The following is a 57671-nucleotide window of genomic DNA, read 5'->3' as shown; positions in this document are numbered from 1 at the left end:
GTTGTAAAACGGACGCTTCTTCGAGCCACCACGGGCTAGACGAATCACAACCATTGGTAATCCTTAAAAAATACTGTGAAAAACAAAAGATTCTAGCACTTTTCAGCATGCCTTCGCAAACCGAACTTGTAGTAAGCACTAACGAACAATCAAAAAGCAACACTACTGCGGCGCTAATTATCGCCTGCGCAAGTAATGCGTGGCCCCGCTATCGGTTTCGACCTGCGCCTCGAGCAAATTGCCGGTTTGCTTGGCGAAGGCCTGGAAATCCTTGATGGCATGGGTGTCGGTGGTAATGACTTTAAGCACCTGCCCGCTTTCCAGCTGCGCCAGCGCTTTCTTCGCGCGCAGTATAGGCAAGGGGCACTTCAGGCCCGACGCATCCACTTCCAGGTCTGCATCGGGCGCACTAACGGTAGTTGTCATGATCAGAATACCCCGCTGCCAGTTACTGCACGCGCTCGCGCACCCAGGCGTCGGCGCTGGCAATCGCGCCGGCAAGCGCGGCCACATCAGTGCCGCCGCCCATCGCCATATCGGGACGGCCACCGCCTTTGCCACCTACCTGGCCAGCTACAAGGCCGACGAGATCGCCAGCCTTGACCTTGGCAGTCAGGTCGGAGGTTACGCCTGCCACCAGGCTGATCTTACCCTCGGCTTCAGTGGCAAGCAGCACCACCGCCGACTTGAGGCGATCCTTAAGCTGATCAACCATGCCACGCAACGCTTTGGGATCTACCCCGGACATGCTGGCGAGCAACAGCTTGGCGTCGCCGCTGAGGACCACTGCACTGCTGGCCAGATCATTGCCGGCAGCGGCAGCAGCCTTGCTTTGCAACTGCTCAAGGTCGCGCTCCAGCCCTTTGACCTGACCCTGTATCAGGGCAATACGATCGACAAGCTCGGCCGGCTGCGTCTTGAGCAAGCTGGCAGCCTGTAATAGCGTCGCGTTGGTTTGCTGCACCCACTTCACGGCGTTATCGCCGGTAATGGCCTCGACGCGCCGTACGCCAGCGGCCACGCCGCCTTCAGACAGTATTTTGAACAAGCCGATATCGCCGGTACGCGCCACGTGGGTTCCGCCGCATAATTCACGCGAAAAACCGATATCGAGCACGCGAACCGTGTCGCCGTATTTTTCACCGAACAAAGCCATGGCCCCGCCCTGCACTGCTTCGTCGTACGGCATGACCTGTGCATTGGCCGGATGATTTTCCAGTACCTGCGCATTCACGATTTGCTCGACTTCAGCGATTTGGCTAGCCGTCATGGGGGCATCGTGAGCAAAGTCAAAACGGGTTTTCTCGGCATCCACCAAAGATCCCCGTTGCTGCACGTGCGACCCAAGCACTTGGCGCAAAGCCTTATGCATAAGATGAGTAGCCGAGTGATTGCGGACGGTGCGAGCACGCTGCACGACATCGACCTGGGCATCGACGGTATCGCCAACGGCAAGCGTGCCTTCCAGCAATTCGCCATGGTGTCCGAAGACGTTGTTCTGAATTTTCTGGGTATCGGCCACCTGAAAGCGTACGCCGCCGCCCTGCAACACGCCCATATCCCCGACCTGGCCGCCCGATTCTGCATAGAACGGCGTGGTGTCGAGCACGACAATAGCGTGCTGGCCAGCGGTAATCGAATCGACAGTAGCACCGTCTACATAGAGGGCGGTAACCTTGCCCTGGGCCTGCAACTGCTCGTAGCCCTGAAAACGTGTATCTACCCCGCTATAGGACAAGCCCTCGACCGCCTTGAACTTACCTGCCGCACGCGCCTGTTCACGCTGGCGATTCATGGCAAGTTCGAACCCTTCGTGATCGACCTGCACGTCGCGTTCACGGCAGATGTCGGCGGTTAGGTCTACCGGGAACCCGTAGGTATCGTAAAGCGTGAACAAGGTCTGACCATCGAGTGTGCCTTTTTCAGCAACCCCTGCCAAAGCGGCGTCCAGGATTTTCATGCCGTGTTCCAGCGTTTCGCTGAAGCGCTCTTCTTCTTGTTTGATGACCTGCTCGACGCGAGATTGCTGGGCAGCAAGTTCAGGATAAGCATCGCCCATTTGCGCGACCAGGTCGCCCACCAGACGATAGAAGAAGGTATTCGATTGGCCCAGCTTGTGGCCATGGCGCAATGCGCGTCGCACAATGCGACGCAAGACGTAACCACGACCTTCGTTGCTGGGAATAACCCCGTCAACGATCAGGAAGCTGCACGCGCGGATGTGATCGGCAATAACCTTGAGCGAATTATTGCCCAGGTCGGTTGTACCGGTTTCACGCGCCGCCGCGTTGATAAGCGCCTGAAATAGATCGATTTCGTAATTGGAGTGCACATGCTGCAAAACAGCGGCAATGCGCTCCAGCCCCATACCGGTGTCAACACAAGGCTTGGGCAGCTGCGGCATATTGCCGGCGGCATCGCGCTCGAACTGCATGAAAACCAGATTCCAGATCTCGATATAACGGTCGCCGTCTTCGTCGGGAGACCCGGGAGGGCCGCCCCAGATTTCGGGACCATGATCGTAGAAAATTTCGGAACAAGGGCCACAGGGGCCGGTATCGGCCATTTGCCAAAAATTGTCAGACGCGTACCGGCCGCCTTTATTGTCGCCGATACGAATAATGCGCTCGGTGGGCACGCCAATTTCCTTGGCCCAAATATCGTAGGCTTCGTCGTCTTCTTGATAAACCGTTATCCAGAGCTTTTCAGCCGGCAGCTTGTAAACCACAGTAAGCAGTTCCCAGGCATATTGAATTGCCTCGCGCTTGAAATAGTCGCCAAAACTGAAGTTGCCCAGCATTTCGAAGAAAGTGTGGTGCCTTGCGGTATACCCCACATTTTCAAGGTCGTTGTGCTTGCCGCCTGCGCGCACACAGCGCTGCGAAGTCGTGGCGCGACCATAAGGACGCGAGTCTTTTCCCGTAAATACGTCTTTGAACTGCACCATGCCCGCATTGGTAAACAGCAAAGTCGGGTCATTGCCCGGCACCAATGGGGACGATGACACAATCTGATGCCCTTTCGACTCAAAGAAGGACAAAAATTTCTGACGTATTTCGGAGGTTTTCATTGCAGAAAAACGCTAATTGATAAGTAACCCTTGATTATAGGGGTGTTTTGCAAAAAGGATAATAAAGTGCAACTACGGCGCTTCCTTTAATCAACGCATAAATAGCCCATCGTACGGCCTTCAGGGAATTCCAGAGGGCCGCTGTCCGCGATCAGGACAGGAGTAGACAAGCCAGGACACGAACAATCACCCGTCACAGGGTTCTCGGTGGACGCATCAGAACGCGTTTTGCAGCCGTATCGCAAATTGATGGAATAGCCGCCGCTACCGGTTCGGCTGGAAGGCCGCCAAATTTTGCCGCTGCAAACCAACAGGCCGCCGTCAGCTCCGCGGGCCACCGCAGTGCTATCTGTACAAGGGCCATGCAAGCGCTCTTGTGCGCCCAAATGCAAATACTGTTGCGCATGCAGGCCGCCCTGGGTGCTGATGTCGCCTTTGACCGAAGCCGTGCCTTGAAAATCCGGATCTCGTAAATCGCCCACCCGCAGAAAATCCAGATGGGAAAGCTGTTCAGATGTAATCGCCAGCGCCACAGTGCCCGGTGGCAAGGCAGCGCCAGGAACGGGAGGATTAGGCATTTCAAATGCAGCCCCCCTGACAAGCTTGGGTTGCGCAAGGGTGACCGACCCGCCCCACCCTTGCGCCGCCAATATCCATTGCGCCACCATTTGCTCATCGACCTGCCCCCCTGAAAGGAGCAAAGGCTGCTTGCTGTACATGAGCGCTTCAAGGCGACACGTCGGGCCGGGACAGACACCATCACGGATCAAACGAATAGATACGCCGCCACCGGGCGAGACGGACTCGGGAAAACCGCGCGACAGTAAGCCATCCGCTTTCAACTCAAACAATTCCGGCGCCGACCAGTCGGCATAACCCTCCGGACGCAAAGCCTCGCTATGCTGCGCCTGGGCCAATGCACCCGCATGACGCCGTATATAGCCGTGCACCGATTTATTCACGGCAAGCATCCAGGCAGCGCTTGCTTGCGCGCTCGCATCATTTATTCGATTGACTAATGTGTTGCTGGCCCAAACTGCCAGCAACGTCAATATGATCGCTGCAACCATCAGTTCGAGAATTGCGAAGCCCTTTTGCCCGCGCATGACAGCCCCTTGCTTAACTAGCGGTAAAGACAAAGGTATTGACATCGCCCTTGGCGCATTTGGACTCCGTCGCCAGAGCGCTGTAATGAATGTTCTGCGCGCTATCCTTGACAGTCGACGTCGCGCCATTCAGGGGAGTCACCGTAATAGAGTCCGAGACCCGCTGCATGACGGAAGCGATGGATGGGCATGCCGCATTGTTGACCTTGTACAGCGTAATGGAAAACGCGTTGCGGGACGCATTGGGCGTTATATTCACTTCGCCATCAGTGCCCAGGCCATGCAATACCTTGACTGCGGATCCTGTTCCCGACACCGCAAAAATGCTTGATTCGCGCACCAGATTGGCAAAATTGGAAGTATCAATGCCATCGTATGGCTCGGTGGACCCATTAGGCGCATTGACCTTCGTCTGCAAAATAAAACGGGCCAGCTCCTCGCCCACCTTCGGCACCTTATTTTCAATCACATAACCGCCTATGGCGGGCACGCCAATAATGGCCAGCAACAACACAATGGCAGTCACAATCGAGACCTCGATAAGCGAAAACCCTTGCTGGGTAGATGTAATGGCAACAGACATGAAAGCTCCTTGAAAAAAACGCATGCCCCTATTGGCTTGCGTAGAAAAGCATCAGCGACCGGCGCAGTTCGTCGATAACGGCGTAGTGCCACAAGCCAAGCCCCAACAAGCACATCAGGCAAGTCAGCAGCAGCCCCCATCGCAGCGCCATCGCTTGTTTGGCGACAGTACCCAGCACGTGGGCGCGCAGCCGCTCACTACCGAGCATTAGGCCTGTCCTGAGACCTCTGGCGAGAACCATGTCGCTGAAAAACCAGAATTGCTCGCGATCAAGCAGTCCTGTGTCGAAAGTGGCCGCGCCCGCCAAACCACTATCGATGCGCAACGTCATGGCGTCGATATGACTGGCCTGCCATTTGGAGGCCCCGGTTTTCTGCATGAGCAGCGCAGTACGCAACTGGGTAGATTCGCTTCCGTCCCGGCCAAGCACAATGGACAGCATCGCCAGAAAACGCAGGGCGGCAACGTACCGGTATAGGCGCCAAAGCGCATAGCGTTCCAGCCGACGGCGCACAGGCCCGCTAGTATTAGGCAGAGACCACAATAAAAGCATGCAGCCTCCCGCCATCAGCACTGCCATGAAAGGCCAGTTATGCTGGATAAAATCCGCAAGCCGGATCAGCGCCTGCGTCAGGCTTCCATGATGATCGGCCGGAACCATGGCGAAGGTATGCAATAGCCGAGGCACCGTAAACCACGGAATCGCCAGCATCATGGCAAACACCACCACCAACGCCACTGCGGCAGACCACAATGTCGTGACCAGAATTTCCGTGGCCTGACGGGTCAATTGCATGACACGCGCGAGTTCGCCCAAGGTCTTGATCAAGACCGCATTACCAAACGACTGAGCCGCCCGTATCAGCCCCAGCTCGCTTTGCGGAAAGCATCCAAGCCATGTCGAATACAGATCGCCCCCGGCGGCTTGGTAACTTAGCATCCAGCGTTGCGATAGTCTGCCCCGCACTGAGTTCACGCCATAACGCCGCGCATCTTGTTCAAACACTTCTTTCAGGGTACGGCGGCCTTGCATGCCCTGCAGCAGGGCAGATAAATAATCGTAGTAATCGGCCCGAGCACCGGAAAACCGCCAGCAATCGACTGCATAGAGGAATGGTCGCACCCATTGTTCAAGGAAATAAGCCCGAATAAATGCACTCATGGCACCGCCCTCAGGCGCGGCGGCGCCTTGGCCCCTGAGCGCAAACCGCGCAAACGCTGCTGGGTTTCAAACGAATGGAAACGCAATTCAATATCCCGTGGATCGATCAAGCCTTGGGAAGCCTTGAACAAGGCGCAATCCATGGCGGAGCGCGCCTCGACCGCAGCGCCGGCATGCTCCGTGCAATAGGTGGGCGCAAGGTCAGGGAAATGCGGTCTGCCTACGCTACATATGCTTTGCAAAAATGCCGGCTGCAACGCTGGCTCGATGATTTCAGCCGCGACCGTGCGCCCGGCATAGCCATTAAGCTCGGGCAGATGTGGTCGGCTGCAGGTCGTGCAGCCTTCAGGATTGCGAATACGAAACGCATCCGCCGAACCACCGTATAAGTCTTGCAGGAGATCGAGCCAGGCCCGCCACTCCTGAACCGTGCGATATCGCCCATCGGGCTGCAGTTTGTTGTCTTGCGCCAGACTATCGACCTGCAGGGAGCAATGAATACAGAGCGTCGGCAGCAGCACTTGAAAGACAAGCAGTTTGAGCATACCGGGCGTCGCCAGAAAATGGCGGGAAACCCCGATAAAGTCGGACGCCAGGCGCTCGGGAATAAGCTGCGCGGACGGCGCATGCACCGTCGTATAAACATTGACCCCGGAACCTGCCAGATCCATGAATGCTCTGCCTGTTTCCAGATCGCGGATTTCGCCCAGCAACACATCGCTCATGGCAGAGCGTTTAAGTGCCCTTAGCTTGGCCGAATAGTCCTGATGGGCCGCGACGTCCAGGTTTCTTGCCACGGTATTCTGAATTGCCTTTGGAATAAGATATTCCACAGGGTCTTCTATGGTGATCACCTTGCGATCAGAGGGAATGCCGCCAATCAACGAGGCAAGCGTCGTGGACTTGCCAGAACCTACCGTACCCGCAAAGATCACAGCCCCGCCTTCCGACAACATGATCCGCTCGATAAGCTGAACCTGATCAGGCAAGTAACCCAGGCCGCTCAGGGTCGGCAGGCAGGCGCAGACATCACGTTCAAGCAGGCGCAAACACACACTGGGCCCCCGGTCGGCCGCGAGCGACGCCCAGCGCAGCATGATTTCCCGGCCATCCACTACTCTCATCATGCTTCCCTGCTGCTCGACAGTAGGATCGAACACGGCGCCATTGCCGCCCGCGATATCCATCCATGCCACAGCAAGCATATCAACCAACATGCTGGTGGGCATGCGGCGAAAACGCTCCGGCGACACGTAACGCCCTGACAGCGAGTACCTCACTTCTGATTCAGGTTCGCGCAAACAGATGTTGACATGCAGGTCGCTAGCGCCGTTGCGTACGCCCCACTCGACCAGATCATGAAACGCATCGGCCAATGCTGTCTTCGACTGGGCGACCCTGACACCTGGCTGACTTACCAGGGACTGCGCCGTAATCTGATCGCGGGCGATAGCCAGCAACAATGGCGCAGCCAAAACATAACGGGGAGGATCGGCCGGCGCATAACCCAGCCTGGTAATTTGCCGGGCGAGTTCGTCGGCCTGATCGCTGCCGACATGCTCGGCAAGGGCGAAGATGGCCACCGACTGGTCTGTCAGCAATACCGGGCACAGGCGGGCAGCAAGGGCATTGACATGGAATTGCGAACTTAATGAACGCACAAACCCCGGCGACATACGGGCCAGCTCGTCGGAACTGGCCACGAGAACCGCCTGGGCGGTAGCAAAACGCGACGAGGTGTCGGCGCTGTCGGCTGGCAGGGCCGACGAAGGACGGCGCCAGGAAACGAACGCGCCCATTACCGCGCCGTCCATGAGGAAGGATAAAGGCATAAGGTATGCGCCTCATCATTACGTTCAAGCTGAACGCAAGAGCCTGAAATACCTCGCAGCATATATGCGGAAGAGTCGGCCTTCACCCCTACAGGCAAGGCCTGCCCATGCATGTAAACGTACGGTTGCGTTCCAACCGTGACTTCGGCCAATAGTTTTTTTCCAACACCATATATAGCAATCAGCTTGAGTACACCGCTGCGCGCATACTGGCCGCTGCCATCGGAATCCACCCCTTCCCCTTTGCGCAACGAACGTTTGGCATGATTAAGCGCAAGCTCGGTATCCAGCCTCATCAGCTCGCGTACGGACATTTGCTCGGCAGCCAGGTCGTCAGCCGGGGGGACGGCCGCCTGCGCCATGCCAGGCGCAAACATGGCGGAAGCTACCAGTACGGCGAGTTCAAGGCCGCAATAGCCCCGTCGGCGGCGTAACGGGCGAAACCCCAGCGGGGTCATCAACGGTTCGGCCAACGGCAGGCTCAGACTCGATTTCATAAAGCACTCCTTGTAGCGACAGGTTCAAACTGCTACTTTTCAAGCCAGGGTTATCGATATTGCGCAAACTAAGTACCGCTTTGTTCCACTGCATGGAAGCGGTATAGGGCAGCAGCAGACTGGCAGAGCGCAAAGGCCCACCAAGTTGTATGGGCCGGCTCAAATGATGGGCCAGCCCTGGCGGCCGCGGCAACGGCTGACCAGAATCGTCTTGCGGAGCAGCTACATGCAAGGGTGCTGGCTTGCCGACCTGCATTTGACTGAATGCCGGCTTTATCGCTTGCAGTGCGCTGAATAGATCACGCTCGTTTTGCAAAGAGGTTTTCAATTGCTGAGCAAGCAGCCCAGCCCCATGCCCGGGGATATCCCATACAGGCTGCGCCTGTTCCATGGAAATGAACTCAACTGTCCAGTGCTTGGGCGAACCGGCCAGAAACTGACTGTTGCTGGCTTGCATATCACGCCTTTCATAGCGCGCCTGACACCGCCACTGACTTAATTGCGCCGCACATTCAGTTTGCAGCAAGACCCAGCCATTGATATGTATCGGCAACTCATATAACTCGTCCAGCAAGGCTCGCGTACCGCGAGCGCCATGCACCACACGGCCATGGGCAGCCTGTTCAACAGCCCTTTTCCATGCCTGAACGGGATTGACATTCGCCACGGGCACCCGCGCTTGACGCTTGGAAGCCAGCACTGTCCCAAGCTTGGGAATAAGCAGCACCAGGACCAGAACCAGCACAAACCCCTGCACCGGCCACGGCAGCACCGGCGCCCAGCGGCTCAAGACACGCAACCGGCTCTGCGTCGAACAGGCGGCTTCGATAGCTGCCAGGGCAGGCTGATCGGGCGCGCCATGACTACCCAGCAACAAGAACTGGGGATATGCCTGACGCAATTCATCGAGCACAGGCTCGGTATCTTCGACGCAACGATATAAGCGATCAGTTCTGGCAACTACTGCACCCTCATGAACTGCCACTAGCCAATACCCTACTTGTTCAAGCTCCAGCACTAGGGCAACGGTACCCGTGGGAAACAGGTGAGCAAGGTTTTGCGCCGCCGAATACAGACTAGCTTTTCTTTGCGAACGACTTGTTTTTACTGCGGTAATGCCGACCGACCCGGCAGTTTCCCCCGCCAGAACCATTTGCGTCGCCTTATGCTGGCGGGCAAGACGCAAGCCCGTACGCTCTGCCTTCCCCCCAAGCAGGGGCAGCCATTCCAGCCCAAACACCAGCGTCGCGGATGACAAAGGAAGGAGTAACGGCAGTTCCATAGCCATATTGTCAAAACCCTTCCTCGACCTGTGCAGTGACCACCATGACCGTAGCCAAGTGCTGGGTTTCAACACGGTCGCTGCCACCCAAGGCGATTGGAACACCCGGATTCAGGCGGCGGCCTGCGGTTTCTTTCTGACTGCGGTCGAACCCGGAAATAACCAATGGTTGGCCAGGCTGCAATACGACTTGCTGCACCGTTCCATTGCCATCTATAGTCACCTGCTGCAACTGCAAGGGATAATCTTTATCACCGAAAGTGATGGTTTTAAGCGGTTGCGCCACGGTATTGTCATAGGCGATAGACAATAGTATTTGCCCATCGTCCTGCGCGTCGGGAACCAGCGTGATCAGCGAACCCACGGTTTCTTCGCGCTGGCTAACCGATACCGACGGCAAGGCCATAGATGAGTTCGTAGCAACCGCCATAGACTCCACCTTATCGATATACGAAAAGGTAGTGCGCACGGCATGCGTTACCGGGCGTCGGTTCAAAGTCAGGACGGGCATGCTGCTGCGCCGCACGACCTGCCCCGCCTGGCTCAGGGCCCGGATGATCGCTTCCGAACCCTGGAATGGACCATGATTGACCCCAACGCCCAGGCCAGCGGCTTCGACCAGGCTGGAGCCCGGGATCGCCATGGCCGCTGCCGCTTTGGCACTTGAAAACAACAGATTCCAGTCCAGGCCGGCCTCGGCACTATCGTTAACAGCTACCGTGAGTTCTTCAAATACCAGCCTGATACGACGTGTCAGGGTTCGGTTCTCGTGATCCAGATAACGCCCAACCTGTTCGAGCACGGCCGGCGTGTCGGTAATGACAATCGACGAACTTGCACCCGACTCGGCAACCATTACTCCAGCGCGAGACAGGAAGGGTTCGATACGCGCGCGCACCACAGCCAGCAAGTCATGCGTACCACTGCTAAGACTGGTTCTGGAAGTGCTGGAAAACCCTTCAGTTGTGCTGCTCCCGCCCAGCCCCAAAGAAGCCTCGGCATTCGCGTTGAGCGTCAAGGCGCGTATATTGAAGACCCGGGTTTCCGTGCGATAAAACTCGATTCGGCCGTTCTGGTAGCGCCACATGACACCTAAACGAGCGCTGACCCGATCGAGTATTCTAGCCAGAGGCTCGGCCTCGCCAGCCAGCGCTACGGTCGTAGGCGCCACGATAGCCGACGCGCTTTGTCCCGGGCCACCCAACCGCGGCAGAAACTGTTCCAGCGGCAGCAGTGCATCGGGCCCCACATGCACTGGAATATGCGTAACAGAGGTAATGCGTTGAGCCAGGCGTGGCAGGTCAACGGGTCCATCAGCGAACATCAGGGTGGTATTCACATTTGCACGCAAGGCCGCCGGCAACGTCAATTCACGGGCTAAAGGCTGTGCCCGGCCCGCCAGCCAGGGGCGCGCCACGTCCTGGGCGGCACGCCTTTCATCGTGGCTGGCAACGGCCCGCCCAAAACGTTCGTGATGCGACTGGATGCCTGAGTCGACGTCGCCGATGGATGCGGCAATTTGTTGCATCCGTGTTGCCAGCGCACACCCTGACAACAGAATGCACAACCCAATGGCGGTAAGGCGCTGTGTGAATACATTCATGACGACCCCGCCCCCGCAACTGTGCGGTCGCACTGCTGCGCATACGGCACAATGCGCAAAACAAGATTCGAATAGAAACAAGGCCGCAAAGGACGATCTGCCAATTCTGTGGACGCCACCAGTTCTTGCACGGCCAGCTTGAAGCCTGGCTCGAAGGCCGCTGATCCAACAATGGGAATATCGGCGTCCACAGCCCAATGCTCGGGCTCGAATGTCCACCCTGCCGATCGCGCCCAGCGAGCCAGCGCCGAGCGCAAATTCTGGTCTTGAGGGCTGATTGTGTATGGCTGCTGCGGTTCTGGTTGCGCCGATACTTCAGTACCCACCTTGAAGCTTTCAGCCGTTAGCTTGGTAACAGCAGCCTGAGCAGCTTCTATCTGCTTTGCAGGTTCATCAGTAATCGTATTGATTTCAGCCACAGGTACGACAGATTCGGTCACCCGTTCGTTTACACGCTCCACCAGACTTTTCAATTGCCCGCCGCGCAATACCAGCATGGGCCACACCCCGTCCAGAAGCATGTAAGGCCCTTCGCGGGTATAACTCAAAGGCCGATCGCCGGCTGCGGTATGTTCGAATACTGCAGGCAATGCCTGCCCGGACACGAACTGAAGCCAGGTCTGGCGCCCATTATCGAATACCTGCAATGGCGCCACCGCCCTGTCACCGGATAATCGCCAGGAGAAGCTGTAAAGCCCTGTCTGTGTCCCCTTGTCGGTAAAGTCAGGAACGATCAACGACCATTCTGGCATGCCCGTGCAGGCTGACAACAACCCCGACACTATGAAAATGAAAAATAATCTGGCCATGTAGGTACCCAAAACAAGAAAGACCGCGCCATAGCGTGGCGTTGTCGTTATCTTGCCGATACCTCAAGGGTGCTGCCAGATCGACTTCTACGAATAGAAGTTTTTATCGCCTCAAGAAAACCTTAAAATCAACTTATTAATCAATTGCTTAGTAAATAAACCCCTAACAAAATCAACAAAAAAAAACCGTGGGCAAATTAAGCCCACGGATTTTGTTGTGCCTACTGGAACAGCTAGAAGGATTAACGCTCCCGCATTATCTGGCCGGCCTCGGCAGAAGCCGATTTAAGCGCAGTGACTGCTGGCTGCTTGCCATTAAAGGCCCCGTCCAGCTTCTGCTGGAACATTGCCTTGATTTTGGGATAGTTGCTGATACGGAAACCGCGCGACGTTACCACCGGGCTGGTGGCATAAACCGCTACCAATGACTGCCAGTCGCCCAGGTTCTTGTAATATGACTTGTCGGTCTGGTCAAAGGCCTGTTTAGTCAAAGGCAAGAAGCCAGTTTTCTGGAACCAGTCGGCAGCGTGCTTGGGCTGGGCCAGCCAAGCCAGGAACTCGACACTCGCCGCGTCGCCTTCCTTGGACTGGCCAGAAATCGACCACAATGCCGAGCCGCCCACAAACGGATTGCCAGGTTTCTGGGTTACTTCAGGGTAATACGGCAAGCCGCTAACCGCGAAGTCCAATTTCTTGGCATCCTTGAACCAGCCAATATTGCTGGAAGTCGACAACAGTACGGCACACTCGCCATTGGCAAACCGTTTCGCGGCCACAGCATCAAACTCGGGCTTGACGAGCAGTTCGGTACGCACCCAACTGATCATCATCGAAAGATGGCGTATGTACATGGCATCGAACGAAAACGTAGGGCTGCCCTTGGCTGTCAAGCCATTTTCCGCGCTGGCATACGGCTGCTTGTTCACCGCCGCCAAATTTTCCAGGTTGATGGACACCGTCTGGTCGCTGGTCATGGGGCAATTGCGCGAACCATTATTTGCCAGAGTCACCAATTGGTCTTGCAAGCCCTTCCAGGAACGCTCTGGCACTGTCGGCTTGAGGCCCGCCTTTTTGAATGCGTCGATGTTGTAAAACATGACCGGAACATCGACCATGTAAGGAAACGCCATCAGGCGCCCTTTCGTATCGCGACTAAAAGTATTGTTATCTGAAATAAACCACTTGGCATCCTTGACGGGATACTTGGCAATCAAGGCATGCAAAGGCTGAATGTATGAGCGTTTCGCGATATCGTCACGCGAACGGGCATCGTCCAGCTGAACCAGATTGGGTTTATCTTCGCGCTTTTTAGCCTTGGCCAGAGCAGCTTCAATGGCCTCTGGCGTGTCAAATGCCTTTAGCTCGACCTTGACATCTTTTTGATCTTTGTTGAAGTCTTTGACCAAGCCTTCGAATACTTTCTTGTTATAAGGGTTGAGCGAGTGCCAGACTTGGATTTCGCTAGCGGCTGTCGCCGCCATAGAGGACACCAATAAAGAACCGGCGCTGATCCATGCCAAGCGACGCCCCGAAGCTAGGGCGCCAAAAAACCAATGCTGTTTCATAAAACAATTAACCTAGAAAAGGAAAGTCGGGTTCAGGCTGGCGGCCGGATATCAGATCGGCCAGAGCGCGGCCGGAGCCAACGCCCATGGTCCATCCCAATGTGCCATGCCCAGTATTAAGGTACAGGTTCTGAATTCTTGTTCTGCCAATAAGGGGAACGTTTGAAGGTGTCGTAGGACGCAGGCCTGACCAGTAGCGTACATTACCAAAATCGAGTGCGCTTGGGAACAATTCCCGAGCCAGCCGAGTCATATTTTCGCAACGGATTGTATTCAGCGCGCGCGAGTAGCCTGAAATTTCAGCCGTACCGGCCATGCGCAATTGGTTACCCAAACGAGTGTAGACCACCTTGTGGGCGCTATCTGTCAGGCTGACCATGGGCGCCGCGGCTTCATCCACAATATCGAATGTCGCCGAATAGCCTTTTGCAGGGTAAACGTTGCATGGCACACCAAGAGGGGCAAGCAAATGCGGGGTATAGGCCCCCATGGCGACCACGTAGGCATCAGCCTTTACGAGGCCGTACAGGCCATCAGGGTTGATCACTTCGACCCCCTGCACCCGCCCGCCTTCAGAAATCAGTTGCGTAACCTGTGTAGAAAAAAGGAACTCTACCCCGGCCTGGCGTGCGCGCTCGGTCAATGCCGCACTAAACAAGTAGACATCACCTGTTTCATCTTCGGGTGTGTAATCGCCGCCCACAATACTACCGCGCGCTGGCTGCAGCGCAGGTTCCAGCTGGACGATTTCATCGGTGCCGATAATTCGACGGTCGACGCCAAAATCCCGCATCACATCGGCCATTTCCTGAGATTGCTCGAACTCCGCCTCGTCCCGGTAAAAATTCAATATACCGCGCTCGAGGTGGTCGTACTGTATGCCCAGTTCAGCACGCATCTGCTGCAAGGTGTTCCGGCTGTATTCAGAAAGTCGCACCATGGCGCGGATATTAGGCGCCAGGCGGCCGGGCATGCATTCACGCAGAAACATCAAGGCCCACCACCATTGCCGCGGGTCGAACTGCGGCCGGAACAATATGGGCGAGTCGTCCTTGAACAACCAGCGCGCGAGCTTCATCGGCGCCTGAGGATTGGCCCACGGTTCGGAATACGATACTGAAATCTGGCCGCCATTGGCGCGGCTGGTTTCCTGAGCGGGCCCGCTCTCACGATCGATCACCACGACCTCGTGCCCCGCCTGGCTCAGCCACCATGCTGTCGATATTCCGATAATGCCACTACCCAATACCGCTACTCTCATGATCTTTGCCTTTAACTCTGATCAAATTCGCCCGCAGCAGCGAGCCAACGTGGCCCGCACGCTTGCCGGCTAGGCTGCGTCGGCCTCAGTGGTAAACGCGTCGGCGAAAAACTCTTCTTCCGGCAAACCGCCAAGCGCGAAGTCTTTGCGCGCGCTTTCCACCATAATCGGCGCCCCGCAAGCATATACCTGATATCCGGACAGATCCGGAATATCTTCCAGTACGGCGCGATGCACAAAACCGGTACGGCCTGTCCAGGCATCCTGCGCTTGCGCATCAGATATCACGGGAACGTAATTGAAGTTGGGTAACGTGCGGGCCCACTCCAACGCCTTCTCGTGCATGTACAAATCGGCTGGCCGGCGTCCGCCCCAATACAGCACGGCTTTACGCCGATCGTCATTGGCGATCATACGCTCGACGATGGCCTTGATGGGAGCAAAGCCCGTACCACTGGCCAGAAAAACAATGGGCTTGTCGCTGTCGTCGCGCAGGAAGAACGACCCAAAAGGCCCTTCGACACGTAAAATTTCGCGCACCTTCATTTGCGTTGCACCAGCACCAAACACATGATCCGTAAAAACCCCGCCTGGCGTATGGCGTATGTGCAGCTCCACCAGATTGTTATCGACAGGCGGATTGGCCATGGAATAACTGCGTCGGCGACCGTCCTTCAGTATGAACTCAAGGTATTGGCCTGGGTAGAAGCGATAGGGATCGGCGGCAGGCAGTTGCAGCTTGACGATTTTGACATCGTCGGCAGCGTCCTCGATTTCCATGACGCGCGATGGCATTTTCCGGATCTGGATATCGCTCGCCATGCGGATTTCATGGGCTTCGATAAGCAGATCGGATGTAGGCTTCGCCTGGCAAAACAGCGTATAGCCCTGCGCAAGATCTTCCGGGGACAGAATATGCTCCGGGCTGGATCCTGCGTCGAACGAACCCGAAACCACCTTGCCTTTACAAGTGGAACATGCGCCATTGCGACAACTGTATGGCAGGACGATACCCGCAGCCAAGGCCGCATCAAGGACGGACTGCCCGTCTTGTGCCGTGAACTCGTGATTGCTGGGATGAACTGTTACCTTGAAACTCATAGCGCCTGATAATAAAAAATAAAGAGAACACGGCCATTTTAATGAGGATGGCCGCCGTGCCGATTAGCTATACGGGCGAAAGTGTAGGTTGCTTCACCTTGACCGACAAGGCCTTTCCTTTCCTGGCCCGTTTTCCTATGTATTCGTCCAAGGCATCAAGACCCAACTCCTCGGTCACTTCTTTGTTGCGATACACGCCACTGGCCGCTATACCTGCCGGTCCCACCGGCACCCATTGCGCAATCGCATCCCCCGCGTCCAACCCCATCAGAATAGTGCCGCGTCCGCCACCGGACAGCCGCTTGATTTCAGACAGTTCAACCACCAGGAAGCGGCCTTTTTTAGCCAGCAAAGCAAGATATTGATCCGTGTCCCGCAATACCACCGGCTTCAACTGCACGTCGCCCTTATCCAGCGTAAGAAATTGCTTGCCGGCCCGCTGACGCGTTGCCAGGTCTTTAAGGCTGGAAATGAATCCATATCCGGCTTGCGTACCCACGACAAAGCGCTGGCTGGCTGGCCCGGCGACCATATGAACAATATGTGTGCCAGGCTCGATATCCACCATCGTCGTAATAGGCTGTCCATCACCGCGCGCCGAAGGCAGATTGGCCACGGCTACCGTATAGACACGGCCACTGCTGGAAAATGCCACCAAGTCATCGGTGCTAAGACACTCCACCGCATCATACAAGCCGTCGCCGGACTTGAAATTGAACTGACTGGCATCATGCCCATGGCCCTGGCGTGAGCGCAACCATCCCTTTTGAGAGATGATCACGGTAACAGGCTCTTCCACGACCCGGCTCTCGAGCACAGCCCGTTCAGCCGTCTCGATCAGAGTGCGGCGATCATCCCCATATTGTTTCGCATCGGTCTCGATTTCCTTGATCATCAAGCGCTTGAATGCATTGGGATTGTTCAGCAGCTCTTGCAAAGCCGCCTGTTCATCCTTCTGAGCGGCAAGCTCTTTTTCAATTTTGAACCCTTCCAGGCGGGCCAATTGGCGCAAACGCATTTCCAGAATGTCTTCGGCCTGCCTTTCGGACAGATCGAACCGCTGCATCAACGCAGCCCGCGGCTCGTCGGACTCGCGTATGGTCTGGATGACTTCATCGACATTCAGATATACGACCATCCGGCCTTCGAGCACATGAATGCGGTCGGTCACCTTGTCCAATCGGAACTGCGTGCGGCGCGTAATGGTATGTGCACGAAAGCCCAGCCAGTCGATCAAGACTTGACGCAGGGAACGCTGGCCGGGCCTGCCGTCAGTGCCTATGCAAACCAGGTTGCAGGAAACACTGCCTTCCATGCTGGTTTGGGCCAGCAAAGTATTCACGAATTCATTACGGTCTATGCGGCTGCTTTTCGGTTCGAAGACCAGCCGTATCGAAGCTTCTTTGCCCGACTCATCCCGCACTGTGTCAAGCAAGCCCAACACCAGGGCTTTGGTTTGCTGCTGTTCAGTCGTCAGGCTTTTCTTGCCTGCCTTCACTTTCGGATTCGTACGGTCTTCGATTTCTTCGAGGATTTTCTGCGAAGAGGCGCCAGGAGGCAGCTCAGTAATCACCAACTGCCACTGGCCGCGGGCCATTTCCTCGAACTGCCAGCGTGCCCTTGCTTTGATCGAACCCCTGCCGGTGCTATAGATATGCGCAAGATCAGCCGGCGACGAGATGATTTGCCCGCCTCCCGCGAAATCGGGGCCCGGCACCAGATGATAAAGCTCTTCATCGGCCAGCTTGGGGTTCTTGATAAGTGCCACGCAGGCCTGCGCGACTTCACGCAAGTTATGGGACGGGATTTCCGTCGCCATGCCAACGGCAATCCCCGACGCCCCATTTAGCAGCATGACCGGCAAGCGCGCGGGCAACAGCATGGGTTCTTTCTGGCTGCCATCGTAGTTAGGGATGAAGTCGACCGTGCCTTCGTCGAGCTCGTCGAGCAACACGCGGGCGAACGGCGTCAGTCGTGCTTCGGTATAGCGCATCGCCGCCGCATTATCGCCATCTCGCGATCCGAAGTTCCCCTGCCCGTCGACCAGCGGATAGCGCAGCATGAAACTTTGGGCCATGCGTACCATGGCGTCGTAAGCCGCCTGATCGCCATGCGGATGGTACTTACCCAGCACATCGCCCACTACCCGCGCCGACTTGACGGGCTTGGCACTGGAGTTCAGCCCCATCGCCTGCATGGCGTAAAGAATACGGCGCTGCACCGGCTTCTGGCCGTCAGTGACGTCGGGCAGCGCCCGTCCGCGCACCACCGACACTGCGTAGTCGAGATAAGCCTGCTCGGCATAATGCCCAAGCGTAATACCTTCGCTGTTCGGAACCTCGTCGAACAAGCCTGTTTGTGTACTGTCCATTGTTATCTCTGTGTGATGTTAAACGTCGACCTCGGCCAGGTTGCCTTTTTCTTCCAGCCAGATACGCCGTTGCGCCGACTCGCCCTTGCCCATCAGCATGTCGAACATCTGCGTGGTTGCGGCAACGCCTAATTCGCCGCAGGAAATAGGCATCAGGCGGCGCGTGTCGGGATTCATGGTGGTGTCCCACAACTGTTCTGCGCTCATTTCGCCCAGGCCTTTAAAGCGGCTGATGCTCCAGGACGCTTCACGCACACCTTCTTTGCGCAATTTGTCCTGGATTGCCTCGAGCTCGCCCTGGTCCAGACAATACACCTTGCGGGCGGGCCGCTTGCCGGCGGCCGGCACGTCCACGCGGAACAAAGGGGGACGAGCCACGTAGACGTGCCCGGCCTCCACCAGTTTGGGGAAGTGCCGGAAAAACAGCGTCAGCAACAAAACCTGAATGTGCGATCCGTCGACGTCGGCGTCCGACAGGATGCAAACACGTCCATAACGCAAACCTGACAGGTCTGCCGTATCGTTCGGACCATGCGGGTCCACGCCGATGGCCACTGCGATATCGTGGATTTCATTATTGGCAAACAAGCGGTCGCGATCGACTTCCCAGGAATTCAAGACCTTGCCGCGCAACGGCAACACGGCCTGGAATTCCTTGTCGCGCCCCATCTTCGCCGATCCACCGGCTGAGTCTCCTTCGACCAGAAACACCTCGGTGCGCGAGACGTCACTGGACTCGCAATCCGTCAGTTTGCCAGGCAATACCGCTACGCCCGAGCTTTTACGCTTTTCGACTTTCTGCGATGAACGAGCACGGGCCTGTGCCTGCCGTATCGCACTTTCCGCGAGCTTCTTGCCGTACTCGACATTGGCATGCAGCCATAAATCCAGTGCATTCTTGGCAAAGCCGCTGACCAGCCGTACGGCATCGCGGCTATTCAGGCGCTCTTTGATCTGGCCCTGGAACTGCGGATCCAGCACTTTGGCTGACAAAACAAAGCTGGCGCGGGCAAAGACGTCTTCGGGCAAAAGCTTGACACCCTTGGGAACAAGGCTGTGAAGCTCGGCAAATGACTTGACGGCAGTGAACAAGCCATCGCGAAGGCCAGCTTCGTGTGTGCCGCCTGCCGTGGTGGAAATAAGATTCACGTATGACTCGCGCACTACCGGGCCATCGACCGTCCAGATCACGACCCATTGCGCGCCCTCGCCCAAGGCAAAAGACTCGTCGTCATCGGCTGCATACTGCTTGCCTTCGAAGAGGGGAATGATTTTCTCGGCGTCGCCCAGGGCTTCTTCCAGATAGCCGCGCAAGCCGTCCTTGTACTGCCATTCGCGCACTTCCCCGGTTTTTTCGATGGTCAGCGTGACTTTGATGCCATTAAGCAACACTGCTTTACTGCGTAGCGCATGTATCAGCTCGGCCATGGGCACGGTAGCCGAGTCAAAGTATTTGGCATCGGGCCAGACCCGAACCCGTGTACCCGTTTTTTTTCGTCCTACGGGGTCGAGCTCAGTCAGCGGTTCGAGCACGTCGCCATTTGCGAATATCAACTCGTGCGTCTTGCCGTCACGCCATACCCTGACCTCCAGCCTGGTCGACAGCGCATTGGTGACTGAAACCCCCACGCCGTGCAAACCGCCTGAAAAAGCGTAAGCGCCGCCATCTTTCTTGTCGAACTTGCCGCCGGCATGCAAACGCGTAAATACAAGTTCAACCACCGGTGCGTGCTCTTCCGCATGCATGCCCACCGGGATTCCGCGGCCATCGTCTTCAATCGAGACGCTGCCATCGGTATGCATGGTGACTTTAATCTGTTGAACGAAACCTGCCAAAGCCTCGTCGGCCGCATTATCGATAACTTCCTGGAGAATGTGCAGAGGGTTGTCAGTACGGGTGTACATGCCCGGCCGTTGCCGCACGGGCTCCAGGCCCTTTAGTACTCGGATAGATGCTTCGTCGTAGCGTGGTGTAGCCAATTTAATCTCAAATTTTCGGTGAGCAAAATCGTATTTTACGTATTCTGCGTTTTATCGGAGCCGAGGCGGCCTGTTGCTCCGGGGAAACGTTGTCTGTGCGCGCCGGGGCCGTCAGTGGTATGCTTGTAAAAAACGGGCCACAAGCCCTGCCGGCGCTTACTAGAATACCCTGTCTTGTCGCCCTGCCTTTCCGTTACTTATTCAAGTTCACTATCATCCTCTTTTTCTATCTATCATGAGCGAATCTATCAAACACGTGAGCGATGCCTCCTTCGAGGCCGACGTCCTTAACTCGGACGTACCCGTTCTGGTCGACTACTGGGCAGCTTGGTGCGGTCCCTGCAAAATGATCGCGCCATTCCTGGACGAAGCCGCCAGCCAATACCAAGGGCGTGTTATCATAGCCAAGGTCAATGTTGATGAAAATCCCGAAACTGCCGCTAAGTTTGGCATTCGCGGCATCCCAACACTTATGCTGTTCAAAGACGGCAAGGCTGCGGCCACGAAGGTTGGCGCATTGTCCAAATCACAACTTAATGCTTTTCTAGACGAATCCCTGTAAATCGGTAGCTTTCGCGCGAGCCTATTCTAGGCTCGCCACCTCTTTGCAAATACCCCCCTCCTCACATGCATCTCACAGAATTAAAAACGCAGCACGTTTCGAAGCTGCTCGAAATGGCCGCCACACTCGATATCGACAACGCAAGCCGCCTGCGCAAGCAGGAGCTTATGTTTGCCATCATGAAACGGCATGCCAAACAAGGCGAGCAGATATTCGGCGATGGTGTCCTTGAAGTGCTGCCCGACGGTTTCGGGTTCTTGCGCTCGCCCGAGACATCCTACTTGGCCAGCACCGACGATATCTATATTTCACCGTCGCAAATCAGGCGCTTCAACTTGCATACCGGCGACTCCATTGAGGGCGAGGTACGCACCCCAAAAGATGGCGAGCGCTACTTTGCACTGGTGAAGGTCGACAAAGTCAACGGCATGCAACCCGAAGCCATCAAGCATCGGATCATGTTCGAAAACCTGACGCCGCTGCACCCTGATGAGGTCATGACGCTGGAACGCGACATAAAAAGCGAAGAAAATGTTACCGGCCGCATCATGGACATCTTTGCCCCTATCGGCAAAGGCCAGCGCGCCCTTATCGTTGCCAGCCCCAAGTCAGGCAAAACGGTCATCATGCAACACATGGCCCACGCCATCAGCACAAATTACCCCGATGCGGTAATGATCGTACTGCTGGTCGACGAGCGCCCTGAAGAAGTCACTGAAATGCAGCGCACCGTACGAGGCGAAGTCGTCGCGTCCACCTTCGATGAGCCCGCCACGCGCCACGTGCAAGTTGCCGAAATGGTCATCGAAAAGGCAAAGCGCCTGGTCGAACTTAAAAAAGACGTCGTCATTCTGCTTGACTCCATCACCCGGTTGGCACGTGCCTACAACACCGTGGTGCCAGCGTCAGGCAAGGTTCTTACAGGCGGTGTCGACGCCAACGCCCTGCAACGCCCGAAACGCTTTTTCGGCGCGGCCCGCAACGTTGAAGAAGGCGGATCCCTCACCATCATCGGCACAGCGCTGGTAGAAACCGGCAGCCGGATGGATGAAGTGATTTACGAAGAATTCAAGGGCACCGGCAACTCCGAAGTTCACCTGGAACGCCGCCTGGCCGAAAAACGCGTTTATCCCGCCATCAACCTGAACAAATCAGGCACACGCCGGGAAGAGCTGCTTATTAAGCCCGAGCTTTTGCAAAAGATATGGGTATTGCGAAAATTCATTCATGACATGGACGAACTCCAAGCTATGGAGTTTATTTTGGATAAGATTCGCGCAACCAAAACAAATTCCGAATTTTTCGACATGATGAAAAAATAACAAATGACGCTACCTACCCTTGACCAGTTTATCTCCCGAGTAAGCACCCGCGACCCGCACCAGCCGGAATTCATGCAGGCAGTCAAAGAGGTCATGAACAGCCTCTGGCCTTTCATCGAAAAAAATCCGCACTATGCCCAGCACGGCATCCTGGAACGCCTGGTCGAACCGGAGCGCATTATCCAGTTCCGTATTTCATGGGTCGACGACCGCGGACAAGTCCAGGTCAATCGCGGCTATCGCATACAGCACAGTTCAAGCATAGGTCCCTTCAAGGGCGGAATGCGCTTTCACCCATCGGTGAATCTTTCCATCCTGAAGTTCCTGGCTTTCGAGCAGACCTTCAAAAATGCCTTGACCACACTGCCCATGGGCGGCGGCAAAGGCGGCTCCGACTTCGACCCCAAAGGCAAGTCCGACGGCGAGGTCATGCGGTTTTGCCAAGCACTGATAATCGAACTGTATCGCCACCTGGGTCCGGATACCGACGTACCTGCCGGAGACATCGGCGTTGGCGCGCGGGAAGTCGGCTTTATGGCCGGCATGATGAAAAAGCTGTCCAACTCCTCTGCCAGCGTATTCACCGGCAAAGGCCTGAGCTTTGGCGGCAGCCTGATCCGCCCGGAAGCCACAGGCTATGGCACAGTCTATTTTGCCGAAGAAATGCTCAAGCACGCCCGCCAGTCTATTGAAGGCCTGACGGTATCGGTTTCGGGTTCGGGTAATGTTGCGCAGTATGCCATTGAAAAATGCATGCAATTGGGTGCCAAGGTCATTACTGTCAGCGACTCGCATGGCGCTGTCATCGACAAAGCCGGCTTCACGCCTGAAAAACTCGCTGCGCTTATCGACCTGAAAACCAATCAGCGCGGTCGCGTGGAAGACTATGCCAAGCAATTCAACCTGGTCTACGAAGCAGGGAAACGTCCGTGGCACGTTCCCGTCGATGTGGCGCTGCCCTGCGCTACCCAGAACGAGCTTGAGCTGGAAGACGCGCAAACACTGATCAAGAACGGCGTACGCTGCGTGGCCGAAGGTGCAAACATGCCCACCAGTCTGGAAGCGGTCGACGCCTTCATTCACGCCAATATCTTGTACGCACCAGGCAAGGCCAGCAATGCAGGCGGCGTAGCCGTGTCCGGCCTTGAAATGAGCCAGAACGCACAACGTCTTCACTGGACCCGCGATCAGGTCGACACCAAACTGCATGCCATTATGCGTGACATCCACGAAAACTGCGTACGGCACGGCTCGCAAGACAACGTCGTCAACTACGTAAATGGCGCCAACATTGCCGGGTTCGTCAAAGTTGCCGATGCCATGCTGCATCAAGGTATTTACTAGGCATTACTGCCTGGCCCAGCATTGAAAAAAACCTGTCGGATTACGCCCGTTTGGCGTCAATCCGACACGGTTCGGGCTTCTCTCCCCCTACGGTTCCACGTGTTCAGCGGGCTTGTTCGGCGCAACGGGCGCTGCGACTTCTTTGATCTTGGGATCATCCCAGCCACCCTTGATTTCGTACTCTACCGTCATGGCTTTGGCGAGCGGGCCTTGCAATAACCACTGCGTCAGGAACGCGCCCACACCGACGATGGGGTTAATCGCTATGCCTGCAGCAATAGCGGCGCCGCTTACATCCAGATTGGGGACGACGACGGCCTGCAAGTCCAACCGCTCACCGATCAGGTCGACGTTACCGCCAATAACAATCGTTCCAACGGGACCAATGACACGGTAGTCGGTCGTGCTCATGATGCCGCTATTCAGCGTGAACATGCCACGCAATTTATCGTAAGGAAATCCTTCTTTGGTCAGGCTAGCCGGATTGAGTTCAAGGCGCGCCAACCTTCGCACTGACTGCAACGAAAGCAGTTCCAGCAATCGCGAAGCACGTGAATTCAGGTTATTGAAGCGTCCACTGTCCAGATCGAACGTTATTTTGCCATTCAAATCTGACTTGCTGAATTTCCATGGCATGTTGCGCCACTCAAACTGGCCAGTTACCGTACCCTTGCCAGCTTTCATCATGTCCTTCATGCCGATCTGATCCAAATACGCCCCGAAATCCTTAATCTGCGCCTCGGCATCCAGCGTCAGCCCGCGATTCTGGCCATTCAAGCGCCACACCCCCGAGCCCGCCAGCGTCGCTGATGGACTGACCAACTTAAGCTCGTCCAGCCGCCATAACTGGCCCCGAGCCTGATTGACGCCAACCAACGATAGCTCGCCCACATCGCGCCCATACAGGCGGAAATTCTTGACGCGTAAATTCACGGCAGGAATATCCAGATCATCGGCGGCGCTAAAGCTATCCTCATCCGCACTCTGTTTACTTTCGACGCCATCCTCCTTGGCCCGCCCCAGAGAAAGGCGGTCGAAATTGGCATCCACCCGTCCGGCGACTCGCCCTTTGGCCTCGCGCCAGAACAGCGTCCCGGCAGTTTGCGACGAACTGATGTCTACCCGCCACTGCTCAGTCTTAGGCTGGCGCGCGGTAAAAGTCAGTTCATCCAGATTGACGCCAAGCACATGGGCTTGCGTCGCTTGCAAACGCAATTGTTTTACTGGGGGTAATGGAGGATATTCCGGCTGCTTTACCTGGGTCGATAACGCAGTGGAGAACTCCGTGATGATTCGGTCCCATTCATCGGCATCGACCAAAGGATAGCGAATATCCAGGTTCATGCCAGCTGCCAAGGTGTCCGGGCTCTGATTCACCCCGACTGATCCTGTATAGAAGAATGGGCCGCTCTTCTGACCTGAATTGTGCAACAGTTTTACGTTCACCTCTTTGCCCAGCGTGATCCCCAACGCCATGCGTTTACCACCCGACTGCGGCCGCCAATTCACCTGCAAAGGCATGGTTTGCCCGGCCTGCTTGCCCAACGGCGCCGGCAAATCCAGCGCCAGCCCAGACAACGTCGAGTCAAGCGAGAGAGAGAGCGCGTTAGCATCGTCCCTCTGCAAAGTCGCTTTGTAAGGAACAGTACCTTGCAGCCGCTTCATACCCGCAAGGCCCACATAATCGGTCAAGGCGCCAGCCGTCGCCCGCCCCTGTAGCTGCAACCCTTTGAAAGTCCCACCTACTCCACCACTTAACGCCACTGGACCTCCTAAAAAGTCGGCCTTGAGTCCGGAGGAACTCAGTGCGGTATCGGTAAAGTGCAATATGCCTGTGACTTGGGTAAACGCAGGCATTTGCGGGGACAACCGTACGGTGCTCCCCGCAAAATGAATAGCGCCATCCACCGTCGTGTCGTGGCTATGAAGCAGAGGAATCTTCAACGACAATGGAACCTCCCAGGCACCATCCACCTTGGCCTCGTTAAACATCCCATCCAGCATCCCACCCAAAGGGGAATGCGTCATCAACGCCATATAGGCCTCGCCTTTGGCTGTCGTTGCGCCATTTATGGTCAGGACGGAGTCATCTTCAATGTCGGGGATATGGGCAGTGACATTGTTCAATTGAATGGGCAGGCCGGCTGCTGGCACCATCACAGCCTGATCCGCTACCAAGCTCAAACTGGCCCGGTGCATTTCAACCTTACCCTGCATATTAGTCAGGCGCGGCCAGCCCAGGCGCTTGCCTTCCGCCGGCAAATAATCGATCACCCCGTCCGAATATGTCCCTGTTACCTTGAAGTCGCCTTCAGATGGCTGGTTGGCGAAAGGAAAGTGCACAAGATCACCCTTCAATACCAGGTCCGCGTCATTAATCTGGCCCTCGACCAAACCTTTGGCCATCCATTCTCGCGCATCAAGATTGACTACATTAGGCAAATATTCATCAATCGCCGTGATCAGCGCCCGCTTGAATCGCCCTCGAATATCGATCAGTCCGGCGGCCCCCGCCCCCCCTTGTTGCCAGCTTCCTTCAAGACTGGCCTGCATATCCTTATTAAGCAAATTCAAGCGGTCAGCTTGCACACGCAACATCGAGCCCGGCAAATCCTGAACCGAACCCTGGGCGCCAATACGAGTGAAATTCAAGGGATACGCAAACATGTCAGTAGCCCTCACATCCAAATTCTCAGCAAGCAGGCGAAACTCGACAGGCGGGGCTGGCGCCACAGCGGCAAGGGGCTGCGTTACCGGCTCGGCCTGTGACTCTGAATCAGGCCTCGCCGGGAAAAAGTGCTGGAAGCCATCCCAAGGCCCTGCCATATACCAACGCAACGAATCAGCTTGAACATGCGTATTGCCGCCAAACCCCAAGCGGCCATTCTCAACGATGATGTCGGAAGTAAAATGGGTAAGCTGGCCTGCGGAAAATGCCAGCCAGCCCTTGGCCGACACCTCACCCGACTCTAAAGGTTGCGGCAAATCGACCCAAGGACTCCAGCCCAGAGGCCGCATTTTATCCACATGCATATAAAGTTGGCCGTTACTGTTTTGCAAAGAAAACGCCTGCGATGCATCGCTAGCGTCATACAAAAACTGCCCACGCACATCCAATGAGTCGCCCAGCTCGGTTGGCGGTATGGCCGTCAAAGAAAAATGGTGGTCATCATCGCGATTGCTCATGGCCACGTTCACAGCCTTAAGCACCAACGGCGGTGCCAAGCGCGACTCGTCTATCCAACGTATCGTGGCATTGCGCAACGATATTTGGCGTTGCGTTGCCAGCCACGCAAGCACTTCGTTCTGCTGGCCCACATCAGGTTGTTCGATGGCGTCGGCGTGAAATGATTGCCCAAGCACCCAGAGCCGCTGACTGCGGCTACGCCGCACGCTGATATCGATGTCGGCGGCCTGCAAGCTTAAAAACTGGGGGGTTCCGGTGATAAGAGTGCGCCAGCTCAGTACCGCCTGGACGTTCGGCAGGCTCAGAACCTTGCGCTGGCGACGATCCGTGAAGCTAACGTCGGTCAGTTCAAACCGGGGATTGAGCCCGCCCCAATCGGCAGCGACGCCGCCCAGGGTAACCCGCGCTTTTAGTGCTGTGGACAATTGCTGTTCAATATAGGGACGCCACTGATCTATATTGGGCAGAGCCCAGTATCGGACGCCCAGAAAGAGTCCTGCCGCCAGAAAATAGAGGATCAGTGCTACGGTGCAAAGCAGCTTAAGGAATGCGCAAGAAAGTCGGAACACAGATTGAATTAGCCAGAACAGTAATATTTGCAGTATCTTCTTGGGTCTTGTACCCGTTTTTATGGGTTTCGTCTCTTTGTTTTTAAGCCTTGCCCCTTTGTTGTAAACCCTATGTCCGAAACCATTATATTAGAGCCCGCCCTGCGATGGTCCGGCGCATTGCGCCGCAAGATCGGAGCCAACGCTTCGTTCGAAAGCTGGTTGACGCAAGCCGCCATGCATCCCGTTGCACGAAGTACGATCCAAACGTGGTTCAACGAGCTAAAGCAAGAGACCGTCGACGCCACACTTTCCGTGCCGGAAGTACGACGCATATTACGTCAGCTTCGAGAGCGCGTGTTCTTCACGATGATGGTGCGCGACATCAATGGCGTCGCCCCGTTGCAGGAAGTGATAACTGCCATGTCTACGTTGGCCGATCTGGCAGTTGCCGAAGCTTATAAAAGCGTTGCGGCCAGCCTGGCTGAAGTTCACGGTACGCCGCTGGATCCGAATACAGGCAAGCCGCAAGAGATGATTATTCTCGGCATGGGCAAGCTGGGCGGTAAGGAACTGAATGTTTCCTCCGACATTGACCTGATCATGCTGTATGGCGAAGAAGGTGAAACGACTGGCCGCCGGAAAATCAGTCACCACGAATTCTACGGGCGAGTTACACAGCGCATGATGCCTGTGCTTTCCGAAGCCGACGCCGACGGGCAAGTCTTCCGTACCGATTTGCGTCTGCGCCCCGATGGCGACTCCGGTCCGCTGGCCTGGAGCCTGGATGCTCTGGAAAGCTATCTGGTCACCCAGGGGCGGGAATGGGAACGCTATGCCTGGCTGAAAAGCCGGGTTATTCCCTGCCAGGCGTTTGAGGGCAGCGACTCGGCAAGCCAACTGGAACAGGTCGAATCCTTGCGTACGCCTTTCGTTTATCGCAAATACTTCGATTTCGACGCCTTGGCGGCGCTACGGGGGTTGCGGGAACGAATCAGACAAGACTGGCAACGCCGCGCACTAGCGCGCACAGGCGTGGACACAGTGCACAACATCAAGCTGGGTGATGGCGGCATACGTGAAGTCGAATTCATCGTACAGCTAAGCCAGCTCATACGTGGCGGACGCATGCCGTCGCTGCAGCAACGGACTCTGCTTTCAGCACTATATAAACAGAAAAAAGCGGGGGTAATTCCCGAGGACGTAGCCGACAGCCTGGAAGCGGCTTACTGTTTTCTAAGGCGTGTCGAACACCTGCTGCAGTACCGCGAAGATGAACAAACTCACCTGCTGCCTCGTGATGAGGCGCAGCGCCTCGGCCTGGCACAGGCCATGGGCATGACCATGCCGGACTTCGAAACCCAATTGGCAGCCCATCGCAGCTTCGTCGAGAATAACTTTCGAAATGCCTTCCGAATCGCGGGCATGGGCGGCGAGGACGACGACGACAACGGCAGCGACTCGGCAACGGCCATTTCTGCCACCTGCAATAATCTGACAGAACATATCCAGCAATATCTTGGCGACAATGCGCCCGGCATTTGCCAGCGCATAGACGCCCTGCTGGACAGCCATCGCATCCGCAGCCTTCCTGCGACTAGCCGCAAGCGCCTCGAAGCATTGCTGCCAGCGATTATCAGCGCCGCAGCCAAAACCGTTCAACCAGAACTGACCTCCATACGACTATTGACACTGGTCGAACACATTGCCCAGCGCAGCGCTTACCTGGCGCTGCTCGCCGAGTACCCTGCCACCCTGGCCAGAGTGGCCCGCATCGTCAGCGCAAGCCCGTGGGCCTCCCAATATCTAAGCCGTTTCCCATTGTTGCTCGATAGCCTGATCGAATGGCACTCCCTGCTCGAGCCGCCTGATTTCAAACAAATTGCCCAACAACTGCACAACGAGCTTGATGCCTGCACGCTGCCGGACGGCCAGCCTGATGTCGAGCAACAAATGAATTTGATGCGCGACCTGCAACATCAGATCACATTCCAGTTGTTGGCCCAAGACCTGGAAGGCGTGTTGACGGTCGAACACCTGGCCGACCACCTGTCATCGCTCGCCGATATGCTGCTGGCTGAAACCATTACGCGTGTATGGCCTCTGGTGCAAGCCAGAAACAGGCAGACCGATCCGGGACAGCCCCGGTTTGCCATCATTGCCTATGGCAAGTTGGGCGGCAAAGAAATCGGCTATGCGTCGGATCTGGACCTGGTGTTTCTTTACGATGACCCCAGCGACGATGACGCCAGCGAAGTCTATGCCAAGCTTGGGCGACGCATGTCTTCCTGGCTGTCGACAATGACATCATCGGGCCGTCTGTACGAAATCGATCTGCGCTTGCGCCCCGACGGCGATGCGGGCTTGCTTGCGGTATCCATCGACGCCTTCGCACAGTACCAAACAAAGCATGCATGGGCGTGGGAACATCAAGCGATCACCAGGGCCAGGTTCGTAGCGGGCGACGCGGAAATCGGCGAACGCTTCGAGCAAATTCGCCAACAAGTGTTGCTGTTGCCGCGCGACCCGGAGGCCTTCAAGGCCGAGGTCCGTTCCATGCGGGAAAAGATTGCTACCGGCCACCTGAACCGCACGTCAGACTTTGATCTAAAACATGACCGCGGCGGGATGGTCGATATAGAATTCATTACCCAGTACTTGGTGCTATGCCATTCCCACCAGCATCCGGTACTGTTGGGCAACTTGGGTAATATTGCGCTGCTTCGCCTGGCGGCTGAAGCAGGATTGATTCCCGCCGACCTTGCTGCCCGGGTAGCCGACGCCTATCGCGAGCTACGCAAACGACAACATGCGTTACGGCTTCAGGGTGCGGAAAAGGCACGCGTGCCTAGCGAACAGTTGCTTGACGAGCGTGCCGCCGTGCGGGAACTTTGGAATATGGTGATAGGCGACTAAAATAGGCCAAACCACTTTTATCGATACGCCTTAACAGGCGTATCCCTATGCTATGACTGATCCCAAACGCCCCACACTTGTTCTACCCGATAACCGCAAGAAAGTGCTGCTGCACTCCTGCTGTGCGCCATGCTCCGGCGAGGTCATGGAAGCCATGACAGCGTCGGGTATCGACTATGCCATTTATTTTTACAACCCCAATATCCATCCCGATCGCGAATACGAAATCCGCAAGAACGAAAACATACGCTTCGCTGAAGAACACAATATTGAGTTCATCGATGCCGATTACGACCGGGACAATTGGTTCGAACGTGTAAAAGGCCTGGAAGACGCGCCCGAACGCGGCGAACGCTGCACAGTGTGTTTTGACATGCGCTTCGAGCGTACCGCCCTGTATGCCCATGAGCATGGTTTCGACACCATCAGCAGTTCGCTCGGGATTTCGCGCTGGAAAGACATGAACCAGATCAACGGTTGTGGCGAGCGCGCTGCTGCGCGCTATCCTGAACTGATCTACTGGACTTACAACTGGCGCAAGGGCGGCGGTTCCGCACGCATGATAGAAATCAGCAAGCGTGAGGAGTTCTATCAACAGGAATACTGCGGCTGCGTGTATTCCTTACGCGACACCAACCGCCACCGCAGGGCTCAGGGCCGCGAACGGGTCAAGATAGGCATCAAGTTCTACGGTAAAGACGAACTCGAACTCAACCCGCCGCCTGCCATACCTGCGAAGCCCTGAGCAGTTACTGCATTACAAAGCCGGACAGGTCCCTGTCCGGCTTACCGCAACTTACTGCAAGGTTCGTGAAAAAACGAATTTATCGTTTTGCCAGTCTACCGGCACCACGTCCTTGGGCCCAAACTTGCCTTCCAGAATCAACCGCGCAACCGGATTTTCAATATGCTGCTGAATTGCGCGCTTGAGCGGACGTGCTCCAAACACCGGATCGAACCCTGCACGGGCTAACTGCGCGAGCGCAGCATCCGAAACCTCCAGCCGCATTTCCTGCTGCGCCATACGCTGCGCCAAGCGTTGAACCTGTATACGGGCAATCGACTCGATGTGCTTGGCTTCCAGACCATGGAACACCACCACTTCATCGATCCGGTTCAGAAACTCAGGCCGGAACGATGTCTTGAGCTCATCCCAGATCACCTCTTTAATCACGTCGTAAGGCTGGCCAGTCATACTTTGGATATGCTGCGAACCCAGGTTCGACGTCATGATGATCACCGTATTGCGAAAATCCACCGTACGGCCTTGCCCGTCCGTCAAACGCCCGTCGTCCAATACCTGCAGCAACACGTTGAACACATCAGGGTGAGCCTTCTCGACTTCATCGAGCAGGATCACGCTATAAGGCTTGCGACGCACTGCCTCGGTCAGGTAGCCACCTTCTTCGTAGCCTACATACCCCGGAGGCGCCCCTATGAGGCGCGACACCGAATGCTTCTCCATGAACTCGCTCATGTCGATACGCACCATGTGGTCGTCGGAATCGAACAAGAAATTAGCCAAAGCCTTGCTCAATTCGGTTTTCCCTACGCCTGTAGGCCCCAGGAACAAGAAAGACCCGTACGGCCGGGAAGGATCCGACAAACCCGCGCGCGAACGGCGAATAGCATCTGAAACCAGAGTGACCGCCTCGTTCTGACCTACCACTCGCTGATGCAGGAAATCTTCCATGCCCAACAGTTTGGCCCGTTCGCCTTGCAACATCTTGGCCACAGGAATACCCGTGGCGCGAGACACCACCTCAGCTATTTCCTCGGTACCGACCTGCGTGCGCAGCAAGCGCGGACGATCGCTATCGCTTGATGCCTGCTGCCCTGCCTCGGCGGCCTGCAGACGGCCTTCGAGCTCGGGAAGCTTGCTGTACTGCAGCTCGGCCAACTTGTCGAACTGGCCTTTGCGTTGCAGTTCGGCCATTTCAGAACGTGTACGTTCGATTTCCTCTTTAATGGATTGCGAACCCTGCACCGCCGCTTTTTCAGCCTTCCAAACTTCTTCGTAGTCGTTGTATTCGCGCTGCAACTTGACCAGTTCGTCTTCAATCACCTTCAAACGGCGCTGCGAGCTTTCGTCGGTATCTTTGTTCACCGCCTCACGTTCGATTTTCAACTGGATAATGCGCCGATCCAGTTTGTCCATGACTTCAGGCTTGGAATCAATTTCCATGCGGATACGGGCGGCGGCCTCGTCAATAAGGTCGATCGCCTTGTCCGGCAGGAAGCGGTCGGTAATATAACGATGCGACAACTCGGCCGCCGCCACAATGGCAGGGTCGGTAATCGCCACGCCGTGATGCAGTTCGTAGCGCTCCTGCAAGCCGCGCAATATCGCAATGGTCGATTCGACGTCAGGCTCGTTGATGAACACTTTCTGAAAACGGCGCTCCAGCGCGGCATCTTTTTCGATGTACTTACGGTACTCGTCCAAGGTCGTGGCGCCTATGCAATGGAGCTCGCCGCGCGATAGCGCCGGCTTGAGCATGTTGCCGGCATCCATGGCGCCTTCAGCCTTGCCCGCACCCACCATGGTATGCAGCTCATCGATAAATACGATGGTCTTGCCGTCGTCCTGGGAAAGTTCCTTCAAAACCGCTTTAAGCCGTTCTTCGAACTCGCCCCGATACTTGGCGCCGGCAAGCAATGCCGCCAGGTCCAGGGAAAGCACCCGTTTCCCCTTCAGGGTTTCCGGTACTTCGTTGTTGATGATACGCTGCGCCAGGCCTTCTACGATGGCGGTTTTACCCACACCCGGCTCACCGATCAGCACCGGATTATTTTTGGTGCGACGCTGCAGAATCTGGATCGTGCGGCGAATTTCGTCGTCGCGCCCTATTACGGGGTCCAGCTTGCCCTGACGGGCGCGGTCAGTAAGGTCGGTCGTATACTTGGACAAGGCTTCGCGGTTGGATTCCCCTTCGGAATCCGACACCGCGGCGCCACCGCGCACGGCATCGATTGCCGCTTCCAGCGCCTTGCGCTGCAAGCCGGCTTCGCGAAGGATGCGGCCTGTTTCGCCCTTATCGTCGGCCAACGCCAATAGGAACAATTCGCTGGCGATATAGCTATCGCCGCGATTGGAGGCTTCTTTGTCCGTACGTGCAAACACGGCTTGCAAGTCGCGGCTGACCTGGACATTGCCTTCGGCACCCTGAACTTGCGAAAACCCTTCGATTTGCGCATTCAAGGCCGGGCCCAGGCGGTTGACCGCTACGCCGGCACGGGCCAACAGGCTGCCCGCACCGCTATCGGCGTCGGCAAGCAGCGCGGCCAACACATGAGCGGGTTCAATATAAGGATTATCGTGCTTGACAGCCAGGCTTTGCGCATCAGCGATGGCCTGCTGGAATTTTGTAGTTAGTTTGTCGAATCGCATAGTCATTTCACATGAAAAGAGAGCTGTTCGCTCGAATGCTTAATAAGTGTGGCCATAAGCAGAAATTTCAAGGGATTACAAGCAAATTACACACTTATTGTTGACACACCGGCTAAACTGTTAAGCTAATAAAATCGTCGTCTAGCACCAAGGAGTCGACCATGCGTGGTGTCATCAAAAAATGGGGAAACAGCGCGGCTGTCCGCCTGCCTTCGTCCATGATCAAAACCCTTAAAATCGAAATAGAAGATGTGATCGATATTCGGGTGGAACGCGGCTCTATCGTCATCGAACCGATACGCGCCGAGGAATATCTGCTTTCCCAACTACTAAGCGGCATCAAGGCCAAAAACATCCATGGCGAAATCGATTTCGGTGCAGCCGACGTCTGATCCAGGAGTCCTCCATGAGCAAACGCTATATTCCGCACACAGGCGACATCATCTGGCTGCACTTCGACCTGCCCAAAGCCAGTTCCGCGCCGGATTACAAACCTGCAGTTATTCTAAGCCCCTCCGCTTACAACAAGAAAACAGGCTTGATCGTGTGCTGCGCCATCACATCCAACATTAAAGGCTACCCCTTCGAAGTCTTGATCGGGCCTGATCATTCCCAGGCCGTGCTCGCCGACCAAGTCAAAAGCCTGGACTGGATAAATACCAAAATCAGCCATCAGGGCCGAGTCGAATCTCACGAATTGGGCGAAGTACGAGCCAAGCTGCACGCCTTGCTTTTCAAAGCCTGATCCTCGGGCTTTGCCCTCTAATCTGCTACTATCCTCTTCTTTTCCCGAGCCACCAAAACCGCAGATCGCCACACCCTTTTTAATCCGCATGGATAAATTCAAACAGCTCCAAAGCTTTGTGGCAATCGCCACCCTGGGCAGCCTGTCGGCTGCCGCGCGCGCCGAAGGCGTGGCTCCCGCCATGATGGGACGGCGTATCAATGCGCTTGAAGCACGTCTGGGTATCAAGCTTTTACTGCGTTCCACGCGCCGCCTGTCGCTAACCTCGGAAGGCAGCGATTTTTTTGAAGAGGCACAGCGCATATTGCGTGACCTGAACGATGCCGAAACACGTATTGCTCAAGGCAGTGTCAAGCCCAGCGGTCACTTGCGTATCAGCGCGCCTGCGGGTTTCGGCCGTCGCCACGTAGCACCGCTACTGCCCGATTTCGCTACCAGCTACCCTGACCTGACCCTTGCGCTTGATCTCAGCGATCGTCTGGTGGATCTGATAGAAGAAGGTTATGACTGCGCAATTCGTATCGGTGAGCTGGACGATTCGCAAATAGTTGGTTTACGGCTAGCTGATAACAAACGTGTTATTGTCGCTGCGCCCTCCTACCTTGGCCGACACGGCCGCCCCAACACACCCGATGACTTGGCTCAACATAATTGCCTATCATTTGGCAGCCAAGGCAATCAATCCAAAGGGTGGCTTTTAAAGCAAGACGGCCTAGTACGTGCGATTCGCGTCAAAGGCAACATGGCTTGCAGTGACGGGTCAGTGCTGCATCAATGGGTTCTAGCCGGTTTTGGGCTGGCCTGGAGATCGTTGTGGGAAGTGCATGAAGACCTGGCTTGCGGCCGCCTGGTAAGCGTGCTGGACGAATATGCCGCACCTGCCAACGGTATTTTTGCTATGCTTCCTGAACGCAAGCACTTACCTTTGCGGGTTCGGTTATTCGTGGAAATGCTGCGTACGTGCTATGCGACGCCATCTTACTGGGAAACTCATTAGCGAAAATACCACAACATCGCTTGAAGTCTATTCGGTCATCATCAAGCCATCATTTATACTTGATACGAATCAACAGCTGCTTTTGCTATTATTCCAGCCAAGCAAATCGCTATTGCGGTAAATCGCCCTACAGCGCTGTGCCAACAGCTTATTCGCGTGCCCTCGCTATTGTATGCAAAAAAAAATCCTCGTTTCTCCTGATTCCACCCGATGTTCAACCTGCATGCTCAGCGAGATATGCTTGCCATTGGGCATGGCTCGGCACGATGTAACAAAATTAGACGAACTTATCAAAGAGCGTATTCGTGTTCCCAAGGGCTCGGCGCTCTTTCATCTCGGCGACAAATCCGAAGCCATCTACGGCATTCGATCTGGGTCGCTGAAAACGCAACTGGAAGACGCCAGCGGCCAAGTGCAAATTACCGGCTTCTTGTTGCCGGGTGAAATTATCGGCATGGACGGCTTGCTGGAAAACGTCCAGGTTTCGCATGCCGTCGCGCTGGAAGACAGCGAGGTCTGCGTAATTCGCATTGACGACCTGGATATGCTGTCCCAGCATATTCCTGTGTTGCATCAGCAATTGCGTCGCCTGATGAGCAAAGAAATAAACCGATCACACCAATTAGTCATGTCGCTGGGGTCGCTGCGCTCGGAACAACGCCTGGCGGCGTTCCTGATCAATCTTTCGCAGCGCCTGACTATGCTGGGCTATTCATCCAGCGAGTTCGTCCTGCGCATGAGCCGCGAAGAAATCGGCAACTATCTGGGCCTGACGCTTGAAACGGTAAGTAGACTCTTTTCCCGCTTCGCGCGCGAAGGCGTGCTGCATATTCAGCAGCGTCAGGTACAAATCGTTGATATGCAAACCTTGCGCACGCTAGCCGGCACTGACTGCGGCTAGATAGGGTCGTCGAATTCGTCGACCACTCGGCCTCGAGGGGCCATATGTATGGTCAAGGCGCTGGACAGCGCCGCCATTAGCCAGAACAGAAAGAAGCCGCCGGCATACACAACCTGGCGGCCTGCCTGAATGTAACCCAAAAACTCGATATCCAACGGATCCACCAACGCAAAAACCGTTGCACTGGTCGCCCCTGCAATCAAGAACGAGGGCCATAAGATCCACATCAACGCGTGCCGCTTCATACTTCTGTCTCCTGTATTTTATTGGAATTATGTTAGCGTTCTGCAGGTGGCGCGACGACAGCCGGCTTGGTTACCACCAGGCCGCGCTTGACGCCACCGTCGGTAATTGCCTGGTCGCCGAAGTTCTGCAACGCAAGAACGATTGTAATAGCGCAGCCGATAATAGCAGCTGCCGGACCTGCCATTAAAATCCACGGCCAAGGCTCGCGCCACCAAGGCTTGCTCTCGTGCGAATCCTGTTTTCGATTATCACTGGCTTGAGGTTGAGTCATGGATATACCTTTGAACGTTATTTTGGTACAAAGAAACTAGACTGTTCGACGACAGTGGATTCCTGGCCCTCTTCCGATTGCGCAACAGCCGTCAGCGTGATGTCGTACAAGCCCGGTTTAACCTGCTCTACAGGCACCCGAACCAGGATTGGAACCAACCGGTTCGATGCCGCATCGACAGTGATTGTCGTTGCAGCATGATCGGCGGTCATGACAGCCAGTTCAGGTAAGCCGCTAGCGCCAAGTGTAAGCGTCATCGGCGACTCGGTGGTATTGATGAACTGCAGCCGGTATACGTTTTCGATCATACCGCCTGGCACTTCGCGCCCCAACACCCCACGGTCGCGTATGACGTCCATCCGCAGCGTCGTGCGCATGACCAGCGATGCCACGAAGGCTATGCCGATCAGAGACAGGATTGCCATATAGGCCAGCACCCGAGGCCTGAACATGCGCTTGCGCACCTGGGCCTGGGTGAGCCGGTCGGTAATCGCATTACCAGAGGTATAACGGATTAGGCCCTTATCGTAATCCATCTTTTCCATGACCTGGTCACAGGCATCGACACAGGCGCCACAACCGATACACATATATTGCAAGCCATCGCGGATATCGATACCGGTAGGACAGACCTGAACGCACAAGCTGCAGTCAACGCAATCGCCCATCCCCGCTTCTTTATGATCGATACGACGCGACCGCCCGCCACGAGGCTCGCCCCTTACATGGTCGTATGTCACGACGAAGGTATCGTTATCGACCATTACGCTTTGAAAACGCGCATATGGGCACATATATTTACAGACGGCCTCACGCATGAAGCCGGCATTTCCCCAGGTGGCAAAGGCATAGAACACCATCCAGAACCACTGCCATGGACCCAGCGAAAGCGTCAGCAAACCCATGCCCAATTCGCGTATGGGGGCAAAGTAGCCAATGAACGTGGAACCGGTCCACCAAGCAATCAAAATCCAGACAATGTGCTTGGAAGCTTTCAGGCGAAGTTTGTGCCAGGACCAGGGCTGTTCGTCCAGCCGGATGCGGGCCTGGCGATCGCCTTCAATGCGACGTTCGACCCACATGAAAATTTCGGTATAAACCGTTTGCGGACAGGCATAACCACAAAACAGGCGCCCGGCCATTGCCGTGAATAAAAACAGAGAGAAAGCGGAAAGCACCAACAGCACGGTTAGATAAATGACGTCTTGCGGCCACAAGACCATGCCGAATATATAGAATTTACGCGCACCCAGGTCGAATAGAACGGCCTGCCGGCCATTCCATTGCAACCAGGGCAAGCCGTAAAAAATCAACTGCGTAATAAACACCATGGCAATGCGCCAGCGCGCAAAAATACCCGACACCGAGCGCGGGTAAATTTTGCGGCGCACATCGGACAACGCCTTCTCGACCAGTGGAGACGGACCACCACTCACCCTGGAGACCTTCGGCGGCTGCCAGGCGGGTGCCTGGGCAGATGACGATTGCGAGCCATGGTTTTGAGATGGTTCGTTGCGCATGAATGTTCCTTTATGTTGCTTTGCGACTACTTCTTTTTCGCCCTAATTCGACAAACCCCATACCCAGGCTGTCAACATGCGGATTTGGTCCTCGGTGAGGATGCCTTCCTGTGCCGGCATAATGTTTTGACGACCGTTCAGTATCGTCTGGACAATAGACGCTTCGGAACTACCATGCAGCCAGATATTGTCGGTCAGGTTGGGCGCGCCCAGCGCTGTGTTGCCTTTGCCTTCTGCCCCGTGACAAGCGACACAGAACGTATCAAAACCGCGCTTGCCGGGTACGACGCGCAAAGGATCGCTGGCCAAGCCAGACAAAGACCTAACGTACTGGGCGATATCGGCGGCTTCAGCGGGCTTGATCTGCGAACCCCAAGGCGGCATCATGCCATGGCGCCCCTTTGTGATGGTTTGCAAGATTTGTTCAGGGTCGCCACCATACAGCCAATCGCCATCTGCCAGGTTGGGGAAAGCCCCGCTACCTCTGGCATCAGAGCCATGGCACTGTGCACAGTTGTTCAAGAACAACCGCTGCCCAATTTCACGGGCGTCGGCATCGTGCGCCACTTCCTGGATGGGCATTTGGCTGTAGCGCTCGAAAATCGGTTTGACCCGCTCATTGAGCGCCATTTGCTCGGCCTTGACCTCGTTGGCTGACGTGTACCCCAGCGAACCTTTGTAGCTACCCACGCCCGGGTACAGAAACAGCACCGCCAACGCGATACCGCACAGCCCCAGGTACATCACAGTCCACCAGCGAGGAAGCGGATTGTTGTATTCGGTAAGGTCGCCATCCCATACGTGACCGGTATCGCTTACCACCTTGACGTCATGCTTGAGCCATGCGCGCTGCGTAAACAATAGCCATACGCAAAAACCAATACCACCTAGCGCAATCACACCAATAAAGTAGCCCCAGAAGCTACTGACAAAATCACTCATGAGAGCCCCCTTCATTCTTGCTCGTCAAACGCTCATCGGGCACGGCAAATGGCAACATCGATGCTTCTTGGTTGGCATCGGCGCGACCACGCGAGAATGCCCACCAAACTATGCCCAGGAAAGTCAGCAACGCAGCGACCGTTGCAATGCCGTTGATTATGGCAACCATTACAGCGCTCCTTCCGCAACAGCCTTGGCAGCGGCAGCACGCCCGGCTACACCCAGCCCCTGCAAATACGCCACCAGCGCATCTTCTTCAGTCTTACCTTGCAGTTGCTCTGGTGCCTTGGCGATTTGCTCGTCGGTATAAGGCACACCCAATTTACGCAATACGCGCATACGGTCCTGAACATTATCGTTGGCGACCGAATTATGCTGCAGCCATGGATAGCCCGGCATATTCGACTCTTTCACGACACTGCGCGGATCACGCAGGTGGACACGGTGCCAGTCGTCTGAATACCGTTGCCCCACGCGAGCCAGATCAGGCCCGGTTCGCTTCGACCCCCACAGGAAAGGATAGTCATACCGCGACTCGCCGGCCAGCGAGTATGGGCCATAGCGCTGCACTTCGGAACTAAGCATGCGGATCTGCTGCGAGTGACAGCTGACGCAACCCTCGCGGATGTAGATATCGCGGCCAACCAGGTTGAGCGGCTCGTAAGGGAGCACGCCCGGCGTGGCGTTAGTTGTCGAGTGCTGGAAAAACAGCGGAACGATTTGTGCCAGGCCGGCGAAAGATATCACCAGAACGCTGAAAACAATCAGCCATCCGACGTTTTTCTCCATCGTTTTATGCGAAAAGAAACCAGTTTTTTGATCGGACATTTTGGTTCTCCTTAAGCAGTAGCCGATGCGGGGCCGAGCAGGGCCGGATCGCGGGCATCCGGGCTAAACAGCGGCACGACAGGATTGACCTTGGTCTGACCCTTGATGGTGATCCAGGTATTCCATGCCATGACAAATACACCACTCAGGAAGCATAGGCCCCCGAGCATGCGAATCACGTAGAACGGATACGTTGCCTTGACGGATTCGACGAAGCTATAGGTCAGCATGCCGTCTTCGCCTGTGGCACGCCACATCAGGCCTTGCATGACGCCGGCGACCCACATCGCGCTGATATACAACACCACACCCAGGGTGGCGAGCCAGAAATGCAGGTCGACCAGCTTGGTATTGGCCATGCCTGTACGTCCGTACAGGCGGGGAATCATGTAGTACAGGGAGCCGAAAGTAATCATGGCAACCCAGCCCAGTGCGCCGGAGTGCACATGGCCGATGGTCCAGTCGGTGTAATGCGATAAGGCATTGACCGTACGAATAGACATCATCGAACCCTCAAACGTAGACATGCCATAGAACGACAGCGCGACGACCATGAACTTCAGGATGGGATCGGTGCGCAGCTTGTGCCATGCGCCCGACATAGTCATGATGCCGTTGATCATGCCGCCCCATGACGGCGCCAGCAGAATCAAAGACAAGGCCATGCCCAGGGACTGAGTCCAGTCTGGCAGCGATGTGTAAAGGAGGTGGTGCGGACCAGCCCACATGTAAGTGAAAGCCAGTGCCCAGAAGTGGACGATCGACAGGCGATACGAAAAGATCGGACGCTCAGCCTGTTTGGGGATGAAGTAATACATCATGCCCAGGAAACTGGTGGTCAGGAAAAAACCGACGGCATTATGGCCGTACCACCACTGGACCATGGCGTCTTGCACGCCACTATAGGCAGAGTAGGATTTCCACAAGGAAACCGGCAGTTCCAAGTTGTTGAATATGTGCAGTACGGCAATCGTAAGAATGTACGAACCGTAAAACCAGTTCGCCACATAAATATGCTTTACCCGCCGTTTTACGATAGTGCCAAAGAAGACGACGGCATAGGTAACCCACACCAGGGCCAGCAGAATATCGATGGGCCATTCGAGCTCAGCGTACTCTTTCGTGGTGGTGTAGCCCAGGGGCAAGGTAATGACCGCAGCCACGATAACAGCCTGCCAGCCCCAAAAGGTAAAGGCGGCAAGTTTGTCGCTGAACAGGCGCACCTGACAGGTGCGTTGCACGACGTAGTACGACGTGGCGAACAATGCACTACCACCGAAGGCAAAAATGACTGCGTTGGTATGCAAAGGCCGCAGGCGGCCATAGCTTAGCCACGCAATATCGAAATTGAGCTGTGGCCAAATAAGTTGCGCGGCGATCCATACACCGACCCCCATGCCTACGATGCCCCAGACTATGGTCATGATCGTGAACTGACGAACCACACCATAGTTGAAGACTTCGGCGTTATTCCCGAGACTATCGGAAGTGCCCATGAGCTACCCCTAAAACAAAAAAATAATGTGTAACTTCAGCATGATCCTGCATAGGCTACCAATAGCCTTTGACTTGCATCAAGACGATAAATAGCCCAAATATGCTGATGCTTTCACGCCACACTTCAAACATAAAAACAGTTGAATCCACCTGCGACCTACCCAGGCTTCCTGGGTTCAATGAGTGGTGTTTTTTGCTCGACGCCATCTACCGCAGGCGTGTCTTGGTCGTTCAAGATTGAATCACCGCCCGCCTGAGTATCGTCGAACTGGCCGGAAAAAATCGCCCACCAAAAAAACACCCCAATAGCAATAACGAAAGCCAGCGATATTGGCAGCAGCAGCAAAAGGGAAGAAGCCATATCCTAGCCTTGAACAGCCGCGCCCTGCCAAGCAGACGTGGGCATGCGTACTTGGCGTCTGAATAAACGCCATGAGTTCGCGGCCACCGCCAGCGATGACAAAAGCATGGATATTGCGGCAACCCAAGGTGCGACCAGGCCTATGGCCGCGAGCGGCACCATCAGGAAATGCCATGCCACGGAACCGTATAGGTTTTGCCGTGCGACGACACCGGTTGCCTGGGAAAGCCGCACAACCATGAAATCGGATGCGCCGGTGCGCGCTGACAAACTGGCGTGGGCCGCCGCGACCGCGGTGGGTACGGACATGGCCATGGCGCATGGACAGCTCATGACAAGGAGGGCCACCATAACTGCAATGGCCCGTTCCGGTGCGTATATGTACCAGATGGCGCCGACCAGAAAGGCCAGGCCAAGCTGTACTACGACAAACCAGAATGCCAATTGATTGGCGCGTTGCGAAACCGCAACGCGAAATTCCTCGATGATGGCGTGGGCGCCGCCTGCGCCGATAGCCTGGCGGGCGCATAGTTCAAGATAGCGGGCTGTCAGCAAGAACGCGACGAACATCGTGACTGAGTCGAAATAAACTTCCCCGTGGCCGACCCAGGTTGCATACGCGCTGGGGATAAAGGCCGCAATAATGCCCAATGCCACCGGAACATCCATACTGACCCGGCCTTGCAGCATGCGGCTAAATGCCCCGCCCCATACCGGCGACGCGCAATAGAGCATGACAGGCACGGTTAGCACCATGCTGATCCAGTTCATGATGAAAATGGCCTGATCGAGCAGTTCAAGGTTATCGGGCGCCATGTCATTGCTGCGCAGATACCCCGGGAAAGCGAACATCATGACTTGCATCATGGCCAGCCACGCCAACCCCATACGTGCAAGCATATGACGGCGCTTTTGGCGAGCTGCGTCGGACAGACCCTGAGGGGTAGAAAAAATCGAAAAGGCGCGCATGGTATATCACTATAACCAGTAAGGAATTGTCCGTATTGATATAGATCAAGTTTTTTTGTTTCATGAAAACGGAGCCAGTCCGGCGAAATCTCCGCCGGACTGGCTCCGCAGCTACTACGTTAGTTGGGGGGTCAGGCTACTTTAAGCCCCTCCTTCTCCGCACTGTCGAACTGAGCTTCTTCCGTCGACCCTGTCAAGGCTGTCGTAGAAGATTGGCCTCCTTCGATGGCTTGCGTAACGGCATCAAAATAGCCAGTACCCACTTCACGCTGATGTTTAACCGCTGTAAACCCTAAATCGGCGGCAGCAAACTCTTTCTGTTGCAGCTCGACAAAAGCGCTCATTTGCCGGCGGGCGTACCCGTGCGCCAATTCGAACATACCGTAATTCAGGGCATGGAAGCCCGCCAAGGTAATGAACTGGAATTTATAACCCATGGCGCCGAGTTCACGCTGGAACTTGGCTACCGTAGCATCATCCAGGTTCTTTTTCCAGTTGAACGATGGCGAACAATTATAGGCCAACATTTTTCCGGGGAATTGGCGATGGATGGCTTCAGCGAATTGACGTGCATATTCCAGATTGGGCGTCGAGGTTTCGCACCATAACAAGTCGGCATAAGGCGCATACGCCAACCCACGGGAAATCCCCTGCTCAATACCTGGACGCGTGCGGAAGAAACCTTCCACAGTGCGCTCGCCGGTAATGAACGCCCTGTCGTTTTCGTCGACGTCGCTGGTGACCAGATCGGCAGCGTCAGCATCAGTACGCGCCAACAATAACGTGGGGACATTCAATACGTCGGCTGCCAACCGGGCTGAAACAAGCTTGGCCACTGCTTCCCGTGTGGGCACCAGCACCTTGCCGCCCATATGACCGCATTTCTTGACCGATGCCAGTTGATCTTCGAAGTGCACGCCTGCGGCGCCCGCTTCGATCATGGCCTTCATCAGCTCGAACGCATTCAACACACCACCAAAACCCGCCTCGGCATCAGCAACGATAGGGGCAAAATAATCCAGGTAGCCTTCGTCGCCCGGATTTTTTCCTTCCATCCACTGGATCTGGTCGCAACGCGTCAACGCATTATTGATGCGGCGTACTACCTGCGGTACCGAATTGGCGGGATACAAGGACTGATCCGGATACATTTCACCAGCGCCGTTGGCATCACCTGCCACTTGCCAACCCGACAGATAAATAGCTTTCAACCCCGCCTTGACTTGCTGCATGGCCTGGTTGCCGGTTAATGCACCCAACGAGTTAACAAACGGCTCGGAGTGCAACAAATCCCACAGCTTTTCAGCGCCGCGCCGTGCCAGCGTATGCTCGACCACCACGGAACCGCGCAAGCGGACGACCTCTTCGGCGCCATAACCGCGCTTGATGCCTTGCCAGCGAGTATCTTCAGCCCAGTTTTTTTGCAAATTGCGAATTTCGTTTTCTCGTGTGCTCATGATGCTATTCCTTGTAAAGTAAAACCAAAAAGAAATGGGAAACCATGGAGAAAAGTCTACGCTCTTGCTGCAGGGCAAAGAACCCTTATGTCTTATATAAGACAAAAAATATATCACATACAAATCAATGAATTACAATTTTCATTTTATGATGTGAAATTATATTTTTCGCTGTGAAATCGTTTATCTTGCAACGCAACAACGAGATTTCATATGGCAAAACAGTATTTTCATAATATGAAATCTTGACCGACTCAAGGTACAATAAACTCTTTTATGTCTGCTTAATCGGCTTTTGCCATGTCTGATCCTATTCTTGCCAACGCCCCTTTGGGCCAGGATGTGTCTTATCCCGACGCATACAATCCCGCCCTGCTCTTTCCTATTGACCGCAGCACCAACAGGGAAAAGCTGGTTATTCCTCATCAATGGTTCGGCGGCGATATCTGGAACGCCTATGAAATGTCATGGCTCAATCCCAAGGGAAAACCGGTGGTCGGCATGGCGCGCTTTACCTTTTCATCCAGCAACCCCAGGCTTATTGAATCCAAATCGTTCAAGCTCTATTTGAATTCGCTCAATGAGGAACGCTTTGAAAACACCGAACAGGTTCGCACGCGTATTGCCCAAGACCTGACTGCCGCCTCTGGTGGACCGGTCATGGTTGAAATGGACACAAGCATCAGCGAAGGCTCGTTCCTATGCCAGCCACTGGAAGGGATTTGCATTGACGATACCGACGTTGAAATTACCGCACATACACCGTCTGCGGGTCTGTTGCGTTGCGTGCCCGACGGCAGCGTCGTTACCGAAACCCTGATGTCCGACCTACTGAAATCCAATTGCCCGGTAACGAGCCAGCCCGACTGGGGTAGCGTACAAATACGCTATACAGGGCCGCAAATCGACCGTGCTGCGTTGCTTGAATATATTGTCTCGATGCGCCGTCATAATGAATTTCACGAGCACTGTGTAGAACAAATATATTGCCATATCTGGGAGGCCTGTCAGCCGCAATCCCTATTGGTATATGCGCGCTATACACGCCGTGGCGGCCTGGACATCAACCCTTGGCGCAGCAGCGGTCCAGCCGAAGTCAGCCAGGTCCGCACCCCAAGGCAATAAGCGATTCAGGCGTTAGCCGGCCGCATCGTGGCACTGTGGCTGGCAGATCGGGCGACCCACAAAGCCAGCATGGCTGCCACACCAAAACCAGTGGCGGCGCCGAACCACGGCCCCTGGACAAAACCTGCGTCCAGCATCAGGCCAAAGCCGACCGGCGCCAGCGACGAACCGACATCCATACCGGAATAAACCAGCCCATAGACGGTGCCGGTCGCCCCTTTGGGGGTAACACGCCGAATAAGCATATCGCGCGATGGTGCCGAGACGCCGGAGCAAAACCCCGCCAGGCCAACCAGGCCCATGGCAAAAGATGGCGGCACGGCGCCATACGCCAACACAACCAGCAGAAGTCCGGCAAGAACCAGGGAGATCGCCACGGTGCGTTCTGTGTTCGGTGTAGCGCTTACCAGGAAGCCGCCAACCAGCATACCCAAAGCCGCCGCCACCATATAGGCCGACAACGTCGTGCCCGCCATGATCTTGTCGATACCGTACACCCCGCCCAGCATAGGAATAGTGTAATTCTGGACAGCCGACAAGGCCATCGAGGTGAATCCGAAAAAGAGAAAAGCACCCCATAACGCCGGCTGCGCGAGCAAAGTCCTGAGTGTTTGCATCACGGTCTGGTTAGCCAAATCAGGCTGACCGACTGTGTCTGGATCGGCTTTGGCAGGATAGTCGGCAGGCTGTTCCTTAGGCGTATTGGCGCCAGCCAGCAGATTGCGCCCAAACCAAGTCAGCAACAAGACAAAAGCCACCAGGCCCGCCGCAGAAAAAGCGGCGACGCGCCAGTTGGCCCAATAAATGATGGTTGCCATGAAAACCGGCGTCAATGCCCACCCCAGATTGCCTGTCAAGCCATGAGTGCTGAACGCATGACCAAGCCGATGGGCGCTGATCCTATGGTTCAGTATGGAAAAATCCACGGGATGGAAAACGGAATTACCGATGCCGCCAATAACAGCGGCCAACAGCAGCACTGGATACCCATTGGACACAGCGATCAAGATACCCGAAGCGATAAAACAGCTGAGCCCAAACCGTAGTACCGGCGCAGCCCCGATACGATCGACCACGAATCCCGACGATGCCTGGCCTAAACAAGACACAAGGAAGAACGCCGACGCCAGCAAACCCAGCTTAACGAAGTCATAACCGTATTCGTGAGCCAATGAAAGGTATAGGAGCGGCAACACTAACTGAAAAAAATGCGAGCTGGCGTGCACCACGCCAACCAGACTGATGGTCAGCCACTCCCTGCGTTTCTGGCCGGGGAGCTCGGGCGTGTAATCGAGCGTTGCGGAAGCCATGCCAAACCCTTCTTGTCTAAACTGATACGCTTATTTTGATATTGAATCTGCGCGCCAGCGTGCAGATCCCGTCTATGTCGAGCGGCTGCCCTTATCGCGGATCTCGGGCCAGGCCCGACGCAGGTAATAGCACATTGACCAAACCGTCAAAATAGCGGCTATTACGATAAGAATCTGCCCCAACAACTGGGTGGAGACCCCGTACAGTGGTTGCCAGTAAAGCAGGCAAGGAATGGCGACCATCTGGGCGGCAGTCTTGAATTTGCCGAGCCTGTGTACGGCAACACTGCCGCTGGCGCCGATTTTCGCCATCCATTCGCGCAAGGCGGATATCGTAATTTCGCGGCCGATAATCACCAAGGCAATAAATGAGTCTACGCGATTCAGGTCCAAAAGGATCAGCAGCGCCGCGCACACCATCAGCTTATCGGCAACCGGGTCCAGGAACGCGCCAAAAGACGATGTCTGGTTCCAGCGCCGGGCCAGCCAGCCATCGAACCAGTCCGTCAGGGCGGCAATAATAAAGGCAAGCGCGCCCACCATATCGCGCACCGGAACTGAAATCCAGTCCGACGGGATATAGAAAAGCCCCACAAGCAGCGGGATCATGGCAATGCGCAGCCAAGTCAGGGCGATAGGTAAATTGAATGGCATAGGTTGAATACTACCTTATCGGAGCGCTTGATAGATACGTTCGGCCAGATCTGCCGAAATACCATCCACCGAACGCAGATCGTCAATGCTGGCGTCCACGACCCCAGAAAACCCGCCAAAACGCGCGAGCAATTTTTGCCGGCGCTTGGCGCCCACCCCTTCGATTTCTTCCAGGCGCGACACATTACGCGACTTGGCGCGCTGCGCACGCATACCCGTAATCGCGAACCGATGAGCCTCGTCGCGGATTTGAGCCACCAGCATGAGCGCTGCGGATTCTATACCCAATGCGACCGATGCGCGCCCATCCACAAACACCAACGTTTCCAGGCCCACCTTGCGCCCTTCGCCTTTCGACACACCCACAATGGTATGGGTATCAAGGCCCAGCTCTACAAAAACCTGGCGGGCGATCTCGACCTGGCCTTTGCCCCCATCGATTAGAACGATATCAGGCATTTCCGCCTGGCTATCCGCCACCCTGCTAAAACGGCGGGTCAGCACCTGGCGCATGGCAGCATAATCGTCGCCTGGCGTAATGCCGGCAATGTTGTAGCGCCGATACAGGGATGGCTGCATATCATGATGTCGGTAGATGACACAGGAAGCCTGGGTCGCTTCCCCCGCCGTATGACTAATGTCGAAACATTCGATATGCAACGCGTCTAGCGCCGCTTCGTCTGTATCAAGCTCCAGTACCGACGCCAGGGCCAGTGTACGGGCAGCACGCGCGCTGGATTCGGTCAGCAAGCGCGCCAGCGCCAGCTCGGCATTTTTTGCGGCCTGTTCCAGCCACGTCTTTCGGATGCCTTGAGGCCTGGTAAGCACCCTGGCCTTGACGCCAGTCTGCTCGGCCAGCAGTCCGATAAGGTCCGGATCGGACAATACATGCGAACAGACCAATACCGCGGGCATACTGCTTTCCATGTAATGCTGGCCTACAAAAGCAGCCAGGACATCGCCGGGACTATCGTCATTCGTATGCGAAGGAAAGAAAGGCTTGTCGCCCAAATGCCGCCCCCCACGTATCATCGCCAGGTTCACGCACACACGCCCTCCCGCAGATGCCAGCGCGATCACATCGACATCGTCGTTGCCGACTTTTTCCATGGACTGCTGCTGCAAGACCCTGGACAATGCCCCCATCTGATCGCGCAATACCGCCGCCTGCTCGAATTCCAGCGCCTCGGAAGCTGTGCGCATACGCGCTTCGATGTCGTGCATAACATCCTTCGCGTGACCGTCAAGGAATTGCACGGCACGTTCGACATCGGCCTGGTAATCGTCGGCGGAAATCAGATTGACGCAAGGCGCCGAACATCGGCCAATTTGATGCAGCAGGCAAGGTCGAGAACGATTCGCGTAAACGCTGTCTTCGCAAGTCCGTAATCGGAACACCCGTTGCAGAATCTGAATGGTTTCGCGCACAGCCCACGCGTTGGGATAAGGGCCGAAATAGCGCCCTTTGCCGCTGGTGCTGCCACGATAGTAGGCAATGCGTGGAACCTGATGGCCACTTAGCATCAGGTATGGGTATGACTTATCGTCCCGGAAAAGAATGTTGTAACGAGGCTTAAGCCGCTTGATCAGATTGTTTTCCAGCAGCAACGCCTCGGCTTCCGAGCGCGTAACCGTGACCTCAAGGCGTACCACCCGCGCCACCATATGGGCGATGCGGGGGCTGTCTGGCGTTTTCTGAAAATACGAATTCACCCGCTTTTTCAGATCGCGCGCCTTGCCTACATACAGCACCTCCCCTTGTGCATCGATATGCCGATACACACCGGGCAGATGCGGCAGGTCAGCCAGAAACGATTTGAGATTGAAGTCGTCGGGCATATTGATAGCGTTCATCGGCTTGCAGGGCATCCCAAGACTGGGCCGGCTTTTGCGGCATCAGGCGTCGTATGCGCTGTATGGATTCCGGGCTGTGCTCGACCTGCAGGCGGGCAAGCAGGTCATCGGCCATGTCAGGCCGGTTGCATACCAGCACCATATCACAACCCGCACCCAGAGCGGCCTGTGCCCGCGCCAGAATATCGCCGGCCACGGTAGCGCCTTCCATAGTCAAGTCATCGGAAAATACAACGCCGTCATAACCCAGGTCCTGGCGCAGCACTTTTTGTATCCAGTGCGCAGAAAAGCCCGCAGGATGCGGATCGACTTTGGGGTAAATCACATGGGCAGGCATCACCGATGGCAAGACCATATCACCCAGCCATGCATAGGGCGCAGCATCGTCCTGCATAATCTCTTCGAAACTACGCTGATCAACGGGAATTTCGTGATGCGAGTCCGCTTCGACAGCCCCATGGCCGGGGAAATGTTTTCCGCAAGCCGCCATATCGGTATGCATCAACCCTTGTATCAAGGCGCGTGCCAACATGGTGACTACACGCGGGTCCCGGTGGAACGCACGGTTTCCTATGACCTTGCTGACACCGTAATCCAGGTCGAGTACTGGCGTAAAGCTTAAATCCACGCCACAAGCACGCAGCTCTGCCCCAAGGACATAACCGGTTTCCGAAGCCAGGCGCATGGCCGCCAATGAATCTTCCAGCCATAGCTCGCCAAATACGCTCATGGCGGGAATCTCGGTAAAACCGTCGGTGCGAAAGCGTTGCACCCTCCCCCCTTCGTGATCCACAGCGACCAGCAACGGCTCGTCGCGCTCGGCATGAATTGCACGGCACAGATCGGCCAACTGTTCGCGATGATCGAAATTGCGGGCGAAGAGAATGACCCCGCCTACCAAAGGGTTGCGCAAGCGGGCGCGTTCGTGGCTGGTCAACACCGTGCCTTCTACATCGACCATCACCGGTCCAGGCGGCAGGCTTACTCGCGTGTTCTGGGCTGTCATACAGTTTTTCCGTTAATCCTTGGGTATTGGGGGTAGCGTTTCGACCATGACAAATGCCACGACGGTATCGCTTTCATCCGTAATTGAAACATGAGCAGCGCCAAAGCGCTTGTGATACCAACTTGCCAGCGGTTCAGCGAGCTGAACCATAGGCTTTCCGCTGGCTTGGTTCAGTGTTTGCATGCGTGACCATGCCATCGGACTATGCATGCCCAGGCCTATGGCTTTGGAAAAGGCTTCTTTGGCGGCAAAGCGCGAGGCGAGGAAGCGGATGCCGCGTTGCGGATCTCGCAGGTAGCGTCGATGGAATTTTTCAATTTCCTGGGGGCCTAGAATGCGTTGTATGAATTTCTGGCCGTGACGGGCGTACACCTGCTCTATGCGCTCGACCCGCAGGATGTCTACGCCGATGCCGGCGACTTTATCTTGTCCTGCGTGCGGGATCATGTATTCATCCGGTGATTCATTGTTCCATTTCGCCATGAGACGGCTTATGGAATGATACCTTGCCCGGGTAATCGCTGGGGCGCAGAGGCGATTCTTGTTGAGTCAGCTTTGCATTTCTTTTTTGCGTGCCATCGGTACGGACTTGGTTGATTTTTCTTTAACACGCCGTTGGTGCGGTGATGGAGATATACGCTCCTCGTGGCCCGATTCGGCGCCCTGAGCGCCGAACCAGCGCGGCCTGGCTCGTCTGCCCCGTTCGGGGCGCCCTTCACCTACGGCCCGCTGGCTGGCCCCGAACGTCGCGCATATCTCCATCACCGCACCAACGGCTGCGTGAGCTTAATCGGCAAGGTCGCTGGGACGATTGCAATGGCGACAGTGGTAGAAATAACGGTCGTCAATCGCCAGCCTCACGCAAAGATGCCAAGCACGCGGCCCGTCCCAGCGATGTTTCAATCCTTCATGATGCAGCGTGCCAGGTTCTGGGAGGAGGTGTTGCAGCGACTTTCGATGGCGAGCGAGCCGGAAGTGAAGGGCGCCCCGAACGGGGCAGACGAACGAGGCTAAGCGATGTTCGGCGCCGCAGGGCGACGAACCGGCAACGAGGAGCAAAACACCTCCTCCCAGAACCTGGCACGCGGCTTAAGAACAGAAGATATACAAATGCGATGGGATCAGGAACGGTCCTTAGGCCGCTTATCAACAACCCGACGCGCCTTGCCCGTCAACGTGCGCTCCACCATCCCCGACGTCTGCACCATAACGCTGGCCGAAACCCCGATATAAGTCTTCACAGCATGCCTAAGCTTCGCCGCCAACAGCTCACGCTCAGCAGTGCCTAAATGATCGTACTCCTCGCGAACCTCAGTCAAAATCTCCAGCTCATCCAAATTGCCGCTGCGCGTCAATACCAATTGATATTGAGCCGCCAATTCCGGAATCCGTAAAACTACCTCTTCGACCTGTGTCGGAAATAAATTGACCCCACGCACAATCAGCATGTCGTCGCTACGACCGGTAATCTTGCCCATGCGTCGCATGCTGCGCGATGTTGGCGGCAGCAAACGAGTCAGGTCTCGCGTGCGGTAGCGAATCACAGGCATCGCTTCCCTGGTCAGCGATGTAAACACTAACTCGCCCGGCTCGCCATCGGCAACGGGTTCGCCAGTGTCCGGATTAATGATTTCCGGATAAAAATGGTCTTCCCATACGACTGGACCGTCTTTGGACTCGACGCACTCCATAGCCACACCCGGGCCCATGACCTCGGACAAACCATAAATATCCAATGCATCGATACCAGCACGCTGTTCAATATCGTCGCGCATCTGGCCAGTCCATGGCTCCGCGCCAAAAATGCCAATACGCAGCGAGCTGTCTCTGGGATCCATTCCCTGATGCTGCATTTCCTCCAGGATATTGCAGAAATAGGAAGGTGTAACCATGATGATATCGGGCTGGAAATCTTGAATCAATTGCACTTGCTTTTCTGTTTGGCCGCCCGACATCGGCACCACCGAGCAACCCAGCTTTTCAGCGCCGTAGTGCGCACCAAGGCCGCCCGTAAAGAGACCGTAGCCATAGGCAATATGAGCGATGTCGCCGGGGCGCCCGCCCGCTGCCCACATGGATCTGGCCACCAGATCGGCCCAGGTGTCGATATCCTTTGCGGTAGACCCCACTACCGTCGGTTTGCCCGTCGTGCCGCTGGATGCGTGAATACGCAACACCTTCTCGCGCGGAACCGCAAACATCTTGAACGGATAGTTATTGCGCAAGTCTTGCTTGGTGGTGAACGGATAGCGGGAAATATCCGACAACTGCTTCAAGTCGTCAGGATGCACACCCGCAGCATCAAACGCTTTCTTGTAATGTGGCACATTTTCGTAGGCGTGCTTTAGAGACCACTTCATGCGCTCCAGCTGCAATGCTTGCAGCTCGTCCTGACTGGCGTGTTCTATAGGCTCGCGCCCGGCATTCGATGATTTCAACTCAGACATGTTTCGCTCCCGCCTTGTACCTATGTATAGTTAATCAACGGTATCAATCGCCGACAACCTGGCCTTTTATCCGATACGAACGACCGCGAAAGATCGCGATGCGCTTCCCATCCTGGTTAGTGACTTGGACGTCGTAAACTCCTGTGCGCCCTGCCAGCGAATATTCAGCGGCATGCGCCGTCAGTACATCGCCCTCGAACCCCGGCGCCAGGTAATCGATCGAACACCCGGAAGCCACCGTAACCATATTGCGCGAATTGCATGCGAACGCGAAAGTGCTGTCTGCCAGCGCAAAAATAAAACCGCCGTGACATGTTTTATGCCCATTGAGCATATCGGCCCTTACCGTCATGGCCATGCTGGCCTGACCCGGCGCTACAGACACCAAGCGCGCACCAATAGCCTGCGAAGCGGCGTCGCCCTCATACATGACCCGGGCGCTCAGTTCCGCCAGTTCTTGCGGATCGTCGGGCAACTGAAACGACGCGGCAGCGGAACCTGATGGCAAAGAGTTCATTACTGCCCCTTGAAAACGGGTTGGCGCTTGCCCAGAAAGGCTGCAACCCCTTCCGCATAATCTGCTGTAGCGCCCAGTTCGCGCATCAGGTCGCGCTCCAGATCAAGTTGCTCGTCCAGCGAGTTACCCAGGCTCTGATTCAAAGCCCGTTTGGTATAGGCCAACCCTTTAGTCGGCGCAGCCGCAAAATGTGTGGCCAACTCATCAAGCCGGCTCTCGAACAGTTCATCGGCGACGCACTCCCAGATCAACCCCCATTGCGCTGCCTGCTCCGCGCTTAGCTTGTTGCCTAGCAAAGACAGCCCCATGGCGCGCGCGTGCCCGACCAAACGCGGCAATGCATAGGTGCCGCCCGTATCAGGCAGCAATCCGAGGCGACAAAATGGCTGTATGAAGCTGGCCGACTGTTTGGCAATGACGATATCTCCGGCCAAGGCCAAATTAGCGCCCGCACCGGCAGCAACCCCATTGACGCCCACCACAATCGGCATAGGCAAGGCGCGCAAGCTGCGCACCAGCGGTCCATAATATTTGTCTATGGTCTGGCCCAGATCGACGGCATCGGCCCCGCCGCTCATTTCCTGTTCCGATAAGTCCTGCCCCGCGCAAAAGCCGCGCCCCTTTCCGGACAGCACCAACACACGCGCCCCCTGGGCTTGGACGTTGCCCAATGCATCAGCCAACTCGCCATGCATGGAAGCGGTGAAGCTATTGAGCTTATCCGGACGATTCAGCATGATGCGGGCTACAGCGCCATCTAGCGTGTATTCAATACTTTCGTAACTCATCTTGTCCCCTTCTTCATTCGTTGTTATTTATGATCTAGTCGTGCCAGCGGGTTTGCACCACGCGATAACGGTTTGCCACATAGGCGGAGTCGGACAACGCTGCGTTCGCGGCCGGATTGGCGCCAGTTCCGTGGAAATCGCTGAATGCGGCGGTCTGATTGACGAATACGGCGCCGGTCAGGTTCAACGACAATGACACGCCCGCGTGCTCGGCAGCCTTTTGAATTTCCCTGGCGACGGCTTGGTCAGTGGTATAAGCCGACAAGGTCAAAGCGCCATGTTCGACAACCGTCTGGCTAGCCTGCGCGATGCTTGCCTCGGTGGAATCCGTAGCCACCACGAACACAATGGGGCCGAACCATTCGCGCAATATCGCCGGATTCGCGGCGTCTGCCTGCAACAGCAAAGGCGTTTGCACCTGCGCCCCTTCGAACTGCGGATGCGCAAGGCGGCGGCTGTCGGCGAGCACTGGCAAGCCCAGGGCTCTGGCCTCATCGATGCGCTGCAGGGTTCCCGCATTCTGGATCGCCCCCGTCACTTCTACCGCCTTGGCGGGGTCGCCGGTCAGTTTCTCCACTGCCTGAGCCAGGCCGGCTGCCACCTCGTCAAAGCTCATATGCCCTTCAGCAGTCTTGATGCCACCGCGCGGTACATATACGTTTTGCGGCGCCGTGCACATTTGCCCGGAATACAAAGCGAACGAAAAAGCCAGGTTGCGCGCCACGCTTTTAAAATCATCGACCGAGTCGATAATCACCTGATTCACACCCGACTTCTCGGTATAGACCTGGGCCTGCCGGGCGTGGCTTTCAAGCCAGTCACCGTTGATACTGCTTCCAGTGAAGTCAATAAGCTTTACCGCCGGATTCAAAGCCAAAGCCTGCGCCGTATCGTCGCTGGCGTCATGCGCGGCCAACATGACAACATTGGGGTCATACCCTGCATCGACCAGCACTTCACGCGCGATTTTTACCGTAATGGCCAGCGGCAGGATAGCGGAGGGATGCGGCTTGACGATCACCGTATTGCCCGTTGCCAGGCTGGCAAACAGGCCTGGATAGCCATTCCAGGTAGGAAAGGTAGAGCACCCTATAACAAGGCTGATACCGCGCGGCACGATCGTGAACTGCTTTTGCATTTTGATCGGATCGTTCTTGCCCTGCGGCTTCTCCCAGGAAACCAGCCCCGGAATCCGAGCCATTTCCTGCCAGGCGTACGCCACCGCCTCCAGGCCGCGATCCTGCGCATGCGGCCCACCGGCCTGGAAAGCCATCATGAAACCCTGACCCGTGGTGTGCTGCACCGCATAGGCGATTTCAAAACTGTGCTGATTCAAGCGCTTGAGGATTTCAAGAGCAACGCCCACCCAGGCGCGCGGGCCAGCTTCACGCCAGGACTCAAGCGCCTTCTCCGACTGTTCAATAAGCACTGGCGCCGCAACTTGCGGATACCGGACATTAAGTGGGATGCCAAATGGCGACACCTCGCTGCCGACTCGCCCAACGGCGCCTTCCTGCTGCAAGGGGAAGTCGTTACCCTGATAAGCCTCGAACGCCAAACGTCCATCGTCATTGGCAGTTTCGCCATAGACCCGCGGGCTGGGCGATTCTGAAAACGGGCTCCAATAGCCGCGCGTTGCTGCCGCCGAGACAGCCTTTTGAAGAACCTCTTGATGATCGTTGAAATAATCAGTAGACACTGTGCTCACTCCGTTTAAACGCTGTTCCTGATCATCGGGACAGCCATGTATTTTTATATATCAAGCACTTCTCGACAGCGCAGCCGCTATCGAAAAAAGGCTCAGGTTTCCTGGTCAAAATCGATCACCAGCCTATCGGTTACCGGAAAACTTTGACAACATAAAACAAAGCCGCGTGCCACCTCGTAATCTTCAAGAGCAAAGTTGGCGTCCATATCCACCTCGCCTTCGATGACCTTGCAACGACAGCTTGAACACACTCCGCCTTTGCACGAATAAGGCAACTCTATGCCTTGCGCCAGTGCGGAGTCCAGCACGCTGTCCTTGTTTTTCTCTATGTTCAGCGTACGTGTGACTCCGTCCTGTATGACGGTGACTTCGCACATATCGTTGCCCGGAGCCTTGCGGACTTCGTGTCCGGTGCGCAAGGCACGCGGGCCCTTTGGAGAACCGAATAACTCGAATTTGATCCTGGATTTTTCCAAACCCTTATCCATAAGCGCCTGCGTGACCGACTCCGTCATGTCTTGCGGCCCACACACAAAAGCGTAATCAATCAGCGACGGATCCATCCATAAATTAAGCAGTTGCTCAACCTTTTCACCATCCAGCCGGCCGTTGAACAACTCAATATCCTGATGCTCGCGGCTCATGACATACACCAGGGAAAACCGTGTCATATAGCGATTTTTCAGATCCTCGATTTCCTCGCGAAACAACACGGCGGATGAAGCGCGATTGCCAAAGAACAAGGTAAAGCTGCTGTTGGGCTCGGTATCGAGCGCGGTTTTTATCAACGACAAGATGGGGGTAATGCCACTGCCTACCGCAAAAGCCACATAACGGTTCGCATTTTCAGGGGAAAAATCGATCGTGAAGTTGCCGTCCGGCGGCATCACTTCGATAAGCTGACCTGCCTGCAAGTGCTGGTTGGCCCAGCCTGAAAATATGCCGTCGTTCATACGCTTGATAGCGACACGTAATTGCCTGTCACTGGGCGCCGCGCAAATCGAATACGAACGACGCAAATCCTCTCCATCAACATCGGCACGCAAAGTCAGATACTGACCTGGGCGAAATACAAACTTGTCATGTAAATCTCCCGGCACATCGAACGTAACGATCACTGCATCGCGCGTATTCTTGGCAACCGAAGCCACTTTCAATGAATAGAAGTTATTCATACAGCTAATGCGCCTTAAAGTAATCAAAGGGCTCGCCGCAATCATTGCAGCGGTACAAGGCTTTGCAGGAAGTCGAACCAAACTGGCTGATCAAACGCGTATGGCTGGAACCACACAAGGGGCAAGGTACGACCACATCGGAAGCCCCCCTTGTAATCCCCGAGATATTGATCGCTTTCTCCCCAGGCGGCGCGATACCGTAACCTTTGAGCGCTTCGCGCCCTTTAGGCGTCATCCAGTCGGTCGTCCAGGCCGGAGATAGCTGAGTTTGAATCCGTACCTGCTCGACGCCATGCACAAGCAGCGTACTTTTAATATCGGCCGAAATTTCCTGCATGGCCGGGCATCCCGAATAGGTCGGGGTAATGGTCACCACACAGGTATCCCCATCCCAGGCAACATGACGGATCAAACCCAGGTCAACCACCGACAGCACCGGAATTTCGGGATCTGGAACCAGGGCCAGCCATTGCATGACATCGTCAATAACGGGGGTTGCGGTAGTCGCGTTCACCATACGGCTCCTGGATAGGTTCGCGGCAAATGCTGCATTTCGGCAAGGAGATAGCCCAATGCTTCTGTATGACGTCCCGCGATGCCGCCACGATGCGCCAAATGGTTGGCTTCATCAGGCTCGGGAACGTCCAGCGTCGCTTCCAGCAACGTCTGACGCACATGGTCCAGCCAAGCCGGCCACAAACCTGAATGGTGAGGGACTAGCTTGCGCTCAACCAGGGCCTGAACGATCTCATCATCGACGAAAAGTTCGCCAACGAAACGCCAGGCATCGTTCACAGCTTCCTGCATTCTGGCATGGCTTTCTGCCGTTCCATCGCCCAGGCGTATAAGAACATCCGATGA

Annotated in this window: 50 protein-coding genes (1 of these 50 running past the window's edge); 10 read left to right on the top strand and 40 right to left on the bottom strand. The window is 55.8% G+C overall.

Annotated elements, in window-relative coordinates:
* The 16 genes from rpsP to ABWO67_RS01885 form a co-directional block, all read right to left on the bottom strand.
* Window positions 1-54, bottom strand: the start of a protein-coding gene (gene rpsP, locus ABWO67_RS01960) for a 30S ribosomal protein S16 (protein WP_353146742.1). It extends 201 nt beyond the left edge of the window; the window shows 54 of its 255 coding nt (coding positions 1-54); the start codon lies at window positions 52-54; its stop codon lies off the left edge, out of view.
* 123 nt (window positions 55-177) lie between these two features.
* On the bottom strand, window positions 178-426 hold the full coding sequence (locus ABWO67_RS01955) for a sulfurtransferase TusA family protein (RefSeq protein ID WP_353146740.1): 249 nt from the start codon (window positions 424-426) through the stop codon (window positions 178-180).
* 22 nt (window positions 427-448) lie between these two features.
* The gene (alaS, locus tag ABWO67_RS01950; protein WP_353146738.1) at window positions 449-3070 is read right to left on the bottom strand and encodes an alanine--tRNA ligase; all 2622 of its coding nucleotides are present in this window, start codon (window positions 3068-3070) and stop codon (window positions 449-451) included.
* Between the two features lie 86 nt (window positions 3071-3156).
* Window positions 3157-4176, bottom strand: a complete 1020-nt coding sequence (locus ABWO67_RS01945; RefSeq protein WP_353146737.1) for a type II secretion system protein — start codon at window positions 4174-4176, stop codon at window positions 3157-3159.
* A 13-nt stretch (window positions 4177-4189) separates the two neighbouring features.
* Entirely contained in the window at window positions 4190-4759 is a 570-nt protein-coding gene (locus ABWO67_RS01940) for a type 4 pilus major pilin (RefSeq protein ID WP_353146735.1), read from the bottom strand.
* A 28-nt stretch (window positions 4760-4787) separates the two neighbouring features.
* Entirely contained in the window at window positions 4788-5921 is a 1134-nt protein-coding gene (locus tag ABWO67_RS01935; protein WP_353146733.1) for a hypothetical protein, read from the bottom strand.
* A complete protein-coding gene (locus ABWO67_RS01930; RefSeq protein WP_353146732.1) occupies window positions 5918-7753 on the bottom strand; it encodes an ATPase, T2SS/T4P/T4SS family in 1836 nt (611 codons plus the stop codon). Before ABWO67_RS01930 ends, ABWO67_RS01935 begins: the two co-directional genes overlap by 4 nt.
* Complete coding sequence (locus tag ABWO67_RS01925; protein WP_353146730.1) at window positions 7720-8250, bottom strand: hypothetical protein; 531 nt, start codon at window positions 8248-8250, stop codon at window positions 7720-7722. The genes ABWO67_RS01930 and ABWO67_RS01925 overlap by 34 nt, the downstream gene beginning before the upstream one ends.
* A complete protein-coding gene (locus tag ABWO67_RS01920) occupies window positions 8156-9538 on the bottom strand; it encodes a type IV pilus inner membrane component PilO (RefSeq protein WP_353146728.1) in 1383 nt (460 codons plus the stop codon). The genes ABWO67_RS01925 and ABWO67_RS01920 overlap by 95 nt, the downstream gene beginning before the upstream one ends.
* A 4-nt stretch (window positions 9539-9542) precedes the next feature.
* Window positions 9543-11135, bottom strand: a complete 1593-nt coding sequence (locus ABWO67_RS01915; RefSeq protein ID WP_353146726.1) for a hypothetical protein — start codon at window positions 11133-11135, stop codon at window positions 9543-9545.
* Complete coding sequence (locus ABWO67_RS01910; protein WP_353146724.1) at window positions 11132-11944, bottom strand: TrbG/VirB9 family P-type conjugative transfer protein; 813 nt, start codon at window positions 11942-11944, stop codon at window positions 11132-11134. Before ABWO67_RS01910 ends, ABWO67_RS01915 begins: the two co-directional genes overlap by 4 nt.
* A 242-nt stretch (window positions 11945-12186) precedes the next feature.
* Window positions 12187-13509, bottom strand: a complete 1323-nt coding sequence (locus ABWO67_RS01905; protein WP_353146722.1) for an extracellular solute-binding protein — start codon at window positions 13507-13509, stop codon at window positions 12187-12189.
* Between the two features lie 7 nt (window positions 13510-13516).
* The gene (locus ABWO67_RS01900; RefSeq protein ID WP_353146720.1) at window positions 13517-14770 is read right to left on the bottom strand and encodes a D-amino acid dehydrogenase; all 1254 of its coding nucleotides are present in this window, start codon (window positions 14768-14770) and stop codon (window positions 13517-13519) included.
* 69 nt (window positions 14771-14839) lie between these two features.
* On the bottom strand, window positions 14840-15871 hold the full coding sequence (locus tag ABWO67_RS01895; RefSeq protein WP_353146718.1) for a CDP-6-deoxy-delta-3,4-glucoseen reductase: 1032 nt from the start codon (window positions 15869-15871) through the stop codon (window positions 14840-14842).
* A 67-nt stretch (window positions 15872-15938) separates the two neighbouring features.
* Window positions 15939-18242: a DNA topoisomerase IV subunit A gene (gene parC, locus ABWO67_RS01890; protein WP_353146717.1), complete on the bottom strand. Its 2304-nt coding sequence runs from the start codon at window positions 18240-18242 to the stop codon at window positions 15939-15941.
* A gap of 18 nt (window positions 18243-18260) precedes the next feature.
* On the bottom strand, window positions 18261-20222 hold the full coding sequence (locus ABWO67_RS01885; RefSeq protein ID WP_353146715.1) for a DNA topoisomerase IV subunit B: 1962 nt from the start codon (window positions 20220-20222) through the stop codon (window positions 18261-18263).
* A 235-nt stretch (window positions 20223-20457) separates the two neighbouring features.
* Between ABWO67_RS01885 and trxA the strand changes: the two genes are divergently transcribed.
* The 3 genes from trxA to gdhA all read left to right on the top strand — a co-directional run bounded on the left by trxA (window position 20458) and on the right by gdhA (window position 23450).
* Window positions 20458-20784: a thioredoxin TrxA gene (gene trxA / locus ABWO67_RS01880; RefSeq protein ID WP_353146714.1), complete on the top strand. Its 327-nt coding sequence runs from the start codon at window positions 20458-20460 to the stop codon at window positions 20782-20784.
* 65 nt (window positions 20785-20849) lie between these two features.
* Window positions 20850-22106, top strand: a complete 1257-nt coding sequence (rho, locus tag ABWO67_RS01875; protein WP_353146712.1) for a transcription termination factor Rho — start codon at window positions 20850-20852, stop codon at window positions 22104-22106.
* 3 nt (window positions 22107-22109) lie between these two features.
* Complete coding sequence (gene gdhA / locus ABWO67_RS01870; protein ID WP_353146710.1) at window positions 22110-23450, top strand: NADP-specific glutamate dehydrogenase; 1341 nt, start codon at window positions 22110-22112, stop codon at window positions 23448-23450.
* 87 nt (window positions 23451-23537) lie between these two features.
* On the opposite strand, the gene ABWO67_RS01865 is transcribed toward gdhA, so the two are convergent.
* Entirely contained in the window at window positions 23538-27206 is a 3669-nt protein-coding gene (locus ABWO67_RS01865; protein WP_353146708.1) for a YhdP family protein, read from the bottom strand.
* 111 nt (window positions 27207-27317) lie between these two features.
* On the opposite strand from ABWO67_RS01865, the gene glnE reads away from it, so the two are divergent.
* On the top strand, window positions 27318-30101 hold the full coding sequence (gene glnE / locus ABWO67_RS01860) for a bifunctional [glutamate--ammonia ligase]-adenylyl-L-tyrosine phosphorylase/[glutamate--ammonia-ligase] adenylyltransferase (protein ID WP_353146706.1): 2784 nt from the start codon (window positions 27318-27320) through the stop codon (window positions 30099-30101).
* A gap of 52 nt (window positions 30102-30153) precedes the next feature.
* Window positions 30154-30846 carry an epoxyqueuosine reductase QueH gene (locus ABWO67_RS01855; protein WP_353146704.1) on the top strand — a complete coding sequence of 231 codons (693 nt, stop codon included), beginning with the start codon at window positions 30154-30156 and terminating at the stop codon, window positions 30844-30846.
* A 51-nt stretch (window positions 30847-30897) separates the two neighbouring features.
* Here the strand turns inward: ABWO67_RS01855 and clpB are convergent, their stop codons facing one another.
* Window positions 30898-33492 (bottom strand): ATP-dependent chaperone ClpB, encoded by a 2595-nt coding sequence (clpB, locus tag ABWO67_RS01850; RefSeq protein ID WP_353146702.1) that lies wholly within the window; start codon window positions 33490-33492, stop codon window positions 30898-30900.
* A 161-nt stretch (window positions 33493-33653) separates the two neighbouring features.
* Between clpB and ABWO67_RS01845 the strand changes: the two genes are divergently transcribed.
* The 4 genes from ABWO67_RS01845 to fnr all read left to right on the top strand — a co-directional run bounded on the left by ABWO67_RS01845 (window position 33654) and on the right by fnr (window position 36135).
* Window positions 33654-33884: an AbrB/MazE/SpoVT family DNA-binding domain-containing protein gene (locus tag ABWO67_RS01845; protein WP_353146701.1), complete on the top strand. Its 231-nt coding sequence runs from the start codon at window positions 33654-33656 to the stop codon at window positions 33882-33884.
* A 14-nt stretch (window positions 33885-33898) separates the two neighbouring features.
* Window positions 33899-34237, top strand: a complete 339-nt coding sequence (mazF, locus tag ABWO67_RS01840; RefSeq protein ID WP_353146699.1) for an endoribonuclease MazF — start codon at window positions 33899-33901, stop codon at window positions 34235-34237.
* Window positions 34238-34325: 88 nt separating this feature from the next.
* Window positions 34326-35234 (top strand): LysR family transcriptional regulator, encoded by a 909-nt coding sequence (locus ABWO67_RS01835; protein ID WP_353146697.1) that lies wholly within the window; start codon window positions 34326-34328, stop codon window positions 35232-35234.
* A 172-nt stretch (window positions 35235-35406) separates the two neighbouring features.
* Entirely contained in the window at window positions 35407-36135 is a 729-nt protein-coding gene (fnr, locus tag ABWO67_RS01830; protein WP_353146695.1) for a fumarate/nitrate reduction transcriptional regulator Fnr, read from the top strand.
* On the opposite strand, the gene ABWO67_RS01825 is transcribed toward fnr, so the two are convergent.
* The 10 genes from ABWO67_RS01825 to aceA all read right to left on the bottom strand — a co-directional run bounded on the left by ABWO67_RS01825 (window position 36132) and on the right by aceA (window position 44226).
* Entirely contained in the window at window positions 36132-36380 is a 249-nt protein-coding gene (locus tag ABWO67_RS01825) for a hypothetical protein (RefSeq protein ID WP_353146694.1), read from the bottom strand. The two genes, fnr and ABWO67_RS01825, sit on opposite strands and share 4 nt — an antisense overlap.
* A 32-nt stretch (window positions 36381-36412) precedes the next feature.
* Complete coding sequence (locus ABWO67_RS01820; RefSeq protein WP_353146692.1) at window positions 36413-36652, bottom strand: FixH family protein; 240 nt, start codon at window positions 36650-36652, stop codon at window positions 36413-36415.
* A gap of 17 nt (window positions 36653-36669) precedes the next feature.
* On the bottom strand, window positions 36670-38172 hold the full coding sequence (gene ccoG, locus ABWO67_RS01815; protein ID WP_353146690.1) for a cytochrome c oxidase accessory protein CcoG: 1503 nt from the start codon (window positions 38170-38172) through the stop codon (window positions 36670-36672).
* A 42-nt stretch (window positions 38173-38214) separates the two neighbouring features.
* The gene (ccoP, locus tag ABWO67_RS01810) at window positions 38215-39114 is read right to left on the bottom strand and encodes a cytochrome-c oxidase, cbb3-type subunit III (RefSeq protein ID WP_353146688.1); all 900 of its coding nucleotides are present in this window, start codon (window positions 39112-39114) and stop codon (window positions 38215-38217) included.
* Window positions 39107-39283 (bottom strand): cbb3-type cytochrome oxidase subunit 3, encoded by a 177-nt coding sequence (locus tag ABWO67_RS01805; protein WP_353146686.1) that lies wholly within the window; start codon window positions 39281-39283, stop codon window positions 39107-39109. Before ABWO67_RS01805 ends, ccoP begins: the two co-directional genes overlap by 8 nt.
* On the bottom strand, window positions 39283-39942 hold the full coding sequence (ccoO, locus tag ABWO67_RS01800; RefSeq protein ID WP_353146684.1) for a cytochrome-c oxidase, cbb3-type subunit II: 660 nt from the start codon (window positions 39940-39942) through the stop codon (window positions 39283-39285). Before ccoO ends, ABWO67_RS01805 begins: the two co-directional genes overlap by 1 nt.
* An 11-nt stretch (window positions 39943-39953) precedes the next feature.
* Complete coding sequence (gene ccoN / locus ABWO67_RS01795; RefSeq protein WP_353146682.1) at window positions 39954-41438, bottom strand: cytochrome-c oxidase, cbb3-type subunit I; 1485 nt, start codon at window positions 41436-41438, stop codon at window positions 39954-39956.
* 158 nt (window positions 41439-41596) lie between these two features.
* A complete protein-coding gene (ccoS, locus tag ABWO67_RS01790) occupies window positions 41597-41800 on the bottom strand; it encodes a cbb3-type cytochrome oxidase assembly protein CcoS (RefSeq protein WP_353146680.1) in 204 nt (67 codons plus the stop codon).
* A 3-nt stretch (window positions 41801-41803) separates the two neighbouring features.
* Window positions 41804-42769: a P-type ATPase actuator domain-containing protein gene (locus tag ABWO67_RS01785; protein WP_353146679.1), complete on the bottom strand. Its 966-nt coding sequence runs from the start codon at window positions 42767-42769 to the stop codon at window positions 41804-41806.
* 131 nt (window positions 42770-42900) lie between these two features.
* Window positions 42901-44226: an isocitrate lyase gene (aceA, locus tag ABWO67_RS01780; protein WP_353146677.1), complete on the bottom strand. Its 1326-nt coding sequence runs from the start codon at window positions 44224-44226 to the stop codon at window positions 42901-42903.
* A gap of 300 nt (window positions 44227-44526) precedes the next feature.
* On the opposite strand from aceA, the gene queF reads away from it, so the two are divergent.
* Window positions 44527-45351: an NADPH-dependent 7-cyano-7-deazaguanine reductase QueF gene (queF, locus tag ABWO67_RS01775; RefSeq protein WP_353146675.1), complete on the top strand. Its 825-nt coding sequence runs from the start codon at window positions 44527-44529 to the stop codon at window positions 45349-45351.
* A gap of 5 nt (window positions 45352-45356) precedes the next feature.
* Here the strand turns inward: queF and ABWO67_RS01770 are convergent, their stop codons facing one another.
* The 12 genes from ABWO67_RS01770 to ABWO67_RS01715 all read right to left on the bottom strand — a co-directional run.
* Window positions 45357-46661, bottom strand: a complete 1305-nt coding sequence (locus tag ABWO67_RS01770; RefSeq protein WP_353146674.1) for an MFS transporter — start codon at window positions 46659-46661, stop codon at window positions 45357-45359.
* A gap of 72 nt (window positions 46662-46733) precedes the next feature.
* Window positions 46734-47315 (bottom strand): CDP-diacylglycerol--glycerol-3-phosphate 3-phosphatidyltransferase, encoded by a 582-nt coding sequence (pgsA, locus tag ABWO67_RS01765; RefSeq protein ID WP_353146672.1) that lies wholly within the window; start codon window positions 47313-47315, stop codon window positions 46734-46736.
* A gap of 15 nt (window positions 47316-47330) precedes the next feature.
* Window positions 47331-49154 (bottom strand): excinuclease ABC subunit UvrC, encoded by a 1824-nt coding sequence (gene uvrC, locus ABWO67_RS01760; RefSeq protein ID WP_353146747.1) that lies wholly within the window; start codon window positions 49152-49154, stop codon window positions 47331-47333.
* On the bottom strand, window positions 49117-50175 hold the full coding sequence (gene nagZ, locus ABWO67_RS01755; protein WP_353146670.1) for a beta-N-acetylhexosaminidase: 1059 nt from the start codon (window positions 50173-50175) through the stop codon (window positions 49117-49119). The genes uvrC and nagZ overlap by 38 nt, the downstream gene beginning before the upstream one ends.
* A 12-nt stretch (window positions 50176-50187) precedes the next feature.
* Window positions 50188-50622, bottom strand: coding sequence for a holo-ACP synthase (gene acpS / locus ABWO67_RS01750; protein WP_353146669.1), 435 nt, complete (start codon window positions 50620-50622; stop codon window positions 50188-50190).
* Between the two features lie 674 nt (window positions 50623-51296).
* Window positions 51297-52622, bottom strand: a complete 1326-nt coding sequence (paaK, locus tag ABWO67_RS01745) for a phenylacetate--CoA ligase PaaK (protein ID WP_353146667.1) — start codon at window positions 52620-52622, stop codon at window positions 51297-51299.
* A gap of 43 nt (window positions 52623-52665) precedes the next feature.
* Window positions 52666-53139 carry a hydroxyphenylacetyl-CoA thioesterase PaaI gene (paaI, locus tag ABWO67_RS01740; RefSeq protein WP_353146665.1) on the bottom strand — a complete coding sequence of 158 codons (474 nt, stop codon included), beginning with the start codon at window positions 53137-53139 and terminating at the stop codon, window positions 52666-52668.
* Entirely contained in the window at window positions 53139-53927 is a 789-nt protein-coding gene (gene paaG / locus ABWO67_RS01735; RefSeq protein ID WP_353146663.1) for a 2-(1,2-epoxy-1,2-dihydrophenyl)acetyl-CoA isomerase PaaG, read from the bottom strand. The genes paaI and paaG overlap by 1 nt, the downstream gene beginning before the upstream one ends.
* Window positions 53928-53961: 34 nt before the next feature.
* Window positions 53962-55626, bottom strand: a complete 1665-nt coding sequence (gene paaN / locus ABWO67_RS01730) for a phenylacetic acid degradation protein PaaN (protein ID WP_353146661.1) — start codon at window positions 55624-55626, stop codon at window positions 53962-53964.
* Between the two features lie 101 nt (window positions 55627-55727).
* Window positions 55728-56810, bottom strand: a complete 1083-nt coding sequence (gene paaE / locus ABWO67_RS01725; RefSeq protein ID WP_353146659.1) for a 1,2-phenylacetyl-CoA epoxidase subunit PaaE — start codon at window positions 56808-56810, stop codon at window positions 55728-55730.
* A gap of 4 nt (window positions 56811-56814) precedes the next feature.
* On the bottom strand, window positions 56815-57327 hold the full coding sequence (gene paaD / locus ABWO67_RS01720; RefSeq protein WP_353146658.1) for a 1,2-phenylacetyl-CoA epoxidase subunit PaaD: 513 nt from the start codon (window positions 57325-57327) through the stop codon (window positions 56815-56817).
* On the bottom strand, window positions 57321-57671 hold a 351-nt coding region (locus tag ABWO67_RS01715), incomplete at its 5' end, for a 1,2-phenylacetyl-CoA epoxidase subunit PaaC (protein WP_353146656.1). The genes paaD and ABWO67_RS01715, both read right to left, overlap by 7 nt.

The organism is Pollutimonas bauzanensis, assembly GCF_040393045.1.
Lineage (GTDB): Bacteria > Pseudomonadota > Gammaproteobacteria > Burkholderiales > Burkholderiaceae_B > Pollutimonas > Pollutimonas bauzanensis_A.
This window is presented reverse-complemented; position numbering and strand designations above follow the sequence as displayed.

Excerpts from the sequence above, each read along its gene's own strand:
- ABWO67_RS01955 (WP_353146740.1), bottom strand. The coding sequence starts at position 426 with ATGACAACTACCGTTAGTGCGCCCGATGCAGACCTGGAAGTGGATGCG.
- alaS (WP_353146738.1), bottom strand. The coding sequence starts at position 3,070 with ATGAAAACCTCCGAAATACGTCAGAAATTTTTGTCCTTCTTTGAGTCG.
- ABWO67_RS01945 (WP_353146737.1), bottom strand. The coding sequence starts at position 4,176 with ATGCGCGGGCAAAAGGGCTTCGCAATTCTCGAACTGATGGTTGCAGCG.
- ABWO67_RS01940 (WP_353146735.1), bottom strand. The coding sequence starts at position 4,759 with ATGTCTGTTGCCATTACATCTACCCAGCAAGGGTTTTCGCTTATCGAG.
- ABWO67_RS01935 (WP_353146733.1), bottom strand. The coding sequence starts at position 5,921 with ATGAGTGCATTTATTCGGGCTTATTTCCTTGAACAATGGGTGCGACCA.
- ABWO67_RS01930 (WP_353146732.1), bottom strand. The coding sequence starts at position 7,753 with ATGCCTTTATCCTTCCTCATGGACGGCGCGGTAATGGGCGCGTTCGTT.
- ABWO67_RS01925 (WP_353146730.1), bottom strand. The coding sequence starts at position 8,250 with ATGAAATCGAGTCTGAGCCTGCCGTTGGCCGAACCGTTGATGACCCCG.
- ABWO67_RS01920 (WP_353146728.1), bottom strand. The coding sequence starts at position 9,538 with ATGGCTATGGAACTGCCGTTACTCCTTCCTTTGTCATCCGCGACGCTG.
- ABWO67_RS01915 (WP_353146726.1), bottom strand. The coding sequence starts at position 11,135 with ATGAATGTATTCACACAGCGCCTTACCGCCATTGGGTTGTGCATTCTG.
- ABWO67_RS01910 (WP_353146724.1), bottom strand. The coding sequence starts at position 11,944 with ATGGCCAGATTATTTTTCATTTTCATAGTGTCGGGGTTGTTGTCAGCC.
- ABWO67_RS01905 (WP_353146722.1), bottom strand. The coding sequence starts at position 13,509 with ATGAAACAGCATTGGTTTTTTGGCGCCCTAGCTTCGGGGCGTCGCTTG.
- ABWO67_RS01900 (WP_353146720.1), bottom strand. The coding sequence starts at position 14,770 with ATGAGAGTAGCGGTATTGGGTAGTGGCATTATCGGAATATCGACAGCA.
- ABWO67_RS01895 (WP_353146718.1), bottom strand. The coding sequence starts at position 15,871 with ATGAGTTTCAAGGTAACAGTTCATCCCAGCAATCACGAGTTCACGGCA.
- parC (WP_353146717.1), bottom strand. The coding sequence starts at position 18,242 with ATGGACAGTACACAAACAGGCTTGTTCGACGAGGTTCCGAACAGCGAA.
- trxA (WP_353146714.1), top strand. The coding sequence starts at position 20,458 with ATGAGCGAATCTATCAAACACGTGAGCGATGCCTCCTTCGAGGCCGAC.
- rho (WP_353146712.1), top strand. The coding sequence starts at position 20,850 with ATGCATCTCACAGAATTAAAAACGCAGCACGTTTCGAAGCTGCTCGAA.
- gdhA (WP_353146710.1), top strand. The coding sequence starts at position 22,110 with ATGACGCTACCTACCCTTGACCAGTTTATCTCCCGAGTAAGCACCCGC.
- glnE (WP_353146706.1), top strand. The coding sequence starts at position 27,318 with ATGTCCGAAACCATTATATTAGAGCCCGCCCTGCGATGGTCCGGCGCA.
- ABWO67_RS01855 (WP_353146704.1), top strand. The coding sequence starts at position 30,154 with ATGACTGATCCCAAACGCCCCACACTTGTTCTACCCGATAACCGCAAG.
- clpB (WP_353146702.1), bottom strand. The coding sequence starts at position 33,492 with ATGCGATTCGACAAACTAACTACAAAATTCCAGCAGGCCATCGCTGAT.
- ABWO67_RS01845 (WP_353146701.1), top strand. The coding sequence starts at position 33,654 with ATGCGTGGTGTCATCAAAAAATGGGGAAACAGCGCGGCTGTCCGCCTG.
- mazF (WP_353146699.1), top strand. The coding sequence starts at position 33,899 with ATGAGCAAACGCTATATTCCGCACACAGGCGACATCATCTGGCTGCAC.
- ABWO67_RS01835 (WP_353146697.1), top strand. The coding sequence starts at position 34,326 with ATGGATAAATTCAAACAGCTCCAAAGCTTTGTGGCAATCGCCACCCTG.
- fnr (WP_353146695.1), top strand. The coding sequence starts at position 35,407 with ATGCAAAAAAAAATCCTCGTTTCTCCTGATTCCACCCGATGTTCAACC.
- ABWO67_RS01825 (WP_353146694.1), bottom strand. The coding sequence starts at position 36,380 with ATGAAGCGGCACGCGTTGATGTGGATCTTATGGCCCTCGTTCTTGATT.
- ABWO67_RS01820 (WP_353146692.1), bottom strand. The coding sequence starts at position 36,652 with ATGACTCAACCTCAAGCCAGTGATAATCGAAAACAGGATTCGCACGAG.
- ccoG (WP_353146690.1), bottom strand. The coding sequence starts at position 38,172 with ATGCGCAACGAACCATCTCAAAACCATGGCTCGCAATCGTCATCTGCC.
- ccoP (WP_353146688.1), bottom strand. The coding sequence starts at position 39,114 with ATGAGTGATTTTGTCAGTAGCTTCTGGGGCTACTTTATTGGTGTGATT.
- ABWO67_RS01805 (WP_353146686.1), bottom strand. The coding sequence starts at position 39,283 with ATGGTTGCCATAATCAACGGCATTGCAACGGTCGCTGCGTTGCTGACT.
- ccoO (WP_353146684.1), bottom strand. The coding sequence starts at position 39,942 with ATGTCCGATCAAAAAACTGGTTTCTTTTCGCATAAAACGATGGAGAAA.
- ccoN (WP_353146682.1), bottom strand. The coding sequence starts at position 41,438 with ATGGGCACTTCCGATAGTCTCGGGAATAACGCCGAAGTCTTCAACTAT.
- ccoS (WP_353146680.1), bottom strand. The coding sequence starts at position 41,800 with ATGGCTTCTTCCCTTTTGCTGCTGCTGCCAATATCGCTGGCTTTCGTT.
- ABWO67_RS01785 (WP_353146679.1), bottom strand. The coding sequence starts at position 42,769 with ATGCGCGCCTTTTCGATTTTTTCTACCCCTCAGGGTCTGTCCGACGCA.
- aceA (WP_353146677.1), bottom strand. The coding sequence starts at position 44,226 with ATGAGCACACGAGAAAACGAAATTCGCAATTTGCAAAAAAACTGGGCT.
- queF (WP_353146675.1), top strand. The coding sequence starts at position 44,527 with ATGTCTGATCCTATTCTTGCCAACGCCCCTTTGGGCCAGGATGTGTCT.
- ABWO67_RS01770 (WP_353146674.1), bottom strand. The coding sequence starts at position 46,661 with ATGGCTTCCGCAACGCTCGATTACACGCCCGAGCTCCCCGGCCAGAAA.
- pgsA (WP_353146672.1), bottom strand. The coding sequence starts at position 47,315 with ATGCCATTCAATTTACCTATCGCCCTGACTTGGCTGCGCATTGCCATG.
- uvrC (WP_353146747.1), bottom strand. The coding sequence starts at position 49,154 with ATGCCCGACGACTTCAATCTCAAATCGTTTCTGGCTGACCTGCCGCAT.
- nagZ (WP_353146670.1), bottom strand. The coding sequence starts at position 50,175 with ATGACAGCCCAGAACACGCGAGTAAGCCTGCCGCCTGGACCGGTGATG.
- acpS (WP_353146669.1), bottom strand. The coding sequence starts at position 50,622 with ATGATCCCGCACGCAGGACAAGATAAAGTCGCCGGCATCGGCGTAGAC.
- paaK (WP_353146667.1), bottom strand. The coding sequence starts at position 52,622 with ATGTCTGAGTTGAAATCATCGAATGCCGGGCGCGAGCCTATAGAACAC.
- paaI (WP_353146665.1), bottom strand. The coding sequence starts at position 53,139 with ATGAACTCTTTGCCATCAGGTTCCGCTGCCGCGTCGTTTCAGTTGCCC.
- paaG (WP_353146663.1), bottom strand. The coding sequence starts at position 53,927 with ATGAGTTACGAAAGTATTGAATACACGCTAGATGGCGCTGTAGCCCGC.
- paaE (WP_353146659.1), bottom strand. The coding sequence starts at position 56,810 with ATGAATAACTTCTATTCATTGAAAGTGGCTTCGGTTGCCAAGAATACG.
- paaD (WP_353146658.1), bottom strand. The coding sequence starts at position 57,327 with ATGGTGAACGCGACTACCGCAACCCCCGTTATTGACGATGTCATGCAA.